51 protein-coding genes (2 of these 51 cut by a window edge) are annotated in these 57,212 nt (G+C 57.2%); 14 read left to right on the top strand and 37 right to left on the bottom strand.

Annotation, left to right across the window (positions count from 1 at the left end; genetic code table 11):
* On the bottom strand, window positions 1-1,491 hold the 5' portion of the coding sequence (uvrA, locus tag V6944_RS18470; RefSeq protein ID WP_185668459.1) for an excinuclease ABC subunit UvrA. Its footprint begins 1,335 nt before the window's first position; the window shows 1,491 of its 2,826 coding nt (coding positions 1-1,491); its start codon is at window positions 1,489-1,491; the stop codon falls past the left edge of the window.
* Window positions 1,492-1,745: 254 nt separating this feature from the next.
* On the opposite strand from uvrA, the gene ssb1 reads away from it, so the two are divergent.
* The 4 genes from ssb1 to V6944_RS18490 all read left to right on the top strand — a co-directional run bounded on the left by ssb1 (window position 1,746) and on the right by V6944_RS18490 (window position 6,189).
* A complete protein-coding gene (ssb1, locus tag V6944_RS18475) occupies window positions 1,746-2,273 on the top strand; it encodes a single-stranded DNA-binding protein SSB1 (protein WP_035896752.1) in 528 nt (175 codons plus the stop codon).
* A 239-nt stretch (window positions 2,274-2,512) separates the two neighbouring features.
* Window positions 2,513-4,120: a gamma-glutamyltransferase family protein gene (locus V6944_RS18480; RefSeq protein ID WP_333500016.1), complete on the top strand. Its 1,608-nt coding sequence runs from the start codon at window positions 2,513-2,515 to the stop codon at window positions 4,118-4,120.
* Window positions 4,121-4,154: 34 nt separating this feature from the next.
* Window positions 4,155-5,471, top strand: coding sequence for an oxalate/formate MFS antiporter (gene oxlT, locus V6944_RS18485; RefSeq protein WP_442910756.1), 1,317 nt, complete (start codon window positions 4,155-4,157; stop codon window positions 5,469-5,471).
* A 13-nt stretch (window positions 5,472-5,484) separates the two neighbouring features.
* On the top strand, window positions 5,485-6,189 hold the full coding sequence (locus V6944_RS18490) for a GntR family transcriptional regulator (protein ID WP_333500018.1): 705 nt from the start codon (window positions 5,485-5,487) through the stop codon (window positions 6,187-6,189).
* Window positions 6,190-6,195: 6 nt separating this feature from the next.
* On the opposite strand, the gene V6944_RS18495 is transcribed toward V6944_RS18490, so the two are convergent.
* Window positions 6,196-7,707 carry a lytic transglycosylase F gene (locus V6944_RS18495; RefSeq protein WP_333500019.1) on the bottom strand — a complete coding sequence of 504 codons (1,512 nt, stop codon included), beginning with the start codon at window positions 7,705-7,707 and terminating at the stop codon, window positions 6,196-6,198.
* Window positions 7,708-7,859: 152 nt separating this feature from the next.
* On the opposite strand from V6944_RS18495, the gene V6944_RS18500 reads away from it, so the two are divergent.
* Window positions 7,860-8,606, top strand: a complete 747-nt coding sequence (locus V6944_RS18500; RefSeq protein ID WP_333500020.1) for an IclR family transcriptional regulator — start codon at window positions 7,860-7,862, stop codon at window positions 8,604-8,606.
* A 47-nt stretch (window positions 8,607-8,653) separates the two neighbouring features.
* Here the strand turns inward: V6944_RS18500 and V6944_RS18505 are convergent, their stop codons facing one another.
* Both V6944_RS18505 and soxS read right to left on the bottom strand, forming a co-directional pair.
* The gene (locus V6944_RS18505; protein ID WP_035895939.1) at window positions 8,654-8,935 is read right to left on the bottom strand and encodes a YjcB family protein; all 282 of its coding nucleotides are present in this window, start codon (window positions 8,933-8,935) and stop codon (window positions 8,654-8,656) included.
* A 252-nt stretch (window positions 8,936-9,187) separates the two neighbouring features.
* Window positions 9,188-9,517, bottom strand: coding sequence for a superoxide response transcriptional regulator SoxS (gene soxS / locus V6944_RS18510; RefSeq protein ID WP_185668463.1), 330 nt, complete (start codon window positions 9,515-9,517; stop codon window positions 9,188-9,190).
* 87 nt (window positions 9,518-9,604) lie between these two features.
* Between soxS and soxR the strand changes: the two genes are divergently transcribed.
* From soxR to V6944_RS18525, 3 genes are all read left to right on the top strand, one after another.
* Window positions 9,605-10,063: a redox-sensitive transcriptional activator SoxR gene (gene soxR / locus V6944_RS18515; protein ID WP_333500021.1), complete on the top strand. Its 459-nt coding sequence runs from the start codon at window positions 9,605-9,607 to the stop codon at window positions 10,061-10,063.
* Between the two features lie 409 nt (window positions 10,064-10,472).
* On the top strand, window positions 10,473-11,822 hold the full coding sequence (locus tag V6944_RS18520; protein WP_333497077.1) for an NCS2 family permease: 1,350 nt from the start codon (window positions 10,473-10,475) through the stop codon (window positions 11,820-11,822).
* Window positions 11,823-11,995: 173 nt separating this feature from the next.
* Window positions 11,996-13,642, top strand: a complete 1,647-nt coding sequence (locus V6944_RS18525; protein ID WP_333500022.1) for a Na+/H+ antiporter — start codon at window positions 11,996-11,998, stop codon at window positions 13,640-13,642.
* 83 nt (window positions 13,643-13,725) lie between these two features.
* Here the strand turns inward: V6944_RS18525 and V6944_RS18530 are convergent, their stop codons facing one another.
* Window positions 13,726-14,610: a LysR family transcriptional regulator gene (locus tag V6944_RS18530; RefSeq protein WP_333500023.1), complete on the bottom strand. Its 885-nt coding sequence runs from the start codon at window positions 14,608-14,610 to the stop codon at window positions 13,726-13,728.
* Between the two features lie 102 nt (window positions 14,611-14,712).
* Between V6944_RS18530 and V6944_RS18535 the strand changes: the two genes are divergently transcribed.
* Together V6944_RS18535 and V6944_RS18540 are read left to right on the top strand one after the other, a co-directional pair.
* On the top strand, window positions 14,713-15,123 hold the full coding sequence (locus V6944_RS18535; RefSeq protein WP_185668468.1) for a CidA/LrgA family protein: 411 nt from the start codon (window positions 14,713-14,715) through the stop codon (window positions 15,121-15,123).
* The gene (locus V6944_RS18540; RefSeq protein ID WP_333497075.1) at window positions 15,116-15,805 is read left to right on the top strand and encodes an LrgB family protein; all 690 of its coding nucleotides are present in this window, start codon (window positions 15,116-15,118) and stop codon (window positions 15,803-15,805) included. The genes V6944_RS18535 and V6944_RS18540 overlap by 8 nt, the downstream gene beginning before the upstream one ends.
* An 85-nt stretch (window positions 15,806-15,890) precedes the next feature.
* Here the strand turns inward: V6944_RS18540 and V6944_RS18545 are convergent, their stop codons facing one another.
* Window positions 15,891-17,174, bottom strand: a complete 1,284-nt coding sequence (locus tag V6944_RS18545) for an ABC transporter substrate-binding protein (RefSeq protein WP_442910757.1) — start codon at window positions 17,172-17,174, stop codon at window positions 15,891-15,893.
* 109 nt (window positions 17,175-17,283) lie between these two features.
* On the bottom strand, window positions 17,284-18,579 hold the full coding sequence (locus tag V6944_RS18550) for a Gfo/Idh/MocA family protein (RefSeq protein WP_333500025.1): 1,296 nt from the start codon (window positions 18,577-18,579) through the stop codon (window positions 17,284-17,286).
* Window positions 18,580-18,626: 47 nt separating this feature from the next.
* Between V6944_RS18550 and V6944_RS18555 the strand changes: the two genes are divergently transcribed.
* On the top strand, window positions 18,627-20,192 hold the full coding sequence (locus tag V6944_RS18555; protein ID WP_333500026.1) for a hypothetical protein: 1,566 nt from the start codon (window positions 18,627-18,629) through the stop codon (window positions 20,190-20,192).
* 206 nt (window positions 20,193-20,398) lie between these two features.
* Here the strand turns inward: V6944_RS18555 and actP are convergent, their stop codons facing one another.
* From actP to acs, 3 genes are all read right to left on the bottom strand, one after another.
* Window positions 20,399-22,048 (bottom strand): cation/acetate symporter ActP, encoded by a 1,650-nt coding sequence (gene actP, locus V6944_RS18560; RefSeq protein WP_333500027.1) that lies wholly within the window; start codon window positions 22,046-22,048, stop codon window positions 20,399-20,401.
* Window positions 22,045-22,359 carry a DUF485 domain-containing protein gene (locus V6944_RS18565; RefSeq protein ID WP_333500028.1) on the bottom strand — a complete coding sequence of 105 codons (315 nt, stop codon included), beginning with the start codon at window positions 22,357-22,359 and terminating at the stop codon, window positions 22,045-22,047. The genes actP and V6944_RS18565 overlap by 4 nt, the downstream gene beginning before the upstream one ends.
* A gap of 172 nt (window positions 22,360-22,531) precedes the next feature.
* Window positions 22,532-24,490 carry an acetate--CoA ligase gene (gene acs / locus V6944_RS18570; protein ID WP_220438984.1) on the bottom strand — a complete coding sequence of 653 codons (1,959 nt, stop codon included), beginning with the start codon at window positions 24,488-24,490 and terminating at the stop codon, window positions 22,532-22,534.
* Window positions 24,491-24,904: 414 nt separating this feature from the next.
* Between acs and gltP the strand changes: the two genes are divergently transcribed.
* A complete protein-coding gene (gene gltP / locus V6944_RS18575; protein ID WP_333497071.1) occupies window positions 24,905-26,218 on the top strand; it encodes a glutamate/aspartate:proton symporter GltP in 1,314 nt (437 codons plus the stop codon).
* A 119-nt stretch (window positions 26,219-26,337) separates the two neighbouring features.
* Here the strand turns inward: gltP and V6944_RS18580 are convergent, their stop codons facing one another.
* The 7 genes from V6944_RS18580 to V6944_RS18610 all read right to left on the bottom strand — a co-directional run bounded on the left by V6944_RS18580 (window position 26,338) and on the right by V6944_RS18610 (window position 36,456).
* Window positions 26,338-27,027 carry a tetratricopeptide repeat protein gene (locus V6944_RS18580; protein WP_333500029.1) on the bottom strand — a complete coding sequence of 230 codons (690 nt, stop codon included), beginning with the start codon at window positions 27,025-27,027 and terminating at the stop codon, window positions 26,338-26,340.
* A gap of 92 nt (window positions 27,028-27,119) precedes the next feature.
* Window positions 27,120-29,267 (bottom strand): formate dehydrogenase subunit alpha, encoded by a 2,148-nt coding sequence (gene fdhF, locus V6944_RS18585; RefSeq protein WP_333500030.1) that lies wholly within the window; start codon window positions 29,265-29,267, stop codon window positions 27,120-27,122.
* Window positions 29,268-29,520: 253 nt separating this feature from the next.
* Window positions 29,521-30,975, bottom strand: coding sequence for an MdtP family multidrug efflux transporter outer membrane subunit (locus tag V6944_RS18590; protein WP_442910754.1), 1,455 nt, complete (start codon window positions 30,973-30,975; stop codon window positions 29,521-29,523).
* Window positions 30,972-32,927 (bottom strand): multidrug efflux transporter permease subunit MdtO, encoded by a 1,956-nt coding sequence (gene mdtO, locus V6944_RS18595; RefSeq protein WP_333500031.1) that lies wholly within the window; start codon window positions 32,925-32,927, stop codon window positions 30,972-30,974. Before mdtO ends, V6944_RS18590 begins: the two co-directional genes overlap by 4 nt.
* Complete coding sequence (mdtN, locus tag V6944_RS18600; protein WP_333500032.1) at window positions 32,927-33,958, bottom strand: multidrug transporter subunit MdtN; 1,032 nt, start codon at window positions 33,956-33,958, stop codon at window positions 32,927-32,929. Before mdtN ends, mdtO begins: the two co-directional genes overlap by 1 nt.
* A gap of 19 nt (window positions 33,959-33,977) precedes the next feature.
* Entirely contained in the window at window positions 33,978-34,253 is a 276-nt protein-coding gene (locus V6944_RS18605; protein ID WP_333500033.1) for a YtcA family lipoprotein, read from the bottom strand.
* Window positions 34,254-34,470: 217 nt separating this feature from the next.
* Window positions 34,471-36,456 (bottom strand): alkyl/aryl-sulfatase, encoded by a 1,986-nt coding sequence (locus tag V6944_RS18610; protein WP_333500034.1) that lies wholly within the window; start codon window positions 36,454-36,456, stop codon window positions 34,471-34,473.
* Between the two features lie 297 nt (window positions 36,457-36,753).
* Between V6944_RS18610 and yjdP the strand changes: the two genes are divergently transcribed.
* Window positions 36,754-37,092 carry a DDRRRQL repeat protein YjdP gene (gene yjdP, locus V6944_RS18615; protein WP_333500035.1) on the top strand — a complete coding sequence of 113 codons (339 nt, stop codon included), beginning with the start codon at window positions 36,754-36,756 and terminating at the stop codon, window positions 37,090-37,092.
* Here the strand turns inward: yjdP and phnP are convergent.
* The 17 genes from phnP to kdgT all read right to left on the bottom strand — a co-directional run bounded on the left by phnP (window position 37,089) and on the right by kdgT (window position 50,202).
* Window positions 37,089-37,847, bottom strand: a complete 759-nt coding sequence (gene phnP, locus V6944_RS18620) for a phosphonate metabolism protein PhnP (protein WP_333500036.1) — start codon at window positions 37,845-37,847, stop codon at window positions 37,089-37,091. The genes yjdP and phnP overlap by 4 nt on opposite strands.
* A 9-nt stretch (window positions 37,848-37,856) precedes the next feature.
* The gene (gene phnO, locus V6944_RS18625; RefSeq protein WP_333500037.1) at window positions 37,857-38,291 is read right to left on the bottom strand and encodes an aminoalkylphosphonate N-acetyltransferase; all 435 of its coding nucleotides are present in this window, start codon (window positions 38,289-38,291) and stop codon (window positions 37,857-37,859) included.
* The gene (gene phnN / locus V6944_RS18630) at window positions 38,278-38,835 is read right to left on the bottom strand and encodes a ribose 1,5-bisphosphokinase (RefSeq protein ID WP_333497063.1); all 558 of its coding nucleotides are present in this window, start codon (window positions 38,833-38,835) and stop codon (window positions 38,278-38,280) included. The genes phnO and phnN overlap by 14 nt, the downstream gene beginning before the upstream one ends.
* Window positions 38,835-39,971: an alpha-D-ribose 1-methylphosphonate 5-triphosphate diphosphatase gene (gene phnM, locus V6944_RS18635; RefSeq protein ID WP_333500038.1), complete on the bottom strand. Its 1,137-nt coding sequence runs from the start codon at window positions 39,969-39,971 to the stop codon at window positions 38,835-38,837. Before phnM ends, phnN begins: the two co-directional genes overlap by 1 nt.
* Window positions 39,968-40,654: a phosphonate C-P lyase system protein PhnL gene (gene phnL / locus V6944_RS18640; protein ID WP_220439002.1), complete on the bottom strand. Its 687-nt coding sequence runs from the start codon at window positions 40,652-40,654 to the stop codon at window positions 39,968-39,970. The genes phnM and phnL overlap by 4 nt, the downstream gene beginning before the upstream one ends.
* A gap of 93 nt (window positions 40,655-40,747) precedes the next feature.
* Entirely contained in the window at window positions 40,748-41,506 is a 759-nt protein-coding gene (gene phnK, locus V6944_RS18645) for a phosphonate C-P lyase system protein PhnK (RefSeq protein WP_185668486.1), read from the bottom strand.
* Complete coding sequence (phnJ, locus tag V6944_RS18650; RefSeq protein WP_220438968.1) at window positions 41,503-42,348, bottom strand: alpha-D-ribose 1-methylphosphonate 5-phosphate C-P-lyase PhnJ; 846 nt, start codon at window positions 42,346-42,348, stop codon at window positions 41,503-41,505. The genes phnK and phnJ overlap by 4 nt, the downstream gene beginning before the upstream one ends.
* On the bottom strand, window positions 42,341-43,405 hold the full coding sequence (locus V6944_RS18655; protein WP_333500039.1) for a carbon-phosphorus lyase complex subunit PhnI: 1,065 nt from the start codon (window positions 43,403-43,405) through the stop codon (window positions 42,341-42,343). Before V6944_RS18655 ends, phnJ begins: the two co-directional genes overlap by 8 nt.
* Before the next feature lies 1 nt (window position 43,406).
* On the bottom strand, window positions 43,407-43,991 hold the full coding sequence (phnH, locus tag V6944_RS18660) for a phosphonate C-P lyase system protein PhnH (protein WP_065356600.1): 585 nt from the start codon (window positions 43,989-43,991) through the stop codon (window positions 43,407-43,409).
* The gene (gene phnG, locus V6944_RS18665; protein WP_333500040.1) at window positions 43,988-44,440 is read right to left on the bottom strand and encodes a phosphonate C-P lyase system protein PhnG; all 453 of its coding nucleotides are present in this window, start codon (window positions 44,438-44,440) and stop codon (window positions 43,988-43,990) included. Before phnG ends, phnH begins: the two co-directional genes overlap by 4 nt.
* Entirely contained in the window at window positions 44,441-45,166 is a 726-nt protein-coding gene (phnF, locus tag V6944_RS18670) for a phosphonate metabolism transcriptional regulator PhnF (protein WP_185668491.1), read from the bottom strand.
* A 20-nt stretch (window positions 45,167-45,186) separates the two neighbouring features.
* Entirely contained in the window at window positions 45,187-45,969 is a 783-nt protein-coding gene (gene phnE / locus V6944_RS18675) for a phosphonate ABC transporter, permease protein PhnE (RefSeq protein WP_333500041.1), read from the bottom strand.
* A gap of 122 nt (window positions 45,970-46,091) precedes the next feature.
* Entirely contained in the window at window positions 46,092-47,108 is a 1,017-nt protein-coding gene (gene phnD / locus V6944_RS18680) for a phosphonate ABC transporter substrate-binding protein (protein WP_333497056.1), read from the bottom strand.
* A gap of 23 nt (window positions 47,109-47,131) precedes the next feature.
* Complete coding sequence (phnC, locus tag V6944_RS18685; protein WP_333500042.1) at window positions 47,132-47,920, bottom strand: phosphonate ABC transporter ATP-binding protein; 789 nt, start codon at window positions 47,918-47,920, stop codon at window positions 47,132-47,134.
* Window positions 47,921-48,052: 132 nt separating this feature from the next.
* Window positions 48,053-48,499, bottom strand: coding sequence for a VOC family metalloprotein YjdN (gene yjdN / locus V6944_RS18690; RefSeq protein ID WP_333500043.1), 447 nt, complete (start codon window positions 48,497-48,499; stop codon window positions 48,053-48,055).
* A gap of 122 nt (window positions 48,500-48,621) precedes the next feature.
* Complete coding sequence (locus V6944_RS18695) at window positions 48,622-48,957, bottom strand: zinc ribbon domain-containing protein YjdM (protein ID WP_333500044.1); 336 nt, start codon at window positions 48,955-48,957, stop codon at window positions 48,622-48,624.
* A gap of 246 nt (window positions 48,958-49,203) precedes the next feature.
* Entirely contained in the window at window positions 49,204-50,202 is a 999-nt protein-coding gene (gene kdgT, locus V6944_RS18700; protein WP_333500045.1) for a 2-keto-3-deoxygluconate transporter, read from the bottom strand.
* A gap of 682 nt (window positions 50,203-50,884) precedes the next feature.
* Between kdgT and proP the strand changes: the two genes are divergently transcribed.
* Complete coding sequence (gene proP / locus V6944_RS18705; protein WP_333500046.1) at window positions 50,885-52,387, top strand: glycine betaine/L-proline transporter ProP; 1,503 nt, start codon at window positions 50,885-50,887, stop codon at window positions 52,385-52,387.
* A gap of 114 nt (window positions 52,388-52,501) precedes the next feature.
* Here the strand turns inward: proP and V6944_RS18710 are convergent, their stop codons facing one another.
* The 3 genes from V6944_RS18710 to V6944_RS18720 form a co-directional block, all read right to left on the bottom strand.
* Window positions 52,502-53,857: an HlyD family type I secretion periplasmic adaptor subunit gene (locus V6944_RS18710; protein ID WP_442910755.1), complete on the bottom strand. Its 1,356-nt coding sequence runs from the start codon at window positions 53,855-53,857 to the stop codon at window positions 52,502-52,504.
* Window positions 53,844-56,030 carry a type I secretion system permease/ATPase gene (locus tag V6944_RS18715; protein WP_333500047.1) on the bottom strand — a complete coding sequence of 729 codons (2,187 nt, stop codon included), beginning with the start codon at window positions 56,028-56,030 and terminating at the stop codon, window positions 53,844-53,846. Before V6944_RS18715 ends, V6944_RS18710 begins: the two co-directional genes overlap by 14 nt.
* Before the next feature lie 97 nt (window positions 56,031-56,127).
* Window positions 56,128-57,212: the 3' portion of a TolC family outer membrane protein gene (locus V6944_RS18720; protein ID WP_442910758.1), read on the bottom strand. 268 nt of this gene lie beyond the right edge of the window; 1,085 of the gene's 1,353 nt are visible here — the last part of the coding sequence; its start codon lies beyond the right edge, outside the window; it ends in the stop codon at window positions 56,128-56,130.

Below are 57,212 nucleotides of genomic sequence, written 5' to 3' on the forward strand. Positions count from 1 at the left end.
CAGACGGATACGCTGCGCCTCGCCGCCGGAGAGGGTCTCTGCGGAGCGGGAAAGCGTCAGGTAATTGAGGCCGACGTTGACCAGGAACTTCAGACGGTCACCGATCTCTTTCAGTACTTTTTCTGCAATTTGCGCGCGCTGGCCGGAGAGCTTCAGGTTATTGAAGAAGTCCATCGCGTGACCGATGCTCATGTCGGAGATGGTTGGCAGCGGCGTATTTTCAACGTATACGTGACGCGCTTCGCGACGCAGGCGGGTGCCGTCGCAGCTGGCACACGGACGGTTGCTGATGAACTTCGCCAGCTCCTCGCGTACCGCGCTGGATTCCGTCTCTTTATAGCGGCGCTCCATGTTGTGCAGCACGCCTTCGAACGGATGGCGGCGCACGGACGTATCGCCACGGTCGTTAATGTATTTGAATTCAATCGACTCTTTACCGGAGCCGTAGAGAATCGCTTTCTGCGCAGCGGCATCAAGGCTTTCCCACGGTGCTTCAACGTCGAATTCGTAGTGTTCTGCCAGCGATTTGAGCATCTGGAAGTAATAGAAGTTACGACGATCCCAGCCGCGAATCGCGCCGCCGGCCAGCGACAGCTCTGGATTCTGGATCACGCGGTCAGGGTCGAAATACTGCTGCACGCCGAGGCCGTCACAGGTTGGACACGCGCCCGCCGGGTTGTTGAACGAGAACAGGCGTGGTTCAAGCTCGCGCATGCTGTAGCCGCAGATAGGGCAGGCGAAGTTGGCGGAGAACAGCAGCTCTTCCGCTTTCGGGTCGTCCATATCGGCGACCACCGCCGTGCCGCCGGAGAGCTCCAGTGCGGTTTCAAACGATTCCGCCAGACGCTGCGTCAGGTCATCGCGTACTTTAAAGCGGTCAATCACCACTTCGATGGTGTGTTTCTTCTGCAGCTCGAGCTTCGGTGGATCGGAAAGGTCACAGACTTCACCGTCGATACGCGCGCGGATATAGCCCTGGCTTGCCAGGTTTTCCAGCGTTTTGGTGTGCTCACCCTTACGCTCTTTAATGATCGGGGCCAACAGCATCAGGCGTTTACCTTCCGGCTGCGACAGCACGTTATCGACCATCTGGCTGACGGTTTGCGCCGCCAGCGGCACATCGTGATCCGGGCAGCGCGGCTCGCCTACGCGAGCGTAAAGCAAACGCAGGTAGTCGTGAATTTCGGTAATGGTACCGACCGTCGAACGCGGGTTGTGTGACGTCGACTTCTGCTCGATAGAAATCGCAGGCGACAGCCCTTCAATATGATCGACATCCGGCTTTTCCATCAGCGACAGGAACTGGCGCGCATAGGCAGAAAGCGATTCTACATAGCGACGCTGCCCCTCGGCGTAAAGAGTGTCAAAAGCCAGTGAGGATTTGCCAGACCCGGACAGCCCGGTCACAACAATCAGTTTGTCGCGAGGGATGACGAGGTTGATATTTTTGAGATTATGGGTGCGGGCGCCCCGAACTTCGATCTTATCCATTCACCTTTCCCGGTAGAGGAGATACACGGATTGCCTGGTTTGTTAGAAGGACAAACGGCAGAAACGGCTAATTATGACACAACTTAACCTGAATGAATATACAGTATTGGAATGCCGATTCTGGATGCTGATGAAAATTGCAGCGGGATAAGATGTTTAGTGGAATCTGTCTCGCAGCTACCAAAATACCGTCTGGAAATGATACACTGGCGCGTTTACACTTAATCAAGATTCATATTTCAGGAGAGACAAACATGGCCAGCAGAGGCGTAAACAAGGTGATTCTCGTCGGTAACCTGGGCCAGGACCCGGAAGTACGCTACATGCCGAATGGTGGCGCAGTTGCCAACATTACGCTGGCGACTTCCGAATCCTGGCGCGACAAAGCGACCGGTGAAATGAAAGAGCAGACTGAATGGCACCGCGTTGTGCTGTTCGGCAAGCTGGCGGAAGTAGCAGGCGAATACCTGCGTAAAGGCTCTCAGGTCTACATTGAAGGCCAGCTGCGTACCCGTAAATGGACCGATCAGTCCGGTGCTGAAAAATACACCACCGAAGTCGTGGTTAACGTTGGCGGCACCATGCAGATGCTGGGTGGCCGTCAGGGCGGCGGTGCACCAGCAGGTGGCGGCCAGCAGCAGCAGGGCGGTTGGGGCCAGCCTCAGCAGCCACAGGGCGGCAACCAGTTCAGCGGCGGCGCGCAGTCTCGTCCGCAGCAGCAGTCCGCTCCGGCACCGTCTAACGAACCACCGATGGACTTCGACGACGATATCCCGTTCTGATTATTCGCCGTCCTGACGGCATTTATCAAAACGACACAAACCCTGCTTCGGCAGGGTTTTTGCTTTTTTAATGCGCACCATCAGCTCACATCAGCACCGCTTCGGTGCGGACATTGCCCCGCGTTAACCTTCTCTTTTTCCCTTTGGTTTACATAACTCCAAGATAATTAACAAAAATAACAGTTGGCACGTTTTGTGCCTACATCAGTGTATACACTCATGTAGGCAAGGTGCAGACGATGACTCAAATCCAATCAGCTAAATGTATGCAGGGCATGGCCGTTGCGCCGCACTCGCTGGCCGCGGAAAGCGCGGTGGCCGTTTTGCGTGATGGCGGTAATGCGGTTGAGGCGATGGTGGCGGCAGCGGCGACCATTGCGGTGGTTTACCCGCATATGAACGGCATCGGCGGCGATGGATTCTGGTTAATCTCAAAGCCGGGTGAAGCACCGGTGGCGATCCAGGCCTGCGGCTTTGCGGCAGAGAATGCGAATATCGATTTTTATCGTCAGGCGGGCTACGAGCAGGTTCCGGTGCGCAGCCCGTTGGCGGCCAATACCGTCGCTGGTACGGTGGGCGGTTGGGAACGTGCGCTGGAGTGGGCAGGGGAGCAGAGAGGCAACGCGCCGCTGCCGCTAACGCGCCTGCTGAACGATGCCATCCACTATGCGCGTCATGGCGTACCGGTGAGCGAAGGGCTGCATCAACAAATCACCGCGCGTTTGCCACATCTCGGTCAGTACCCCGGTTTTCGCAGCCTGTTTGCACCAGAAGGTCAGGCGCTTGGTCCCGACGATCTGCTGCTTCAACCTGCGCTCGCTAACACTCTGGAGCGGTTGGCAACTCACGGACTGAGTGATTTTTACCATGGTGAAACGGCCAGACTGATTGCCTGCGAACTGGAGGCGGCTGGAAGCCTGCTGCGCTTTAGCGACTTTGACGCTTTTCGCGCGGCGCGGGTGAAACCGCTGGCGCTGGAAACGGAGATTGGGACGGTTTATAACCTGCCGCCACCGTCGCAGGGCCTGGTCTCGCTGCTGATTACCGGCATTATCGAGCAGCAGCGTAAAAAGGGGGCTATTGCCGACGAAGCCGATTTTGTCCACCTTTGCGTCGAAGCAACCAAACTGGCGTTCACCCTGCGCGATCGCCATATCACCGATCCGGCCCATATGACCCTCGACCCACAGTCGCTGCTGACGGCAGACAGTATCGCTCAGCTTAGCGCACAGATTGTGCCCGACCGGGCACAGGCCTGGGGCAAAGGGCGCGGGCCTGCGGACACCATCTGGATGGGGGTTATCGACAGTTCCGGCACCGCCGTTAGCTTTATCCAGAGCATTTATCATGAGTTTGGCAGTGCGGTGATCCTCGCCGATAGCGGCATCATCTGGCAAAACCGCGGCAGCAGCTTTTCGCTTGATCCGAACGCCACCAACCCATTACAGCCGGGCCGCCTACCGTTCCATACCCTCAACCCAGGGCTGGCGCGTCTGGCCAACGGCGACGTGCTGGTGTACGGCAGCATGGGTGGAGATGGTCAGCCGCAGACGCTGGCGGCGATCTTTGACCGCATTCTCCACCAGAATATGACCCCGCAGGCGGCCGTGGCCGCTCCGCGCTGGCTGTTAGGGCGCACCTGGGGAGAAAGCAGCGATACGCTTAAGATTGAAAGCCGCCTTAGAGCGGCGACTACCGACACCCTCAAACAGTACGGCCATGACGTCGATATTTACCCCCCTTATGACGACCTCATGGGGCATGCCGGGGCAATCCTCCGGCACTGCAACGGCATGCTGGAAGGCGGCAGCGACCCACGTAGCGACGGTGGCGTTGCCCGCTGGTAACCCAGCATTTTCCAAATGAAACATTCGCGGAATGATGAGGCGTGCTGGGCGCGCCCGCGTTCTGACGACATTTTTTCGTCTATTGGAGCGTAAAATGACCGTTCTCAGAGAACCTTTGGTAGCACCAAAATTTGGCAAATGGGCGCAGCTGGTGCTGGGTCTTATCTGTATGGCCTCAATCTCCAGCCCGCAGTACGTGTGGACGCTGCTGACCAAACCGCTGACGGAAAAGTTGGGCGTCGGCTTGCCGGAGCTGCAGGTAACCTTTTCGCTGCTGATTATTCTGCAGACCTTCTTTTCTCCCTTCCAGGGACGGCTGGTTGAACGATTTGGCCCCCGGTTGTTGATTTCAATCGGCACGGTGATGGCTGGGCTAAGCTGGGTGCTCTCCGCGCATATCAATGGCCTGATGGCGCTCTACCTGGTCTACGGCTGCATCGGTGGGTTGGGCACCGGGATTGTGTACATTGGTGTCGTTGGGCTGATGGTGAAGTGGTTCCCGCAAAACCGGGGTTTTGCCGCAGGGGCAGTGGCGGCGGGTTACGGTATGGGGGCGATTTTGACCACCTTCCCGATCTCGATTTCGCTGGGCAGTTATGGGCTCGAGCAGACCATGACCGTGTTCGGTATCGTCTTTGCTATCGTCGGGCTATTGGCCAGTCAGGGGCTGAGCTTGCCACCCAATTCGACTGCGCTGCCGGTTAGCCGGAAAATCGTGCAGGGGACGCGTCAGTTCACCTCTCGCGAAATGCTGCGCCAGCCTCTGTTCTGGCTGATGTTTGCCATGATGGCGATGATGTCGACCTCCGGGCTGATGGTGACCTCGCAAATGGCCATCTTTGCCGAAGATTTTGGCATCAGTAAAGCCGTGGTGTTCGGCATGGCCGCGCTGCCGTTGGCATTGACCATCGACCGCTTTACCAACGGTTTGACCCGCCCGTTGTTTGGTTTTATTTCTGACCGCTACGGTCGTGAAAAAACCATGTTCATTGCCTTCGCCCTTGAAGGGGTAGCGATGACGCTATGGCTGGCTTGTCGGGAGGATCCGATGCTGTTTGTGCTGCTCTCCGGGGTGGTGTTCTTCGGCTGGGGTGAAATCTTCTCGCTGTTCCCTTCTACGCTGACCGACACGTTTGGCAGCGAGAATGCCGCCTCAAACTACGGCTGGCTGTATATCTCGCAGGGGATTGGTTCCATTTTCGGTGGGCCGCTGGCCGCGTTGCTATACCAGCACACTCAAGGGTGGCACGTGGTCTTCGGCTGTGCAATTGCCCTTGATTTCATCACTGCGGGGCTGGCACTGTGGGTGCTGAAACCCTGGCGTGCGCGCTTTATTCGCCAGCACAGTTAATTGCGGAGCACTTATGACGGTCACGACATCGGAACCTACGCCGCTTCTTGCGCATTCGGAACGGGTATTTCTGCAGCTACGGCAGGAAATTTATCAGTTCGTCCTGCTGCCCGGCGATCGCTTTACAGAGGTGGACATCGCCCGGCGGCTGGGATGTTCCCGCACGCCGGTTCGCGAAGCGCTGCTGTTGCTGCAAAACGAGGGGCTGGTCAGACGCTGCCTGCGTAACGGCTGGGAAGTGTTCCCCATTGATTTCGATGTCTATGAAGACCTGTACGAGACCCGCGCGCTGATTGAAGTGAATTCGGTGCGCAGTCTGTGCAGCTCGACGTCAGCAAAAGTGAAGCGTGAGGTGCTTGCCGGGCTGAAGGCTGTCTGGCAGGTTGCGCCGGAAGTCGCGCTGGCGTGTGATGATATCGCTTCGCTGGACGAGCAGTTTCATCTGGCGCTAACCGAGGCGGCAGGCAATCGAGAGTTGACGGCGATTCTGACCAATATAACCAACCGTATTCGTATTATGCGGCGGCTCGATTTTGAATATGAAACCCGGATAACCCAGACTTACAAAGAGCACGCAGAGTTGCTGGAGGCAATTGAACAACGTGACGAAGCGCGGGCGGTAGCGCTGATCGCCGCGCATATTCAGGATGCTTACAAAGGTGCCAGCACCATTACTCTGCGCCGCTTGCAAGGTGTGCGGGTTAAGCAAATTCTGTAACCGGTGCTATCCGGCATTTTTATCGGAAGCGGGCAGAATCGGCGGTTTTCCCGTCGCCGCCCGCTTCCTGTTCATTTCGTCGAGAATCAGCCGATAAGCGATGTAGTACTTATAAATATTGCCAACGTAGGTCACCGTCTCTGCACCTATCTTCTCGGCGGCCAGATTCTCCACGTTGCCAAACCAGATGTTCGGATTAAAACCGCGCTTCTGCGTCTCTACCCGTAAACGCGCAATCCGCGCCGGACCCGCGTTATAAGAGGCAAATGAGAACAGTGCCTTATCCAGCTGTGTCATCGGTTCGTCGCCGTAGTAGCGGTCGATCATCCAGCGCATATACTTCACCCCGGCGTGAATATTGGGGTCGAGCTGTTTGATATCGCCGACCTTCAGCTCTTTGCCGGTTTTCGGCATCACCTGCATCACGCCGATGGCCCCGACGTGACTGCGCACCGATTGATTCAACCGCGACTCCTGGTAGCCCTGCGCCGCCATCAGCAGCCAGTCTACGTCATAGCGATCGCCATATTTCCTGAACACCTCCACCATCTTCAGAAACTTACGCCGTTCTTTTTCCGCCGCCGCGTTCTTCACGTATTTCGCGCTCTTCAGGTAACGCAGCAGCAGCGTATTGCCCAGCGTGCTGCCCTGGCGGTTATCTTTCACAAAGTCGTTAAGTTCGGCGAGGAGTTTGGGATTATCTTTGCGCACCGCCCAGGCGATGCTGCCGTTATCGCGCAGCACCACATCCTCATGTACCTGAATTTTGGGGAAGACCTGCTGCCAGAAAACCGCCTTGTGATGGTCAACGACCGTCAGTGGAATAAGCCCGGCGTTGAGCATCTCCAGCAGATCTTCATCCTCCAGCGCCTCCGGGGCGGCTTTGATGATGATCGGTGGTTTTGCCGCTTTGACGAACTGCGCGTTGAGCGCGGTCAGGCTCTCGTAATAGCTCGATGATTGGCGTACAAACACCGTTTTCCCGGAGAGGTCATCCAGGCTTTTGATCTGCGGTGACGCGGGGCCAGAAATCAGCAGCTCTTTGATACCGTTATAGATAGGATGGGTAAAAGCGACCGCCTGCTGGCGGGATGGCGTGATGGTCAGGTTGGCGGCGGCGATATCGCCTTTCCCCTCGTTGAGGGCGGTAAACAGGTTATCGCGGGTCACCGGCACAAAAATAATCCGCACCTTGAGGTGCTTTTGCTTAAGCTTCTTATCCTTCGCCAACTGCGCGTTCAGGCTGCGCTCAAAGGCGGCGAAAATATCGTGCGTTGCGCCGCGCTGCTGGCCTTTATCGATAAAAAAGAAGGTCTTACTGTAGGTGGTTAAAACACGAATCACGCGACGGTCAAGCATGCCGGGCAGGTCGCCTTTCCACGGCTGCATGATGCTCTCGATATTCACTTCCAGCGCGTCGCTTTGTTCATCCGGTTTGGGGGCGGCATAAACCGGGGTGGACAGCAACAGGGCGCTTAAACAGAAGGTCATGAGGCGATGAAAAGGGATGGCGTTCATGGTGCGGCACTCCGCAAGGCGCATCCGTCAATTTTAGTCGAATATGGCTAAAAAGCCTGGTGGGCGTGTGGCTTTTTCAGGCCGCCGGAGGCAGCTATCTGGTTAGCATCGATGGCAACCGCTACAATGCACATTTTGTGCCATGGAGAGACATGATGACCAGCCTGAATCGGATGCTGTCGGTACTTGACCTGTTCACTGCAGAACGCCCCGTGTGGGAAGCCGACCGTATCGTGGAAGCGCTGGGATGCTCCACGCCCACTGGCTATCGCTACCTGAAAGAACTGATGCATGCTGGCCTGCTGCAGCGCTTTAACGGTGGCTATTATGCGCTGGGGCCGCGCATCACCCTGCTGGATTATGTCATTCGCAGCACCGACCCGCTGCTGGCTGCCAGCATCCCGCAGATGCGTGAGCTGGTGAAGCAGACGGGCTGCCACTGCACGCTCTCCAGGCTTGATGGCGATGTGTTTCTCGACTTGCATCACGAGTCCTCGACTCAGGAAATTGCGTTGATTTACGGCCGAGGCCGCCCGCGCCCGATGTTTTCCGGCAGCGCGCCAAAGGTGGTGATCGCCAACCAAACCTCGAAGCAGCAGCGTGGGCTGTACGAACGTTTTCGTGAAGAGGTGCTGGTGGCTGGATTAGGCGAAACGGAAGAGGCGTTCCTGAAACGGATGCTGCAAATTCGCAAAGCGGGCTGCTACCGGGCGGATGAGGAGCTAGCGGCGGGGGTGTCATCGCTGTCGGTGCCGCTGCGTTTCGCGCCAAAAGAGCACTGCGCCGCGCTGGCACTGGTCTCATCGACTCAACATTTTGCGCAAAGCAACGTGGGGGAGTGGCAGGAGAAACTCAAAAAAGCGGCCCGGCGTATTGCGTTGGCCTTAGACGGAGAATAGCCGCATTCAGACAATAAAAAACCCCGCCGTGGCGGGGTTTTCTGTAATTAATAGAGCGCGACCGGCCATTCTGGCGGCGTCTGACTCATCACTTCAACCATCACATCTTTGATATTGTTAAAGATAGTGGAAATCTCGACCAGGGTAATCCCTAAAAGGCTCGTGGCAAACCAGCAGGCGGCGGCCAGACCCAGCATGCTGCAAATAGCACCCAGACCGATGTAGTCAGCTTTACGGAGTTTGATTTTCAGGGTACTAGCAACGAACATCAGCACGGCGCTGGTTAACGGCCAGCGTAACAGCGTAACGCCTGCGGTAAGTGAAAGCATGGGACCTTTTCCTCAGAGATAAACAACAAGCTGCCCTGACAGCACTTGTGTAATGAGGCTCTGGGCGCTCTGGCTATCTGAAGGCATTCACAAATTGAGTGAAACGGTGTTTCTGTTTCATCTCATTGTGTGAACTATATCACGTTTGTTGTTTTATTCACCAGAGGTAAACGCAGGATTTTTGTCAATCCAATAACCACTCTTAATGAAGGGGTAAGGCCACCACACGCGGTGCGGCAGCCTGAATGCGGATTAGGCGGAGATCTGGTGACGGTAGTCTGTCGGCGTGCGGTCGAACTCGCGGCGGAATACGCGTGAGAAGGTCTGCTGCGAGACGTAGCCGAGATCCATGGCGATATCAAAAATAGGCCGCTGGGTGGTGCGTAGCGCCTCTGCGGCAAGCAGCAGGCGTCGCTGGCGGATGTAGTCACCCAGCGTCTGATGCATCACGGTGCGGAACATTCTTTGCAGATACCACTTTGAGTAGCCGGACTTACGGGCCACGATGTCGATATTAAGCGGTTGATCGATATGTTCATCTATCCATTCAATTAGCGTCTGAATAATTTCCCGATGGGACATAAGGCTCTCCCCGTTGTCTATTTTCGCGTCGATTTCTGTTCTGTCGGCGAGTATAATTCCTCAAGTTAACTTGAGGTAAAGCGGATTATGGAAAAAAAATCGACGAGAATAAAAACGCTGCTTTCACCGGGTGAAGTAGCGAAACGAACTGGTGTTGCGGTATCAGCGCTGCATTTTTATGAAAGCAAAGGGTTGATTCGTAGCACGAGAAATAGCGGTAATCAGCGGCGCTATAAGCGTGATGTTTTGCGTTACGTGGCGATTATCAAAATTGCCCAGCGGTTAGGGATCCCGCTCGGCACTATCGGCGAATCGCTGCGCGTTCTACCAGAAAACCACACGCTGGGGCCGAAAGACTGGAAGCATTTCACCACGCAGTGGCGCGAAGAGCTGGATAAACGCATCCACGCGATGGAAGCCTTACGCGACCAACTGAATGGCTGCATCGGCTGCGGCTGTATGTCGTTGCGCGACTGCCCGCTGCGTAACCCCGGCGATAAACTGGGGGAAGAAGGAACCGGGGCACGTTTGCTGGAAGAGGAATAATCCTTATGCCTTCCTCCCCGGAAAATTGCGACATTTTTGCCATAGAAATGTTGCTGGATTGCGCATGAACGATAACGTTTGCGCATGGGTTGACCAATTCTTCATCGGCATTCGTTAATTTTCATAAACCAGGGCAAACTTCTGTTGAAAAAAGGGGCATAAAAGCCAGATAATCGTTTGCCTTCAAATTTCGGACGCATCTTACGCCGAAAATGAGCGGGTCAACCTTATCTCGCACACGCGGAGAATAAGGAATTCCGAATATCGTTTTGTCTGCGCGGAGTTAATCGTTTGCTTTTTTGTGGCTCCCCTATTGCCGCAAGTAGCACATGGAGATGACGCTTAGCTGGAAGTGGATGTTCCACCACGCAGACGAACGAATGATAAAAACTCTCAGGGGATGTTTTCTATGTCTACGCCTTCAGCGCGTACCGGCGGTTCTTTAGACGCCTGGTTTAAAATTTCTGCACGTGGTAGCTCCGTTCGTCAGGAGATTGTCGCCGGTCTCACTACCTTCCTGGCGATGGTTTACTCGGTGATCGTGGTGCCGGGCATGCTGGGTAAAGCCGGTTTCCCACCGGCGGCGGTCTTCGTTGCCACCTGCCTGGTGGCCGGTGTCGGTTCTATCGTGATGGGCCTGTGGGCAAACCTGCCGCTGGCGATCGGCTGTGCAATTTCACTGACCGCCTTCACCGCCTTCAGCCTGGTACTGGGCCAGCACATCAGCATTCCGGTTGCGCTGGGCGCGGTATTCCTGATGGGTGTACTGTTTACCATCATTTCTGCTTCCGGTATCCGTAGCTGGATTTTGCGCAATCTGCCGCAGGGCATTGCGCACGGTACGGGCATTGGTATCGGCCTGTTCCTGCTGCTGATCGCCGCGAACGGTGTGGGCATGGTAGTGAAAAACCCACTGGACGGCCTGCCGGTTGCGCTGGGTCAGTTCGATAGTTTCCCGGTCATTATGACGCTGGTCGGTCTGGCGATGATCATCGGTCTGGAGAAACTGAAGGTACCGGGCGGCATTCTGCTGACCATCATCGGTGTCTCCATCGTCGGTCTGATTTTCGATCCCAACGTACACTTCTCCGGCGTGTTCGCGATGCCATCGCTGAGCGATGACAAAGGCAACTCGCTGATCGGCAGCCTTGATATTATGGGCGCGCTGAACCCGGTTGTGCTGCCAAGTGTACTGGCGCTGGTGATGACCGCGGTGTTTGACGCCACCGGTACTATCCGTGCGGTCGCCGGTCAGGCAAACCTGCTGGATAAAGACGGCCAGATTATCAATGGCGGCAAAGCGCTGACCACTGACTCCCTGAGCAGCGTGTTCTCGGCAGTTGTGGGCGCATCCCCGGCAGCGGTCTATATTGAATCCGCAGCGGGTACGGCAGCAGGCGGTAAAACCGGTTTAACGGCGATCACCGTCGGCATCCTGTTCCTGCTGATTCTGTTCCTCTCCCCGCTTTCTTACCTGGTTCCAGGCTATGCCACTGCACCTGCGCTGATGTACGTCGGCCTGCTGATGCTGAGCAACGTGGCGCGCATCGACTTCAACGACTTCGTTGACGCGATGTCCGGGCTTATCACTGCCGTGATGATCGTGCTGACCTGTAACATCGTTACCGGCATCATGATTGGCTTCGCGACCCTGGTGATTGGCCGCGTGGTTTCCGGTGAATGGCGTAAGCTGAACATCGGCACCGTGATTATTGCGGCGGCGCTGGTGGCGTTCTATGCGGGCGGTTGGGCGATTTAATCTCGCCACTGCCGTACAAAAAACCCGCCTGATGGCGGGTTTTTTGTAGCCCGGACTTTTTTTCTATTTTCAGCCACCTCTCGTTTCCTTTTGCGTTAATCTGGGTAACGTAAACTCGGAAGCACGACGCTTCATGTTTTGAATAATAAGACAACGCTGTAAACAGGGAACGCATGGAAATATTCTTTACCATACTCATCATGACTCTCGTGGTTTCGCTCTCCGGGGTGGTTACGCGCGTAATGCCCTTCCAGATCCCACTTCCATTAATGCAAATCGCCATCGGTGCGCTGCTGGCGTGGCCGACGTTTGGTTTGCACGTTGAATTTGACCCGGAACTGTTCCTCGTTCTGTTCATCCCGCCGCTGCTGTTTGCCGACGGCTGGAAAACGCCGACCCGCGAGTTTATTGAGCATGGGCGAGAGATCCTCGGGCTGGCGCTGGCGTTAGTGCTGGTGACGGTGGTGGGGATTGGCTTCCTGATCTACTGGATTGTGCCGGGTATTCCGTTGATTCCGGCCTTTGCGCTGGCAGCCGTGCTGTCACCGACTGACGCCGTGGCGCTCTCAGGGATTGTCGGGGAAGGGCGCATCCCGAAAAAAATCATGGGGATTCTGCAGGGGGAGGCGCTGATGAACGACGCCTCTGGCCTGGTGTCGCTGAAGTTTGCCGTCGCGGTAGCGATGGGCACGATGGTGTTTACCGTCGGTGGCGCCACGGTGGAATTCCTCAAAGTGGCGATTGGCGGCATCCTGGCGGGCTTTGTGGTCAGCTGGTCCTACGGTCGCTCAATGCGCTTCCTCAGCCGCTGGGGCGGTGACGAACCGGCCACGCAGATTGTGCTGCTGTTCCTGCTGCCGTTCGCTTCTTATCTGATCGCCGAACATATCGGGGTTTCCGGTATCCTCGCGGCGGTAGCGGCCGGGATGACCATCACCCGTTCCGGCGTGATGCGAACCGCACCGCTGGCGATGCGCCTGCGTGCCAACAGCACCTGGGCGATGCTGGAGTTTGTGTTTAACGGCATGGTGTTCCTGCTGTTGGGCCTGCAATTGCCGGATATCCTCGAAAGCTCGCTGGTAGCTGCAGAGGCTGACCCGAACGTCGAAACCTGGATGCTGTTTACCGATATTATCCTGATCTACGCCGCGCTGATGCTGGTGCGTTTTGGCTGGCTGTGGACGATGCGCAAGCTGAGCCAACGCTTCCTGAAAAAGAAACCGATGGAGTTTGGTTCATGGACCACCCGTGAGCTGCTGATCTCTTCCGTGGCCGGTGTGCGCGGGGCGATTACCCTGGCCGGTGTGCTCTCCATTCCGCTGCTGCTGCCTTCTGGCGATGCGTTCCCGGCGCGCTATGAGCTGATTTTCCTCGCCGCAGGGGTCATTCTGTTCTCGCTGTTTGTCGGGGTGATTGCGCTGCCGATTCTGCTGCGTCATATCGAATCAACCGATAACGTTCAGCAACGTAAAGAAGAGCGTTTGGCGCGGGCCGCCACGGCTGATGTGGCGATTGTCGCCATCCAGAAAATGGAAGAGCGTCTTGCTGCGGATACCACCGAGAATATCGATAACCAGCTGCTGACCGAGGTCAGTTCGCGCGTGATTGGTAACCTGCGTCGTCGCGTTGATGGGCGTAACGATGTGGAAACCTCAATGCTGGAAGAGCAGCTTGAACGCCGCTTCCGCCTCGCGGCGCTACGTTCTGAACGCGGGGAGCTGTACCACCTGCGTGCGACGCGCCAGATCAGCAACGAGACCCTGCAGAAGCTGTTGCATGACCTCGATCTGCTGGAAGCGCTGTTGATTGAAGATGCGTAGTTAAACTCGGCGCCGCCCCGGCTACGGTGATATATCGTAGCCCGGGCGAGGCGTTTACGCCGACCCCGGGGATGGCACCGTGTCTACTCCGGCACCTTAAACCCCTCGCAGCACTTCAGCCACGCCTGGGCGCTGTGAGACAAATACACCCCTTCCCGCCAAATCATGCCCAACTGCCAACGCAGATCGCTTTCAAGCGGCAGCCAGCGCAGGGTTTTCTCATCAAGCCTGCGGCAAATTGGCTCCGGCAGAATTGCCACGCCAACGCCCGCCTGGACCATCGCTGCCAGAAAATCCCACTGCCCGCTACGTACCGCAATACGCGGCTTGACGTTGTGGCGCGCAAACAGCTGCATCAGCTGGCGGCTCAGCGCAAAGTCTTCGTTGTAGATAAGCAAAGGATGCGCGGCAAGCTGCTGTGGTGAAACCGAGGTCTGTTCCAGCCAGTCGCCGGAGCGCGGCACCAGCACGCAAAGGGGGTGACTGAACAAGAGCCGGGTAGTGAGTGCGCTCTCTTCTTCCACCGGCAGCGCCGTCATCGCCAGATCCAGCTCGCCGTTCATTACCGCCTGCTGCACGGTTAGCCCGCCACCCTCGGAGATTTTCAGCTCCACGCTGGGATAGCGCTGGCGAAACAGGCTAATGGGTCCGGCCATCAGCATGCCAACCATCGGTGGAATACCGAGGCGCAGCACGCCTTTGTTGAGATGGTTAATGTCGCTAAGCTCGGCCTCCAGCTGGCGAAATTCGTCGAGGATCGCCAGCCCGCGGTCGAACACCACCTGCCCGGTATCGGTCATCAACAGCTTACGGCCGTCGCGAATGAGCAGGGTGCAGTTCAGCTCATCTTCCAGATTTTTGAGCATCTTACTGATGGTGGGTTGCGTCACGAAGAGCTTCTCCGCCGCGCGGGTAAAGCTCTGCTGACGAACGACTTCGACAAAGTAGCGCAGCGTTCTGATGTCCATGATTATGCCTCTTAACTATGCTACCGATGAGTTTAATTCATTTTTGTCATCATCGTTGTCTCACTATACTGTGCCTCTCTCATTTTTTCTGGACATCCCTCCATGGCTGAGGCCTTAGGGCGCGTTGTGCCCTCCGTTTTAAACCGTCTCCAGGTTCCGGTGCAGGTTGTGCTGTATGCGGGTCTGTTTGTGTTTGCTGACTATCTGGTGAACCGGTGGCATCTGCCGCTGCCCGCTAACCTGGTGGGCATGGTGCTGCTGCTGGCGCTGATTGTCTGCCATATCGTGCCGCTGAAATGGGTTCGCGCCGGGTCGCGCTGGCTGCTGGCGGAAATGCTGCTGTTCTTTGTGCCGGCAGTGGTGGCGGTGGTGAACTATGCCCAACTGCTGATGGTCGACGGCTGGCGGATATTTGTGGTGATTGCGCTGAGCACGATGATGGTGCTGGCGGCGACCGCATGGGTGGTCGATAAGGTTTATCGCTACGAACTGAAGCGGATGCGCCATGAGTAACTTTCAGCTGAGCGTGCTGTGCCTGGCGATTACGCTGGTGCTCTACTTTGCCAACAAACGCCTCTACCGCCGCTTTCGCAAGCTGCCGCTGATGCCGCTGGTGCTGACCCCGGTGTTATTGGTGCTGATGCTGGTGTTCGGCCATATCTCCTATCAGAACTACATGGGCGAAGCGCACTGGTTGCTGTGGCTACTCGGCCCAGCGACCATTGCGTTTGCGGTGCCGGTGTACGACAACCTGGCGATCATCAAACGTCACTGGATGTCGCTGTCGGCAGGGGTGATCACGGCGACGGTAGTCGCGGTGACCAGTTCGGTGTGGCTGGCACGCCTGTTTACGCTGCCGGATGAAATCCAACGTAGCCTGGCGGTGCGTTCCATTACCACGCCGTTTGCTCTGGCGGCGGCGAAATCCCTCGGCGGTCAGCCTGAGCTGGTGGCGCTGTTTGTGGTGGTGACCGGCGTATTCGGCATGGCGATTGGCGACGTACTGTTCCTGCGCTTATCCATTCGTGAAGGGATGGCAAAAGGCGCGGGCTTCGGCGCGGCATCGCACGGTGCCGGGACGGCGCGCTCCTATGAGCTGGGGCCGCAGGAAGGTGTGGTGGCAAGCCTGGTGATGATGCTGTCCGGCGTGGTGATGGTGCTGGTGGCGCCGTTAGTGGGCTGGATAATGTTCTGATGCTGCTGCCGGGTGGCGCTGCGCTTACCCGGCCTACAAGGGCGCAATCCCGTAGGCCTGATAAGCGACGCGCCATCAGGAAAAACTAGCGATTCAACCGCCGCACAATGCGCTCCACCTGCTGGCGGAAATCGGCGACCACTTCAGCGGTCGTCTGCTTACCGAGGTCGAGCTTTTCGCGGGCCGAGGTAAACTGATCGATAACCTGCAAATCCTCAATATACGGCGTGGCGACAGCGGTGGTGTGCAGCGACTGCGCCTGGCGTAATCCGGCAACGACCGGGTCATTCGGGTCAATCACCCCTTTTTCGGTGAGCAGCGTTTCTGCCGCCTTGTTCAGCGGAATACCGCGCTCCAGCCCCAATGCTTCAACCGACTGCGGGTCGCTGACCAGGAAGTTCAGCAATATCGCCGCCTCTTTCGGATGTTTGGTCGACTTCGCCACCGAGAACATCTGCGAGGTTTTAAAGTAGACGCCGGACTCATCCGTTCCCGGTTGCATCACATAGTCGCCGAGCACCAGTTTCGCCGGTGGCGTCATGTTGTTGGCAAACATCCGGATGGTGATATTCCAGGTGAACAGACCGCCCCATTCGCCGTTAATCCATGGCTTCATCTCATACAGATTGCCCTTGCCGTAGGCGGAGAGCGTTTTCGGTGACGGCAGCACGTGGTCATCGCTCAGCCGCTTCACAAAGTTGAAGGCCTCAATCCACTGCGCCTCATCCCAGGCAAACTTACCGTCGCTGTTGAACATCGGCTGCTGGTGTGTCTGCATCATGTAGGCGTTGAGCAGCAGGATCACGTCCTGATCGACCATGGTGTACGGATAGTAGTTGTTGCCCAGTTTCTGCTGGAATACCTTCCCGGCAGCAAAGAATTCGTCCCAGGTTTTAGGATAGGCCAGCCCGGCTTTTTGCCAGGTCACATCGTTGTAGTAAAAGACCGGTGCGTTGACTGAGATAGGCAGGCCGTTGAGCTTGCCTTTGACGGTGGTGGACTGCAAATCTTTGGCCTGATACTGGCTGAAATCAAGCTCGCCCTTGAGCTTATTGAGATCGTAATAGCCCTCGCCGTTTTTGGAGAAGATGATCAGCCACGGCCAGTTGGTCTGCATCACGTCCGGCTCGGTGCCGCTGGCCATCTGGGTGGTCAGGCGCGAGAGGTGCCCGTCCCAGCCGGTGTATTCGGCCTTCACTTTGATATCGGGATACTTTTTCTCGAAGGCTTCCAGCGCTTTCAGCGTCGCCTGGTGACGGCTATTGCCGCCCCACCACGACATGCGTAATTCAACGGGCTGTTGCGCCCAGGCGGAGGTACAGGAAAATAACAGCGATGCGATGACACCTGAAACGAGTTTATTCATTATTTGTCTCCAGGATAGAGGCATTAATAGCGTTATTAAACAGGTGAGTAACAGCAAAATACTGACCAGTCACTCCGGCGCAGCCTCCCTGCCGCGCCGGAAAGCATGCGGCTTAACGTTTTTTCAGACGGGAAACCAGTTCAAACTCCTTAAAGTTCACCGGGCGCTGCTGTTGCATCGAAATATTGCCCGCAATACCGGTGAGGATAGACATCGCCCCCGCGCGGTGGTCGGCGGCGCGCTGCAGCGGGTCGTTGCCCGGCTCTCCGAACAGGTCCGCCAGCATGGCGTTATCGCCGCCGCCGTGGCCGCCCTCACCGAGGTTAAATTCCGCTTTCCACGGTTCGGCGAACATCGGGAAGACGGTGATATCACACTGCTCCAGGCTGCCTTCGTTTTCGCGTTTACCACCGGCGTTAACGTAGGATTTCTCGACGATTTTCATCTCCAGGCGGCCTTCGGTGCCGTTAAACACCACGTTCAGCCCTTCCCACGGCAGGTAGGCGTTCAGCGAGTAGGTGAGCTGCACCTGGTTCTGGTATTTCACCAGCACCGACATGGTGTCTTCGATGGTGATGCCGTCGCTGAACACGCTCTGGTCGCGGAAGTAGTTATCTTCATGCTCGGCATCCAGATAGAGCGCTTTCAGCTGTTCGTTGTCCGCCATATTCAGCGCGAACGGGTCGTTCTTCGCTTCGGCATAACCATGGGTGCGCGGGTAGAACTGGCTGACGCCGCGCTTCTCGGCGTTCTCTTTGCCGTAGAACTGCAGGCTGCCTTCGGCGTACACGCGCTCCGGATAGCTTGCCAGCCAGAAGTTCATCAGGTCGAAGTGGTGGGTCGATTTATGCACCAGCAGGCCGCCGCTGTTGCGTTTTTCGCGGTGCCAGCGGCGGAAGTAGTCCGCGCCGTGTTCGGTATTGAGCAGCCACTCGAAGTGAACGGAGGTGACGTTGCCAATCACGCCCTGCATCAGCAGTTCGCGTACCTTGCTGTGGTGCGGCGCGTAACGGTAGTTGAAGGCCACACGCACGGTGTGCCCGGTCTCTTCGATGGCGTCCAGAATACGCAGCGCGCGCTTCTCGTCGATGGTCATCGGCTTTTCGGTGATCACATCGCAGCCCGCGTGCAGCGCCCGAACGATATAGTCGTCGTGGGTGCGGTCCATGGTGGTGACGATGACGATGTCCGGGCGGGTTTCGCGGATCATCTCCTCAAACTGTGCCGCTTTCCAGGTAGAGACCGGCTCAGCTCCCTCTTTTTGCAGCAGCGTATTGGCGTAGTGCATTCGCGTCTGGTTGGTGTCGCAAAAGGCGACCATTTTGGCGTTATTACGCCAGGTTCCACCGATAGCGGAAATATATAAACCTGCACGACCTCCAGTCCCGACCAACGCATATTTTTTCATGACATCCTCGATTAATATATCAACACCAAAATCAGCAAGGCGACGCAATGAAACGTATTCCGCATCAATTGATGGAGCTGAACAGCACTTTTATCTGGCACTGGCCCTGGTTTATTCAGGGCGTTAAAAGCGCGAAACAGCACGGTTTCACCGGCATCATCCTGCACCAACAGGAACTGCTTTCCATTCTTGCGACGCCCTCGCCGTTGAGTCCGAAACTCCACGTCGAGAACCTTATTCATCAGCAGCATTACGCGTTGCAGTATTTAAAACGCGTTGACCGTTATCTGGCGGAAAATAACCTTTCGTTCTGGTTACAGGGGGAAGCAGCGCCTAATGACGATATTGTTAAGCGTAAATTTCCCGAACTGACCTTCGACGAAAGAAGCGCGCCGGATTTCTGGCAGCAGTTTTATGCCGCGATACTGCATCCGCTCTTGCCGTCGTTGCCGCACCTCAGCGGCATGATTCTGAGCCTGACCACCCCGGACTTTCAGACCGCTCGCTGGCAGCAGAGCCTGCACGATGTCTGGAGCCTGCTGCGCGCCCAGGGGAAAAAGCTGGTGCTGCGCGACTTTATTGATGACAGCTGGCCGCGCCAGCAGCTTTCCAACATTCTTGCTCGGCTCTCGGACGACGTTCGCGCCTCTATCAAAGCCACCGAGCTGGACTATCACCCCGGTTTTGCCAACCACCCGCACATCGCGACGCTGCCGGGGCATAAAAAATGGATCGAGTACGATCTCTTCGGCACCGGCTACGGCTGGACCGCGCTGCCGTGCTATCTGGCCGATGAGATCAGCGGCCGCCTGAGCTGGGCGCTGAGCGCCGCCGAAAACGAAATTGAGGCCATTACCTCTCGCGTAAGCTGGCAGTGGCTGCCCGATAGCCGGGTTATGGACTCCGCCAACGCCATTAATCTCTTTGGGCTGTCTGCCGCCAACCAGACCGACGATGCTGCGCCGTCGGCCTTTGAACGCTGGGCCGAGCATCAGCAGCTTGGCTTTCGCTCGACGCAGGATAAACATCAGCTCTCTGCCATCGTCCACGCCAGCTACGACTGGCTGTGTAAAACGCCGAACTTCCTCGGGCGGCGGTTGCACTACCAAAGCCAGATCCCGGAGAGCCTCTCTCAGGCGCAGCAGTTGCTGCATATGGACACCCGCAGTGCCAACTGGATGCACGCCTGGCAGCCCTTAATGCCGACCGACGACCCGGCGCTTGGCAAAGAGCAGCGCGAGCGGGTGACGCTGGAAAAAGAGGCCGCCTGCTTCCTCGCAACCCGCACGGTGCAAAATCTGCGGGAGCTGATGCCGCGAATTACCTGCCCGGACGACACGCTGGAGGTGCTGCTAGCCGCCTGGCGCAGCGCGGAAATCTACAGTCAGATGTTCTCTCGCGTCGCGGCGGCGGTGACCGACGCCCTGTGGCTGGATCACTACGGCCCGCAAAGCCTGCCTACCGACACGCTGCAAAAGCATCAACAGCAGCTACTTCGCTATGCCGATACGCTTGAACGCTGGCTGGTGAATCCGCCCGCCAGCGGCCCGCTGTTCCTGCCGCTGCTGTTAAGCCCGGAGCGCTTAACCCGCTTTGCCAGAAGCCTTGAGTAAAGAATAAAAAGCGCGGCGAGCGTTGTCTGTAAACGTCGTAGAGGTAAAACCGGGGATTGGCGTGAAAACGGGAAAAGTGTGATGGCCTTTGCGAATCGCAGATAAAGCTTGTGATGCGCATCGGCTTTTTTCGTTTTGGCGACGTGATAAACGTCACCTGAAGGGGGAAAAAATGTGATCCCCGACCAGGCGGCCGGGGAGGGATTTTAGTGTGCACGGCCCTGGTTGATGCCCAGACCGGTCTGCGAACGGATGAACTGCGCACGGAACTGCTCGCGTTCACGATTACCTTCTTCGGAGTTATCGGTGGCGGAGAAGAACCAGATACCGATAAAGGCGATGGCAATAGAGAACAGCGCCGGATACTCATACGGGAAGATAGCCTTCTCGTGGCCGAGGATCGTCACCCAAATGGTTGGGCCAAGGATCATCAGTATCACCGCCGTCAGCAGGCCCAGCCAGCCACCAATCATGGCGCCACGAGTGGTCAGTCTTGACCAGTACATGGAGAGCAGGATGATCGGGAAGTTGCAGCTTGCCGCGATGGAGAACGCCAGGCCCACCATGAATGCGATGTTCTGGTTTTCGAACAGAATGCCCAGCAGAATCGCTACCACGCCCAGCACCAGCACGGTGATTTTCGAGACCTTCAGCTCTTCACGTTCGGTCGCGCCTTTCTTAAAGACGTTGGCGTACAGGTCGTGAGAAACCGCCGAAGCCCCGGCCAGCGTCAGGCCGGCGACCACCGCCAGAATGGTGGCGAAGGCGACCGCAGAGATAAAGCCCAGGAACAGGTTACCGCCCACGGCATCGGCCAGGTGAACCGCCGCCATGTTGTTGCCGCCAATCAGCGCGCCCGCTGCGTCTTTAAACGCCGGGTTCGCCCCCACCAGCATGATCGCGCCAAAGCCGATGATAAAGGTCAGAATGTAGAAGTAACCCATAAAGCCGGTGGCGTAGAACACGCTCTTACGCGCTTCGCTGGCGTCGCTTACGGTGAAGAAACGCATCAGGATGTGCGGCAGACCAGCGGTACCAAACATCAGGCCGAGACCCAACGACAGCGCCGATATCGGGTCTTTCACCAGCCCGCCAGGGCTCATGATGGCTGCGCCTTTCGGGTGTACCGCCATCGCTTCGGTGAACAGGTTATTGAAGCTAAAGCCGACGTGTTTCATCACCATAAAGGCCATGAAGCTGGCGCCGAACAGCAGCAGTACCGCTTTGATGATTTGTACCCACGTGGTGGCGAGCATGCCGCCGAACAGCACGTACATCACCATCAGCACGCCTACCAGCACCACGGCGACGTGGTAGTTGAGGCCGAACAGCAGTTCGATAAGCTTACCGGCACCCACCATCTGGGCGATCAGGTACAGCGCAACCACCACCAATGAGCCGCAGGCGGAGAGCATGCGGATTGGCCCCTGCTTCAGTCGGTACGAGGCGACGTCGGCAAAGGTGTAGCGGCCGAGGTTGCGCAGGCGTTCGGCAATCAGGAACAGAATGATTGGCCAGCCGACGAGGAAGCCGAGTGAGTAGATCAGCCCGTCGTAGCCGGAGGTGTACACCAGTGCGGAGATACCGAGGAACGAGGCCGCTGACATAAAGTCACCGGCAATCGCCAGTCCGTTCTGGAAACCGGTGATGTTGCCGCCAGCGGTGTAGTAATCGCTGCGCGAACGTACGCGCTTTGAGGCCCAGTAGGTGATGTACAGCGTCAGCATGACGAAAATCAGGAACATGATAATCGCCTGCCAGTTGGTTGGCTGGCGCTCAACGTGTCCGCTAATCGCATCGGCCGCGTTGGCTGCGAAAGGAAGTGTGGCGGCCAGCGCCGTCAGGACTTTCTTCATGATGCTTTTACCTCACGCAGTACGGCCTTGTTCAGGCGATCGAATTCACTGTTGGCCCGCCAGACGTAGATGCCGGTCAACAAAAAGGAAATGACAATAATGCCGATCCCAATCGGGATACCGCGCGTGACGCTGGTGCCCGGATGCAGCGGCGTGCCGAGCCAGCCAGGGGCAAAAGCGATGAGTAAAATAAAACCGACGTACACCACTAACATAATCAGCGATAAGAAGGTGGCAAACCGTTGCCGTTTTTCGACGAGCTCCCTGAAATGCGCACTATCTTCTATCTGCTGACAAATTTGATCATTCATCACAGAGTCTCCAGAGGTTTTTTACGTAGTGTTTTTTGTTGTGCAAATCAGAACCAGAACACCGTACTGTTCCTTTCTCCGAACGGAAAAAGGATCGGGCGAGGGGCGGTGTACGGCGGTGCACCCTCACCCCGACCCTCTCCCGGTGAACAGGAGAGGGGGAAGTCTGCCCTTATGACGGCATCGTGATGGCCTGCTTCTCTTCCAGCAGTTTGTCCACCACGCCCGGGTCGGCGAGCGTAGAAGTATCGCCCAGGTTGCTGGTGTCGCCAGCGGCGATCTTGCGCAGAATGCGGCGCATGATCTTGCCTGAACGGGTTTTTGGCAGCGAGTCGGTCCAGTGCAGCACGTCCGGGGTTGCCAATGGGCCAATCTCTTTACGGACCCAGTTGCGCACCTCGGTATACAGCGCTGGCGTCGGCTCTTCGCCGTGGTTCAGCGTGACGTAGGCGTAAATCGCCTGGCCTTTAATGTTGTGCGGAATACCGACCACGGCGGCTTCGGCAATTTTCGGATGTGAAACCAGCGCCGATTCGATTTCTGCGGTACCTAAGCGGTGACCGGAGACGTTCAGCACGTCATCGACGCGGCCGGTGATCCAGTAGTAACCATCTTCATCACGACGTGCGCCGTCGCCGCTGAAGTACATGTTTTTGAAGGTGGAGAAGTAGGTCTGCTCAAAGCGCTCATGGTCGCCGAACAGGGTACGCGCCTGGCCCGGCCAGGAGTCGGTAATCACCAGATTACCCTCGGTCGCCCCTTCCTGCGGATGGCCTTCGTTATCGACCAGCGCAGGCTGTACGCCGAAGAACGGACGGCTGGCGGAGCCGGCTTTCAGCTCGATGGCGCCCGGCAGCGGGGTGATCATAAAACCGCCGGTTTCGGTCTGCCACCAGGTGTCCATCACCGGGCATTTCTCGTTGCCGATCTGCTTCCAGTACCACTCCCAGGCTTCCGGGTTAATCGGCTCGCCGACGGAACCCAGAATGCGCAGGGAAGAGCGATCGGTGCCTGCGGTGGCTTTATCGCCTTCCGCCATCAGCGCACGAATCGCCGTTGGCGCGGTATAGAGAATGTTGACCTTATGCTTGTCCACCACCTGGCACATACGCGCCGGGGTAGGCCAGTTTGGCACGCCTTCGAACATCAGCGTCGTCGCGCCGCAGGCCAGCGGGCCGTACAGCAGATAGCTATGCCCGGTGACCCAACCCACGTCTGCGGTACACCAGTAGATGTCGCCCTGATGGTAGTCGAAGACATATTTAAAGGTCGTTGCGGCATACACCAGGTAACCGCCGGTAGTGTGCAGCACGCCTTTCGGCTTACCGGTGGAACCGGAGGTATAGAGGATAAACAGTGGGTCTTCGGCGTTCATCTCAGCAGGCTGATGCTGGTCGCTGGCGGTTTCCATCAGGTCGTGCCACCACAGGTCGCGGCCTTCATGCCAGTCGATATTGCCGCCGGTGCGCTTCAGCACCACCACGTTTTCGATAGTTTTAACGTTCGGGTTTTTCAGCGCGTCGTCGACGTTTTTCTTCAGCGGTACGTTGCGCCCAGCGCGAACGCCTTCGTCAGAGGTGATCACCAGACGAGAGTTGGAGTCGATGATACGACCGGCAACGGCTTCCGGTGAGAAGCCGCCAAAGATAACGGAGTGGATGGCACCGATACGGGCGCAGGCCAGCATCGCCACCGCCGCTTCCGGCACCATCGGCATATAGATAGCCACCACATCGCCCTTTTTCACGCCGAGCGACAGCAGGGTATTGGCGAAGCGACACACGTCGCGGTGCAGTTCGCGGTAGGTAATGTGTTTGCTTTGGGAGGCATCGTCGCCTTCCCAGATGATGGCGGTCTGGTCGCCACGGGTCTCCAGATGACGGTCCAGGCAGTTTGCTGCCAGGTTCAGGGTACCGTCTTCGTACCATTTGATGGAGACGTTGCCAGGGGCAAAGGAGGTGTTTTTAACTTTGGTGTAAGGCTGCATCCAGTCGAGGATTTTTCCCTCTTCACCCCAGAACGCATCCGGGTTGGTGACAGACTGGTGATATTTGGTCTGGTATTGCTCCGGGTTTATCAGGCAGCGTTCTGCAATATTTGCAGGAATAGAGTGTTTGTGAATTTGGCTCATGCTTTTTTTCTCCTTGTAAGATGTTAATAATATGTCTCATAAAAGTTAATAACAGAGGGAGAAGACGCTTTGTTTACTATTTGCGCGGCAGATCACGCAATATTGGAATTGTTCAAATAACGTTCATTTGATTCTTTGAACAAAAATAATTCCGCAGGGGGATTTATAGAAAAATACCGATTTTTTCTTTTTTTATAACAAAAGCTTATAAATAATTACTGGTAGAAATCAGCGGTAATATGGATTTAGGCAGTGAAAAGCCCTGTTCTGAAAGGGTTGCGCGAGACACCGTGCAGATGATACTGATATTGCGCGTTAAAAACCTCTAAAAGTAAACGCAACACAAATCACCCCCTTTCAAATGGATACCATTCCGGTTTGGCATGGTATTTTTCATTGAGGAAGTCTGCAGTTATGAAAAAAGCTCGAATCAGCCTGGCCTGGCAAATTCTGATTGCCCTGGTGCTGGGTATTATTCTCGGTAGTTACCTGCATTATCATAGCGATAGCCGCGACTGGCTGGTTATGAATCTGTTATCACCTGCTGGCGATATATTCATCCACCTGATTAAAATGATTGTGGTGCCAATTGTTATTTCTACGCTGATCGTGGGAATAGCCGGCGTCGGCGATGCAAAACAGTTAGGACGAATTGGCGCAAAAACCATCATCTATTTCGAAGTGATCACCACGGTAGCGATTATTATCGGTATTACCATGGCGAATGTCTTCCAGCCTGGGTCAGGGATCGACATGTCACAGCTGGCGACGGTGGACATTTCGAAATACCAAAGTACTACCGCCGAAGTGCAAAGTCACGCGCATGGTCTGATGGGCACCATCCTGTCGTTGGTGCCAACCAATATCATCGCCTCGATGGCGAAAGGCGACATGCTGCCGATTATCTTCTTCTCGGTACTGTTTGGCCTGGGGCTCTCCTCACTGCCTGCCACCCACCGCGAACCGCTGGTGACGGTGTTCCGTTCGATCTCTGAAACCATGTTCAAGGTCACCCACATGGTGATGCGCTACGCGCCGGTTGGCGTATTTGCGCTGATCGCCGTGACGGTGGCGAACTTCGGTTTTGCCTCGCTGTGGCCGCTGGCGAAGCTGGTGCTGCTGGTGCACTTCGCGATCCTGTTCTTCGCGCTGGTGGTGCTGGGCATCGTGGCGCGCATCTGCGGGCTGAGCATCTGGATCCTGATCCGTATCCTGAAAGACGAGCTGATTCTGGCGTACTCCACCGCCAGCTCCGAGAGCGTGCTGCCGCGCATTATCGAGAAGATGGAAGCCTACGGTGCACCGGCTTCTATCACCAGCTTCGTGGTGCCGACCGGTTACTCGTTTAACCTCGATGGTTCCACGCTGTACCAAAGCATCGCGGCTATCTTTATCGCGCAGCTGTACGGTATCGACCTCTCTATCTGGCAGGAAATCGTGCTGGTGCTGACGCTGATGGTGACCTCAAAAGGGATCGCGGGCGTGCCGGGCGTCTCCTTCGTGGTACTGCTGGCGACGCTGGGCAGCGTTGGTATTCCGCTGGAAGGTCTGGCATTTATTGCTGGCGTTGACCGTATCCTCGACATGGCGCGTACCGCGTTGAACGTGGTGGGTAACGCGCTGGCGGTGCTGGTTATCGCCAAGTGGGAACACAAGTTTGACCGTAAGAAAGCGCTGGCGTATGAGCGCGAGGTGTTGGGCAGGTTTGATAAAACTGCCGATCAATAAATAAGACAATAATGCCGGGCTTGCCCGGCATTATTGTTTTTGGATTTTGGTGAAGATCCCGGCGGCGCTTCGCTTGGCCGGGCTACAGTAACGTAGCGCATGCGACCTCGGGGAAAAATCTACTCCGCACTCACCTTATCAAACTCTTCACACCCAGTATCAAACCCTTCCGTACAGCTCAGGTTCAACCACTGCAATGCTTTCTGTTTGTTCTGCAGAATAAACCCTTTCTCGCCGCTCAGGAACATCATCCCGGCCCAGTATTCGGCATAGCCGGTGCGGGAGAGTGCGGAACTGTTTTTGAAGTAGTCCGTTGCCTTTTCGTCATCTTCCTTCACACCCACGCCGTTGGCGTAAATCAGCCCCAGCAGCATTTGCGCGTCCACCGCGAAATCGCTCTCGGCGTTCATTGATGCCTGCTGGAGTAGCGTAATCGCCCGCGGGTAGTCGGTTTGCCCGGCCTGGCTGTTGATAAGAATACGCGCCAGGATCACTTCGCCGGCACGGCTGCCTGCTTTAGCGGCCTTCTCGGCCAGCGCTTTGGCTTCGACATAGTCGAGGCTTACCGGGTTGGTAATTTTAATCTGCGCCAGCAGGGCGCAGGCATCGGCATCGCCGCTATCGGCGGATTTTTGCGCCCAGAATTCGGCTTTACTCAGGTCGCCGGAGCTAAACCAGGTATCGGCCAGATAGTATTGCGCCCGTGCGTCTCCCGCTTCGGCGGCTTTCAGGTATTGGCTGCCCGGCTCGTCGGCGTACGCTGACAGCGCCGTCAGGCATAACCATAGCATTGCAAAAAGTCGTGTCATTTTATTATGTAGGTTGTCGAGGAAGGGGGCAGTATAAAGAGATTGGCAGGATAAAAAAACGCCCCCGAATGGGGGCGTTGAAACGAGTCCGCTTAGCCCATTGCGCTTTCGCGCAGTCCGGCCTTCAGCTTCGTATACTCATCAATAACATACTGCTCTGCGGCACGCTGGTCAGCAATTGGCTCAACGTTCACGGCACAGTATTTATACTCAGGCGTTTTGGTAATCGGGCTTAAGTTCTCGGTTACCAGCTCATTACAGGGCCCAATCCACCACTGGTAGGTCATGTAAATCGCGCCTTTGTTCGGACGATCGCTCACGGCGGCACGGGTGATGACGCGGCCTTTGCGGGAATTCACCCACACCAGCGCTTCATCTTCAATGCCTAAACGCGCGGCATCCGCGGTGTTGATCTGGGCATAGCCTGGTTCATCCGCCAGTGCTGCCAGCGCGGCACAGTTACCGGTCATCGAACGGCAAGAGTAATGGCCGACTTCACGCACCGTCGACAGTACCATCGGATACTGCTCGGTCAGCTTGTCGATTGGCGCTACCCAGTCGCAGGTGAAGAACTGCGCCATCCCGTTCGGGGTGTCGAACTTCTCTTTAAAGAGGTAAGACGTCCCCTGGTCAGCGTCGGACTCATCGCGGCAAGGCCACATCACATAGCCGAGTTCACCCATTTTCTCGTAGGTGGCACCGTAGAAATCAGGGCACAGGCCACGCAACTCATCCCAGATTTCCTGAGTGTTGTTGTAGTGCATCTTGTAGCCCATACGGGTGGCGATTTCACTGATGATCTGCCAGTCCGTTTTCAGGTCCCACTTCGGCTCAACGGCTTTAAAGAAGCGCTGGAAGCCACGGTCAGCGGCCGTGAATACACCTTCATGCTCGCCCCATGACGTAGACGGTAAAATAACGTCTGCGGCAGCAGCGGTTTTGGTCATGAAGATATCCTGGACGATAACCAGTTCCAGATCTTCGAAGCCTTTACGCACCGCGGAAAGCTCGGCGTCGGTCTGTAATGGATCTTCACCCATGATGTACGCGGCGCGAACTTCACCATGCGCGGCACGGTGCGGCAGTTCGCTGATGCGATAGCCGGTATGCGCAGGCAGGCTTTCCACGCCCCAGGCTTTGGCGAATTTCTCGCGGTTAGCCGGGTTGTTCACGTACTGATAGCCCGGATAGGTATCCGGCAGTGCGCCCATATCGCAGGCACCCTGAACGTTGTTCTGACCGCGAACTGGGTTCACGCCCACGCTTGGCTTACCGAGGTTACCGGTCAGCATCGCGAGGCTGGTCAGCGAGCGGACGGTTTCCACGCCCTGATAGAACTGGGTAACACCCATGCCCCACAGGATGGCCGCGCTTTTCGCACCGGCATACATACGCGCACACTGACGAATTTCCTGTGCGCTGACGCCGGTAATATCTTCGACGGACTCCGGCGTATAGCCTTCGACAATCTTGCTGTACTCTTCAAAACCATCGGTACGGCTAGCGACGAACGCTTTGTCGTACAGGTTTTCTTCAATAATGACATGACCTATAGCGTTGAGCAGCGCGATGTTCGAGCCGTTTTTCAACGCGATATGCATATCGGCAATGCGCGCGGTTTCAATTTTGCGCGGATCGCAGACGATGATTTTCGCCCCTTTACGTTTGGCGTTAATCACGTGATTCGCCACGATAGGGTGGGAATCAGCCGGGTTGTACCCGAAGATAAAGACTAGGTCAGTGTCATCAATTTCGTTGATGGCATTGCTCATTGCGCCGTTACCGACCGATTGGTGCAGACCTGCAACCGAAGGGCCGTGTCAGACGCGTGCGCAGCAGTCGACGTTGTTAGTACCAATCGCCGCACGCGCAAATTTTTGCATGACGTAGTTTGTTTCGTTACCCGTTCCGCGTGAGGAACCGGTAGTCTGAATGGCATCCGGGCCGTATTTCGCTTTGATCGCGTTCAGGCGGTCAGCCACGTAATTCAGCGCTTCGTCCCAGGAGACGGATTCCAGCTTGCCGCCACGTTGGCGACGGATCATTGGGGTTTTCAGGCGTGGCGTCAGGATCTGGGTATCGTTAATAAAATCCCAGCCATAATAGCCTTTCAGACACAGGGTACCCTGGTTGGTTTTCCCCTGAGCCGCCTCTGCCCGGACGATTTTTCCGTTATCGACCACCAGGTTGATTTTGCAACCTGATGCGCAATACGGGCAAACCGTGACGACTTTTTTCATCGGTCTCGCTCCAGTTAATCAAATCGCGCATACGCGCTGTCGCCCTCAGTATGCATCTTTTATGCCACTTTTTTATTGTGGGCATACCCTGATAATACGGGTGATTCTTGGACAAAACGCTGACGAAAAACAGGCTGTCGTCATATTTGACGTGTCGAAGGGAAAAACGGGTGACGTTCCTGGGGGAGAACCGATCCCGGAGTCGGCGCTGGCGCGCCTCGCCCGAGCAGCGCGACGCCGGGGCGGTTCCGGCCTACTTAACCGGCGCGGCCTGATAACCGCCGCCCAGCGTTTTAATCAGCTGAATCCCTTGCACCACGCGCTGGGTGTCGAGCATCAGCAGCGACATCTCTTCCGCCAGCACCGGCAGGCGCGCTTCGGTGGCCTGCAGCCGGCTGCCGAGCCCACGGTTGAAGGCGGCTTCGGCGGCGCTTTGGCTATAGCGGGTGGCATCGACGCGTTCGGCCTGCATCGCGCGTTCATCGTTCAGCGTTTGCAGGCGCGTACCGCCGATCGCCACGTCGCGAACGGCGTTAAGGACCGACTGGTTGTAGCGTTCAATCAGCATATTGCTGCCCGCGCGCGCGTTTTTCAGATTAGCGTTCAATCGCCCGCCGTCGAACAGCGGCAGACGCAGGCCGGGGATGACGTTAATCTGCCGACTGGTGCTCTTGAACAGCTCGTCAATATGGATGGCGTCCAACCCGAAGAAGACCTTGAGATCGAAGCTTGGGTAGAACAGCGCCCGCGCGGCCTCCACCTGGTCGAGGGAGGCCTGCACGTACCAGCGCATGGCCTGCAAATCCGGGCGGCGTGCGAGCAGATCGTAAGAGAGCATCGGCGGGATACCCACCTGCACCTGCGGCAGCGCCGCTGGTTTTATCTCCGTCAGCCCGTTCGCCCCTGCGCCCATCAGCGCCCGCAGCGATTCGCGAGTCTCTTTGATTTGCCCTTTGACGGCGGCTATCTGCTTATCCACTGCCAGCATCTGTGCGCGCGCGCCGTGATAAGGCACCTTCGCCTCCAGCCCCTGCGCGACTTTGCTCTGGTGCGCTCGCACCGCGTAGTCAATCACGTCGTGGGTTTGCTGTAGCAGGTCGAGCATCTGATAGCTCGCCTGAATGCTGTAATAAAGCTGCGCCACGCCGGTCGACAGCGCCAGTTCTACCGCCGCCGTTTCGGCAAGCGCAGCGTTTTGCGCGCCAATGGCCGCCGAGACGGCAGAACGGTGTACGCCCCATAGGTCGAGATCCAACCCGGCGACCAGACCGACGGTTGCCTCGGTGTAGTAAGGGCCGTCCATGCCCAGACGCGGCGCGTCCAGGGCGTAAGGGCCGAGGAAGCCGTTGGCTGACGCGCGCTGGCGGTTAACCATCCCCAGCGCTGCCATTTGCAGCCGCGACCCGGCCTCGAGTAAATCAGCCTGTGATTGCGCTTTCTCTTCGCGTAGCCGGGCTTCGGCTAACGTGTGCGACCCCGCCAGCGTTTTTTCAATCAGCGCCGTGAGCTGCGGGTCATTAAACTGCCGCCACCACTGCGCCTGCGGCCAGCCCTGGCTGGCGAGATGGATATCGTTAGCCAACGTTATCTGCCCCGGCAACAGTTGCGCATGGGGGGCGGAATCGCTGCGGATCAGCGCGCAGCCGGAGAGCGTGGCGGTGCTGCTCAACAGGCTACACAGCAGAATGCGAAAAAGGGTTCGGGTCATGATGGGGTGGCTCCTTGCGCCTGTTCCCCGGCGCGTTCGGCCGGGGAGGTCCAATCGGGTAAACGGGCTATTTGCTGCGCGACGCGCTGTGCATGTTCGCTCTGCTCCGGTGAGAGTGGCGGAGCGGAGGCTGTGCCCTGCGCCAGCGCGGCGGCATACTGCTCCAGCGCTTCGGCAAGCGCCGGTTCCGGTGCCTCAGCACCATCCCAGGCGTAGAGGATCGCGCGGCCCGAACGAATCACGCTCTGACAGTGAGCAAGATGGGTAGCCTGGTGGGGTTCCAGCGCCACGCGCTCGCACATCTCCTCGCAGGCATTAAAGGCCGCGTGGCAGCCAATGCGCAGCTTGAGATAGTCATGCTGCGTTGCCGGGGATTGTTGCGGGAGGCGCAGCAGTTTGCCGAGCATCCCTAACGCACCAGCCAGCTTGTGCCGCAGAGGGACGGCTTCGCTTTCCGGCCAGATAAAGGTGTAGATAGCGGCGGAGACGGCGGTGCCGATCAGGATCCCAACGGCGCGATCGCGGATCTCCACCAGGTCGTAGGCCGGGCCATAAACGTTCTCGAGCGTGGCGAGGGCGAAGGTGACGATCATCTGGGTGCCAATATAGGACGATCGTTCCGATCCGGTCGCTATCCAGGCGCCAAACAGGAAGATAGGCGCCAGTACGGCGAGCAGTTCAACGATGCCGTCCAGCCACGGCATAATGGCGATCGTCACCAGCAGCGCCAGCAGTGCACCGGCCAGCGCGCCGCCGAAGCGCAGCGCCATTTTCTGGTAGGAAGAGCCGATGCTGGGGTTGGCAACAATAATGCAGGTCAGCATGCAGGTGTGAATGCCTTCCCAATCAACGCCGGAATAGAAGATAAAGCAGATCAGGCAGGCCAGCAGCGTTTTGAGGGCATAACGTAGGTAGGCCGGGTTGGTAAAGGCATCCGCTGCGAATGACGGCGTTTTGGCGGCGGGGGGCGGCGGCGTGTCGGGGTCCATCAGGCCGAGCTGGCGCAGCTGTTCGCAGAGATTCTCCAGTCCGCAGGCGTTGGCCGCTGCGCGTTCCTCGGCGCTGAGCTGCCATGCGCTTTGCCACGGTTTACCCTCGGTGACTGCCTGCCGCAGCGAGAGGATTTCCGCCCTCAACCGTGCGATGAACGCCGGGGCTGGCGCGGCAGTGGCGGCATCGTAGCGGTTCAGCGTGCTGTACAGATAGCTCACGGTATTGACGCCGTTTTGCCACCAGGCGCAGCGCGCTTTCCAGTCGGCATCGTCGGCCATGCAAAAGACATTCAGCTTTTGCAGCGCCAGAATTTCCCGCTCGACGTCGGTTTCCGCCAGCGGTGCGCCTTCGCCTGCCAGCCGTTTGAGGGCGTCATCCAGCCGGGCGCAGAGCGCTTCTCGCATCTGAGTTCCGGCGCGGCTGGGGAACCACAACACGCCCATCAGCACCATCAGCAGCGCGGGGTAGAGGCCTACCACGATGCACCACAGCGTCAAGCGTACAACCACTTCGGGATAGTCGAGCATGCCGGGAAAGCTCTGACCGTAAATGGCGACGATAGCCACCGCGAAGAAGACCAATCCCAGCCGATGAGTGCGCATCATAAACATGCAGCCCAGCAGGATCAGGCTGGCGATGATAAGACGCACCAGCGGGTAGCTGTAGGCCCATTTGTAGAGCAGAAATAGGCTGCCAATCTCCAGCACCGTGGCGACGACAAACAGTATCGCCACGAATTTGGTGTAAAACGCGTTGGATTGAATGCCGTAGAACAGCACCGCCAGCGAAATGGCGAGAAACGGGATTTCGAAGGTCATCGAGATAAGCACGACCAGCAGGCAGCCAATCCACAGCTGAAGCGTCTGCGGCAACCGGCCGGGACGACGCTCGCTCAGCTCCTTATGGAAAAACGCCAGCAGCCTGACCAGCGGCAGCGGCAGGTAATGGAGCGCGTTCATTATTGCGACTCAAGGCTGGCAACCGCCGACGCGCCGATACGGAACATGTCAGCGTCCGGGTTATCGACCATGATTTTCACCGGGAAGCGCTGGGCCACGCGCACCCAGTTGATCGAACGGGAGACGCGCGGCAGGCCGCCGAGCACGATACCGCCGTCGTCTGGTAGCACGCCGTAGCCAATGGAATCGACCTTGCCGGTAAACGTTTTGCCGCTGTCGCTCATCAGGCGCAGGGTGGCGGGGGAACCTGCGCGGATGTTGCTTAACTCGGTTTCACGGAAGTTGGCAATCACGTACCAGTGGCGGGTGTCGATGAGGGTGAAAATAGGGCGCATGGCGGAGGCGAACTGCCCGATGGAGGTTTTCAGCGACACCACGCGGCCGTCGAACGGCGCGCGCACGGTGGCCATCTCGAGGTGCAGTTTGGTCAGCTCAATATCCGCTTCCACTGCCACACGCTGGGCGACCAGCGCATCCACGCCGCTGACGGCGCTGGCGGCCTGTTGCGCCTGCAGCAGCACGGCGTTGAGATCGGCTTCGCTGGCGCGCTGCGCGGTGCGCGCACGGTCAACGTCTTCCGCCGAGACAAATCCCTGCGAGAGCAGCGGTTCGGTGCGGCGCAGCGTATCGCTGGCGAGTTTAGCCGCCGCGCGCGCTTTGCCGACGGACGCCTCAACGGAGCCCGCCGCAAATTTTTGCGCATCGACGCTGCGCTGGGTCAGCATGATCTGTTTGTCCAGCGCCGCCAGCGAGGCTTCGGCCTTTGCCAGATTGGCCTCATAAGGGCGAGGGTCGATGCGGAAAAGCAGATCGCCCTGCTTGACCTGCTGGTTATCGCGCACCGCCAGCTCAATAATGCGCCCGCTCACTTCCGGGACCACGTCGATAGTGTCGGCAGAGGCATAGGCATCGTTAGTTGAAGGCGCGCTATCAATACGCCAGATAACCCAGATCAGGACAATCAACGCGAGCAGCGTCAGCGCCAGGGCCGGTATTTTGTTGCGAAGAGTTTTATTCTGCGAGCTTTCCATGAGCGCATCTCAATGTGAGTTAGAAAAAGACCAGCCAGACCAGCATGGAGTAAAGAGCAAAGAGGGCGGTATAAATCACGCTGGCCAATGCCAGTGAGGGGTATCGATTAAGGATAATTCGCCGTGAAATAAGCGTCAGGATAACGCCAATAATAAGACAGAAGAGCCAGCCAGGGTAATAGGCGCCAATGACCGGGATGGCGGGGGATAACGAACACCCCGTCAGCCCTAGCGCGGGCATCAGGCAGGCCATTTTTTCTAGCGCTATCCTAATCCTGGATTTTATGATTTGCATAATAGAATACATCCTGTGTATTTCTAACAATATTTATGATGAATATAAAATAGTCATGGGAAGAGACAGTATGGCTATTTTTTCGCGGGAGAAAAATAGCTTTATTTTCCTGTCGCATTCATAACTTATTAAAATTTTATATTTCTTACGACTGTTGCCATACCTATTGTGAATTTTAATAGGCCCAGAGACATTATCATCTCTGGGCATAACGGCATTAATTAGGAGTAACGATATTCACCCACAGATCAAATTTATCCAGGCAGCCGATGATTTCATCAAGCTTCGCCGCATTGCCGACGACCTTAACCTTTTTCGCTTTAATCAGATCGGCCATTTTCGCCTGACCCGTCAGTACGCTGTGCAGATCGAGGCGGCTCATATAGAACGAGGTATCCGCTTTCGGCAGCAGCGTCTGACGATAGTTAAGTACGCTATCGTTGAGCGTCAGGTTCAGGTTATCGCCATTGTCCAGATTGAAGTTCAGGCTGATATCTTTGCCTGCGGCTTTGTCGCTATCCAGGCGAACTGCCATATAATCGAACAGCATTTCCACCGTCATGCCTTTGATGGTATCCGGTGAGTCCGTTGAGCCGTGGCTGAATTTATGCACCCCTTCACGTAGCTCTTTGGCCCCGGTCAGGTAAAAGCCGCGCCAGGTGGCGGACTCAGCCTGATAGCCCAACTGTTCAAAGGTATCCGCCTGGAGATTTTTCGCCACCTGATCGCCCGGGTTGGCGGCAATGACCTGCTTGAGCAGTTCGGCCGCCCAGCGATAATCTCCCCGTTGATAGGCATCGCGCGCCAGGTTGATAGCGTGGGCAGAGCCGCCCAGCGCTTTCACATAGCGTTTGCCCATTTCGGCTTGCCCATAAGGATGGAGGTTTGCCGGGTTGCCGTCAAAGTAGCCGAGGTAGTAGTTGTACACCGCGCGGGCGTTGTGGCTTACCGAGCCGTAATAGCCGCGGCTGGCCCAGTTATTGGCGAGCGCTGGTGGTAATTTTATCATGTCGCCCACTTCATTGAGCGTATAACCCTGGTTAGCTAAATGCAGCGTTTGATCGTGAATGTACTTAATCGTGTCGCGATATTTGCCTATGTAATCATTAATATGCGCATTGCCCCAGACCGGCCAGGTGTGCGGCATAAACAGGACTTCAGCCTGGCTACCCCACATATCGAGCGTTTCATTCAGATAGGATGCCCACTTGCTGGTATCACGGGTTTTCGCGCCGCGCAGGGTGTAGAAGTTATGCAGCGTATGAGTGGCGTTTTCAGCGGTGCACAGGGCTTTCAGCGCCGGGATATAGAAGTGCATTTCTGCGGGCGCTTCGCTGCCTGGCGCCATCAGGAAGTCAAATTCCAGCCCATCAATCACCCGTTTTTCACCGGTCTTAGTAATGAGCGTGGTTGGCGCAATAATGGTGGGTAGGCCGGTGGTCAGCGTGACGCCCAGACCGTTGCCGATATTGCCTTGCGCATTGTGGGGCAGCAGCAGGCCGTAGGAGTAGAGCGCCCGGCGACTCATGATGTTACCGGCCAACACGTTCTCACTGATGGCCTCTTCCATAAAGCCCACTGGCGCAATGATTTGCACTTTGCCTGACTTCACATCGTCATCGGAAACAATCCCCTTCACGCCGCCATAATGGTCAGTGTGACTGTGGGTATAAATGACCGCGACAATCGGTTTTTGCGGGCGATGTTGATAGTAGAGATCGAGGCTGGCTTTTGCCGCGCCAGCGGTGACCAGCGGGTCAATAACGATAATCCCGCTGTCGCCTTCGATGAAGGTGATGTTCGAAATGTCCTGGCTGCGAACCTGGTACATCCGGTCGGTCACTTTAAACAGGCCGGAAATACCGTTGAGCTGCGATTGCCGCCAGAAACTTGGGTTTACGGTATCCGGAGCCGGGGCGTTAATATCGAATTGATAATCTTCTGCGCGGTAATAAACTTTACCGTCCGGCGTTTTCAGTTCGCCGTGATTGAGCAGTGGTGCAATGAAACCACGCTGGGCATCGGTGAAATCCTGACGATCGCTGAACGGCAGTGATTTTGTATACTGCTGATTAATATTCTGAGTATAGGGTGTTGCCGCTTTAGGTGCGTCAACGGCAAACGCGGAGGGCGTGATAAAACAGGTCGTGGCCGCTATAGCAATAAACATCCGGTTTAAGCGGAATAACCTTGTGTTATTCATATTAATCTCCATTTAATATTGATGTTGTGAATTGAAATAATGAAATGAATCGAGGCTTGGCGAAACTATTTATCATAATAGTTATTCCCTCTTTTTAAGAAGGGCATATATAGCGGCGAGCGTTATTTTTATAAGGTATTCGTGCGTTATATTTTAGTGGGGGATTAAATCGATAATTAGAGATAATAGTTAGCGCTATATCAATACTTCTCAGCTCAACTGAATTGAGATTCGTCTGCTACACGGCATCGCGCCGCTCACCTAACCTACCGCCAGCCCCCTGACGAGACTGGCCCTATGAAACGTTACCTCACCGCCGTATGCTTCTGCGCGCTGTCGCTGACCAGTCAGTTCGCGCATGCCGATATTATCGATGACGCCATTGGCAATATTCAGCAGGCGATCAACGATGCCTACAACCCGGGTAGCAGCGATCGCTCCAGCCGCGATCGAGATGACGACGATCGATCCTATAACGATCGCCGCAGTACGCAGAGCAGCCAGCAATATAACGATCGTCGTCGGCAGTTGGATGACCGTCGCCGTCAGCTTGACGATCGCCAGCGCCAGCTTGACCAGGAACGCCGTCAGCTGTCGGACGACGAGCAGCGCCTCGACGACGATTATGACCGTTAATCCAGGCGAATTTCCATACCGTCATAACCTGCTTCAATGCCGGGCGGCAGCAGGTGGGTCATCATCCATTCATCAAACTGGTGGCTGATATGCGTCAGGATAACGCGCGGGCAGCGGATCTCGTCGTTAAGCACCTGAATCGTCGCCAGATCGCTATGGTTGCGCGGCGTCTGCTCCCGTGGAGCGTAGCTGCAATCAATCACCATCACCTGCGGGCGATTATTGCTTAAAAAGGTCAGCGTTTTCTCCGGCAACCCGGCGGTGTCCGACAGCCAGGCAACGCGGCTATGCGGCGTTTCCAGCAGGTAGCCAAAGGTGAGCTTCGAGTGTTCGAGCGGTACGGGCGTGACCTGCAATCCCTGCAAATCAAAGACTACGAACGGTTCCACGGTGTGGCTGAAATCCAGCAGGCCGGGATGTTTGAACAGATCGTCGCAGCCCTGTTCATCCGGTGGACCGTAAACCGGCACGGTGTCGCCCACGCCCCAGCGCAGCGGAAACAGTCCCTGCACGTGATCCATATGGTAGTGGGTGAGCAAAAACTGCTGAAAAGATCCTGCGGGCCAGCGATCGGTAAGATCGTGCAGCCCGGCGTCGATGAGGGTCACGGCGTCGTTAAAGCGGACCACGCCGCTACAGGCTTTCCGCCGATACTGCGGGGCGCGACGCGCCCGCGTACAGGCCAGGCAGTTGCAGCCCCAGGCGGGCACGCCCTGCGCGCTGCCGGTACCGCTGAGGGTGAGGCTCAAACTCATACAGCATCCTCATAACGCTTTGGTGAAACGAACATGGCTCGGGGCATAGCCCTCACGCTGATAAAAACGGTGGGCATGAAGGCGCTTCGTGCTGGTGGAAAGTTCGGTCATCTCTGCGCCTGCCTCGCGCGCGGTCTCTTCCGCCCACGCCAGCAGCTGGCTGCCAATGCCGGTGCTGCGCACCTGTGGCATCACCACCAGTTCCTGAATCTCGCCTATCCAGTTGGCGTGATGCAGGTGGAACTGCAAATGCAAACTCACCATGCCCACCACCTCGTCGTCGAGCAGCGCCAGCTGATAGTGCAGATTTCTATCCTGAAGATTGGCGGCGAAGCCGGTGTAAAAGGCGTCTCTGTCGTATTCGGCCTGTTTCAGCTCGCACATCAGTGCGTAAACGTCCTCGATGTCCTCGAAGGTGGCATGGCGTAGTTCACAGACAAGCATAGCGTGGCTCCTTTCTTCCCATCAGCGTGAGGAGGGTTTCTACCGACTGTAGCAGACTGCCGTCATTGTTGAGCGTGTGGCACTCCGACGGCGTATAGCGCGCGGCGCGTTCCAGCCGGGCGGCAATCTCCACACCGTTCTCTCGCCCGCGGGCGTGTAACCGCTGGCGCAGGATCTCCGGCGAGACCTGCAGACAGACCGGCAGCAGCGCCTCAGTATAGCGGGCTTTCGCCTGGGCGAGGTGCGCACGCGAGCCGTTCACCACCACATCAAACCCGGCGTGCAGCCAGAGGTCAATTTCCACGCCCACGCCGTAGTACAGGCCGTTGGCGTGCCAGCTTAGCGCCAGTAGATTGTGCCCCGCGCGGGTGAAAAACTCCTGTTCGCTCAGCGCGATATGGTTTTCACACCCGGCGCTGGCCGGGCGGGTGATATAACGATGCGCCACTAACAACTGGGAAAGCTCCTGCTGGCGAAGCACTTCCAGCAGGCTGTCCTTCCCGGAGCCGGACGGCCCCATTAACCAGACCAGTTTTCCCTTCATCAGAACACCCTTTTTCCCTGACGCCAGACGTGGTCGATATGAATATGCTCGCCTTTGCGGTGCGCCAGCACCAGGTCGGCCCGTTTTCCTTCGCCAATCACCCCACGGTCGTGCAGATTCAGCGCTCGCGCCGGATTTTTTGTCACCAGCCTCATCGCCTGAGGGAGGGTAAAAGTATTGCTGTCGTCATCCGCCACACGGAAGGCCGCGTCCAGCAGACTGGCCGGGTAATAATCAGAGGAGAGAATATCCAGCAGGCCTAGCTGGGCTAATTCACGGGCCGCGACGTTGCCGGAATGCGAGCCGCCGCGCACGATGTTTGGTGCGCCCATCAGCACGTTCATGCCGTGGCGACGTGAGGATTCTGCTGCTTCAAAGGTAGTGGGGAACTCGGCGATCACGCTGCCCAACTGGTGCGATTCAACCACGTGATCGTGGGTGGCATCGTCGTGGCTCGCCAGCGCGATATTACGCGCGCGGCACATCCCGGCAATCGCCGTACGGTTCGGCTGCGACCAGCGGGCTGCCAGTGCCAGCTGCTCTTCTTCGTACTGACGCATCTGCTCATCGGTCAGCGAGTATTTGCCCTGGTAGTATTCGCGGTACTTCTCGCGGTTGGCGAACTGACGCTGGCCCGGCGAATGGTCCATCAAGGAGACCAGCGATACCGGCTCGCGGCCTACCAGCTTTTCAAACAGTGGCAGGGTGGTGTGATGCGGCAGTTCGCAGCGCAGATGCAGGCGGTGCTCGGCGCGGTTAACGCCGCGCTTTTGCGTCTCCTCGATGGCGTTGATCATCTTTTCGAGGTTTTCCAGGCGGTCGCCGCCGTCGCGCACATCGCCAATGGCGACCGCATCCAGCACGGTGGTGATGCCGCTGGCGACCATCAGCGCGTCGTGGCTGCTCATCGCCGAGTGGGCGGGCCAGTCAACCTTCGGGCGCGGGGTGAAGAATTTATCCAGATTATCGGTATGCAGCTCAATCAGCCCCGGCAGCAGCCAGCCGCCTTCGCCGTCCATCGCTTCGGGCAGGCGGCTCTGGCTTTCGGCAAAGGCGCGAATTTCGCCGTCCTGTACCTCAAGGGAACCGTGAACCACGTCGTTCTCAAGAACCAGCTTTACGTTATTGATAATCATGCGGGTGTACCCATTGGGTGGAGGCGGTCAGCGACCTGGTTGCGGACGGCTTCGTCATGGAAAATACCGACGATAGCCGCGCCGCGGGCTTTGGCTTCGGTAATCAGGCTGACCACGGCAGCGCTGTTTTTGGCGTCCAGCGAGGCGGTGGGTTCGTCGAGCAGCAGAATCGGGTAGTCGACGATAAAGCCACGGGCGATGTTGACGCGCTGCTGTTCGCCGCCGGAGAAGGTTGACGGCGCGAGGTGCCACAGGCGTTCAGGCACGTTGAGGCGCGTCAACAACTGAGCGGCTTTCGCGGCGCAGGCTTCACGGGGCACGCCGATGTTGAGCAGCGGCTGCATTACCACTTCCAGCGTGGAGATACGTGGAATGACGCGCAGAAACTGGCTGACCCAGCCGACGGTGGTCTTACGCACTTCCACCACTTTGCGCGCCGGGGCGCTGACCAGATCGACCCATTCGTCGCCGTGTTTAATATGGATATGCCCTTCATCCGGCAGATAGTTGGCGTACAGCGAGCGCAGCAGGGTGGATTTACCGCTGCCGGAGTGGCCGTGCAGCACCACGCACTCCCCGGCGTTGACGGTGAGCGAGGCTTCGCGCAGCACCGGCAGCTGGACACCGTTTTGCTGGTGCAGAACAAAGGTTTTACTGACGTTTTCGACGCGGATCGCGTTCATTTTTTGCCTCTTTAACATTTGAGCCTCCCCGGTGTCGCGTTGCTCGGCCGGGCTACACATTCGGAGTAGCGCCGCCGGGAATGGCACCGAGGGTTAGTTCTGCAACACCGACGACACCAGCAGTTGGGTGTACGGATGATGTGGATCGTCGAGCACCCGGTCAGTCAGCCCACTTTCCACCACCTGACCCTGCTTCATCACCAGCAGACGGTCGGCGAGCAGGCGCGCGACGCCCAAATCATGGGTGACAATCACCACCGCCAGGTTCAGCTCCACCACCAGGCCACGCAGCAGGTCGAGCAGACGCGCCTGCACCGACACGTCCAGCCCGCCGGTAGGCTCATCCATAAACACCAGCTTCGGGTGGGTGACGAGGTTGCGGGCAATCTGCAGGCGCTGCTGCATCCCGCCAGAGAAGGTGGTCGGCAGGTCATCGATGCGCGACGCTGGGATCTCCACTTCCTCCAGCCAGCGCTGGGCAGTGGCGCGGATATCGCCATAGTGGCGCGCGCCGGTAGCCATCAGCCGTTCGCCGATATTGCCGCCCGCCGATACCTGACGACGCAGGCCGTCCATCGGATGCTGATGTACCACGCCCCACTCGGTGCGCAGCAGGCGACGACGGTCGGCTTCGGTCATCGCGTACAGCGAACTGTCCTGATAGCGAATTTCCCCTTCCTGCGGCGTCAGACGCGCCGAAATGGATTTCAGCAGCGTGGTTTTACCGGAGCCGGATTCGCCGACGATACCCAGCACTTCGCCCGGCCACAGGTCAAAGGAGACGTTGCTGAAGCCTTTGCCCGGCGCGTAGAGATGGGTCAGGCGGTCAACGGAGAGTAATGGTTGCGTCATGCGTTTTTCGCCTCGCTCTGTTGGCGGCAGAAATCGGTATCGGAGCAGACAAACATCCGTTTGCCGCTGTCATCGAGCACCACTTCATCGAGATAGCTATGCTGCGAACCGCAGATGGCGCACGGCTCGTCCCAGCTCTGGATGGTGAATGGATGGTCGTCAAAATCGAGGCTCTCAACGCGGGTGAACGGCGGCACGGCGTAGATGCGTTTTTCGCGCCCGGCACCGAACAGCTGCAGCGCGGGCATCATGTCCATCTTCGGGTTATCGAATTTCGGGATCGGCGACGGGTCCATCACGTAGCGGCCGTTTACCTTCACCGGGTAGGCGTAGGTGGTGGCGATATGGCCGAAGCGAGCGATATCTTCATACAGCTTCACCTGCATCACGCCGTACTCTTCCAGCGCGTGCATGGTGCGGGTCTCGGTTTCGCGCGGTTCGATAAAGCGCAGCGGCTCGGGGATCGGCACCTGGAAGATCAGGATCTGATCCTCAACCAGCGGCGTTTCCGGGATCCGATGACGCGTCTGGATCAAGGTGGCGTCTTCGGTGCGTTCGGTGGTGTTCACCCCGGTCACGCGCTGGAAGAACTGGCGAATCGACACGGCGTTGGTGGTGTCGTCCGCGCCCTGGTCAATCACCTTGAGCACGTCCGCTTCGCCAATCACGCTGGCGGTCAGTTGGATCCCGCCGGTGCCCCAGCCGTACGGCATCGGCATTTCGCGCCCGCCGAACGGCACCTGATAGCCGGGGATCGCCACCGCTTTGAGGATGGCGCGGCGGATCATGCGCTTGGTCTGCTCATCGAGATAAGCGAAGTTATAGCCGCTGAGATTAGCCATTTTTCTGCTCCCGTTGCAGGCGTTTCAACAGTTCCAGTTCGGCCTGGAAATCGACGTAGTGGGGGAGTTTCAGGTGCGAGACGAAACCGGCGGCTTCAACGTTATCGGCGTGGGCGAGGACAAACTCTTCGTCCTGCGCCGGGCCGACGGCGTGCTCGTCATAGTCTGGCGCCTGCAATGCGCGGTCGACCAGCGCCATTGCCATGGCCTTGCGCTCGCTCATGCCGAACACCAGGCCGTAGCCGCGGGTGAAGTGCGGCGGTTCGTCCGCTGGGTCAACGAAGCCGTTGACCATTTCGCATTCGGTCATCAGCAGTTCGCCGACGTTCACCGCAAAACCCAGCTCTTCGGGCACAATTTCGACATCAATATGGCCGCTGCGAATTTCCCCGGCGAACGGGTGGTTGCGCCCGTAGCCGCGCTGGGTGGAGTAGGCCAGCGCTAGCAGGTAGCCTTCGTCGCCACGCATCAGCTGCTGTAAGCGAGAGGAGCGTGAGCACGGGTAGACCGGCGGCGTGCGGGTGATGTCATCCGGCGTGGCGCCGTTATCCTCTTCCGCTTTCGCCAGCCCCTGGTGTGCCAGCAGGCTGAAGACGTGTGGGGCGGCAGACTGCTCACCGTCGTCGGTTTTTAGGGTTGGCGCTTCGCCGTTCGCCAGCAGCGTAAAGTCCAGCAGGCGATGGGTGTAGTCGTAGGTGGGGCCAAGCAACTGGCCGCCTGGCACGTCTTTATAAACGGCGGAGATGCGGCGCTCCAGGCGCATACGGCTGGTCTCCAGCGGCTCGCTCACCGCCAGCTTGGCCAGCGTGGTGCGGTAGGCGCGCAGCAGAAAAATCGCTTCAACGTTATCGCCGCTCGCCTGCTTCAGCGCCAGTGCGGCCAGTTCACGGTCGGCGATGCCGCCTTCGGTCATCACCCGGTCCACCGCCAGGTTAAGCTGCTGTTCAATCTGGGCGACGCTGAGCTCCGGCAGCGCGGTGTCGCCCCGGCGTCGATGTTCCTGTAGCGCGTGGGCGGCGGCTATCGCCTTCTCGCCCCCTTTGACGGCAACGTACATATCAGCAAACCTCGACGTGAGTGGTGCGCGGAATGGCCAGCAGACGCTCGCCGCAGGTGAGGATCAGATCCACGCCGAGCGGGAACGGATGCGGTCGTTCGGTCAGTTCATGCAGAATGCAGTTCGGCAGCTGCGGGGCGATCATCCGTTCTTCGGCGATGCCCGCACCGGTCAGGCGCAGCATGCGGCCGCCGCTGAGGCTTGAGACCTGCACAATCAGCGTGGCGCTGGTTTCCGGCGCCACGGCGCTGCCTTCACACAGGGCGTTGAGCTGCTCGCTGCTGATGGTGTCGCTCGACACCGCGAAGGTTGCCTGCTGCGGCTGCTCAACCAGCGGCGCGTTGGTGTGAAAGCGCAGGCTCTGGCTGACGATATCGTTATGCAGTGCGTTGGATAGCCACACCGGCGTGTCGTTGTCGGCAAGGGTCAGCAGCACGCTGGTGGTGGCGACGTTCAGCGGCTGCCAGCCGTGCTTGAGCTGGTGCAGCGCGACGATCACGCCCGGCTCGCTCATGGCTTTTAACAGGCGACGAAAGCTGTGCTGGGCATCCTGCACGGGAAGAGTAAAAGCGGTTTCCAGGGTCATGCGTTATCTCCGCGAACCAGAGTAAAGAAGTCGACCCGGCTGGCGTTGATTTCAGCCTGACGTGCGGCAATGCGCGCGGTACGGTCGGCTTCCAGCGGGGTAATCAGGGTTTCTAATAAGGTTTGAAAATGGGCCGGCTGCTGCATCAGCGCATCAATCACCGCGCAGCGCTCGGCGTGGGCTTTATCGCGCCCCAGCACCCAGCTGTAGCCCACGGTGCCGTTGCTCAAGCGTACGGCGGCGCGGGTCAGTGTGGCGTCGCCAGCAAAAAAACGTTCTCCGGTGCCGCCCATGCGGCCCTGGAGCTGGACCAGACCGGTTTCCGGGGCGCGGATAGTTTCGTAGTCGGCGGTAATGTTCAGGGCGACCATTTTCTCCGCCAGATTGGCGGGGTCGCTGTGGGACAGCACCGACATCCAGTGCTGACGGGTCGCGGTATCGAGGTACATTCAGTGCTCCATAATAAATTCGATCATGTCGGCGCGGGTCAGGCTGACGGAGTACTCCATCGCCTGGTCATCGCCTTCACGATGGTTCAGGGTGCGCACGCACAGCAGGGGCGCCATGTTGGGAATTTCTAAGCGCTGGCTCTCTTTGGCCTGCGCGCGGCGTGCGCTGATACGGGTCTGGCTGCGTTTGAGCGCAATGCCGGTTTGCTCACGCAGGAAGTCATGCAGCGAACCGCTGCTGAAGTTTTGCAGCGTGGGCCAGAGCGTGAGGTCGGCGAAGTAGTGGTCGATAAGGCACAGCGCCACGCCGTTGACCCGGCGCAGGGTGCGCAGGTGAATCACGTTGTCGCCTTCGGTAATGCCCAGCGCTTCGGCAATATGGCTGGATGCCGGGCGCAGCACCGACAACAGCTTTTCGCTGGTGGGATGGCTGCCCTGGTCGAGCAGGTTCTGGCTAAAGCGCGCCTGGGCGTTCAGCGGGTAGTCGAACGGGCGCATCAGCACCAGCACGCCAACACCCTGACGACGCTGAACCCAGCCTTTCTCCACCAACTGGTCGATGGCGCGACGCAGGGTGTGACGGTTCACTTCAAAGCGCGCCGCCAGCTGATGCTCGGCGGGCAGGTAGTCGCCGCAGCGGTAGTTCTGGCGCAGCTCCTGTTCCAGACGCGCCGCAATCTCTTGATAACGCGTCGGATAACTGGTCGGATGTGTAGACAAGTGCATAGCCAACAAGACCTCGCTAATCAGATGAAGTGCTTACGCAAACGCTGAGAGAGGAAATCCAGCAGGCTGACGGTGATGATGATAAGCACCATCAGCGCACAGGTTTGCTGGAACTGGAAACCGCGAATCGCCTCCCACAAGGTCACGCCGATGCCGCCTGCGCCCACCATGCCGACCACGGTGGCGGAGCGGACGTTGGACTCGAAACGGTAGAGCGAGTAGGAGATTAAGAGCGGCATGACCTGCGGCAGTACGCCGTAGAGGATCTCTTCAATTTTGTTCGCCCCGGTGGCGCGAATACCTTCAACCGGGCCGGGTTCAATGGCTTCCACCGCTTCGGAAAGCAGCTTGGAGAGGACGCCAGTGGTGTGGATAAACAGCGCCAGTACCCCGGCAAACGGGCCTAAACCGACGGCAACCACGAACAGCATGGCGAAGACCATTTCGTTGATGGCGCGACAGGCGTCCATCAGGCGGCGCATTGGTTGGTAAATCCACCACGGCACCAGGTTTTCGGCGCTCATCAGGCCGCAGGGAATGGAGAGCACGACCGCCAGCGCGGTACCCCAAACGGCGATTTGCAGGGTCACGGCCATCTCGCTGAGATAGTCCTGCCACTGGCTAAAGTCCGGCGGGAAGAAGTCGGCGGCGAAGGTCGCCATGTTGCCCGCGTCTTTGAACAGCGTGACCGGGTTCATTTCCGCCCCTTTCCAGGAGACGACAAGCACCGCCAGCAGGATGGCCCAGCTGATAAGCGAGAACCAGCTGCGCTTGGGCGGGGGAACGGTGATGGTGTGTTGCATGGTTGAGCTCCGGGTTTCCTGAGTTCCCTCGCCCCTTTGGGGAGAGGGTTAGGGTGAGGGGGTCAGCTCAGTGCTGATATTCCCTCACCCCGGCCCTCTCCCAGAGGGAGAGGGGGAAAGGGTTACTGCACCGCTTTGGTCACCGACGTCATCGCGCCAATCGCCGCCGTGGTACGGTCAAGGTCGCTCAGACGCGCCTGAATCTCGGCGGTTTTAGTGGCCTTTTCCGCGTCGTTCAGCGTGCCGTTGCCCTTCACGGTCTGCATCTCTTTAAACAGCGTCAGCTGACGAATCGGCAGCAGCTGCAGGTCGCTGGAGGCGCGGAACGGCGCCCAGCCCAGACGTTCCAGTACCGCTTTCTGTTCCGGCGTTTTGCCGTAGTTCATAAAGAAGCTGTACACCTTGTCCTTGGTGGATTCAGACAGGTTCTTACGCCACACAATTGGGTCGCCTGGGATCAGCGGTGATTTCCAGATAACCTTCAGTTCTTTCAGCTTGTCCGGCGCGGAGACCTTCAGCTTGTCGAGGTTTTCGGTGTTGTTGGTGGCGACATCCACCTGCTTGTTGGCGACGGCCAGGGCGTTGGTTTCATGGCTGGCGTTAACCGTGCGTTTGAAGTCGCTGGCGGAAGCGTTGTTCTTGGCGAAGACGTAGTAGCCAGGGACCAGGAAACCGGAGGTGGAGTTCGGGTCACCGTTGCCGAAGGTCAGCTCTTTACGTTTGGCGAGCAGGTCGTTGAGGTTGTTGATTGGGCTGTCTTTGTTGACGATCAGCACGCTCCAGTAGCCTGGGGAGCCGTCGGCGGCCACGGTCTGAGCGAATACCTGACCGTTGGCGCGGTCCACCGCTTCCATGGCGGAGAGGTTGCCGTACCAGGCGATATCGACCTTGTTAAAGCGCATCCCCTGGATAATCCCCGCGTAGTCCGGTGCGAAGAAAGCGTTGACCTTCACGCCCAGCGACTTTTCCATGTCCTTCAGGAACGGTTCCCATTGCGGCTTTAAGTTCTGCTGTGATTCCGTCGAAATAATGCCGAAGTTCAGCGCCTTTTCCTGCTCTTCCGCGTGGGCTGGAGTTAACAGGGTGCTGAGGCTAAACATGCTGGTAAAGGCCAGCGCGGCAACGGCTTTATAACTCATTTCCATTCCTCATTGTGGGGACGTTAAGCAGCCTGCGCGTTCTCTTCGACGCGATTAATGCTGCGGTAGAGATGGTCAAATCGTTCGTTATCAAACTGCTGGCTGCTGCCGTCATAGAACACGTGTCCCTGACGCAGCGCGATGATGCGTTCGCAGTAGCGCAGCGCATAATCGACCTGGTGCAGCGTCACCACGACGGTGATGCCGTCGGTCTGGTTAATGTCGCGCAGCGTGTCCATCACGATGCGCGCGGATTCCGGGTCCAGCGAGGCGATAGGCTCATCGGCGAGGATCACCTTCGCCTGCTGCATCAGCGCACGAGCAATCGCCACGCGCTGCTGCTGGCCGCCGGAGAGGGTCGAAACGCGCTGGTGGGCCATGTGTGCCATGCCTACGCGGGTTAACGCCTGCAGGGCACGCTGTTTCTGCTCGCGGGTGAACCAGCTAAAGCAGGTGCGCCAGAACGGCGTGCTGCCGAGCGCGCCAATCAGCACGTTCTCCATCACGCTCAGACGGTTAACGAGGTTGAACTGCTGGAAGATGTAGCCGGTGTGGGCGCGGCTTTTGCGGATATCACGGGCCAGACGGCCCGACTGCTGCACGGTGTTACCCAGCAGTTCGATGCGGCTGCCCGGCGTTTTATCGCCGACGATAAGGCCACTCAGATGACGTAAAAGGGTGGATTTGCCAGAACCAGATGGGCCAAGCAAAGCCACCATCTCACCAGCGTGGACGTTCAAATCAATGGCGTGGAGCACCTGTTGTTGATTGAACGTTTTGTTGAGCTTTTCAACGCGAATAATCGTTTGCATGCTGAGACCCTCATTTAAGGTGGCCTCATCGTGGCGAATTAATGTGACATTTGGGTTAAGAGATAGTTACTTGAAGATGAATAATTGACCGGGGTTTGATGACAGGGCGGGAGGCCGTGGCCTCCCGCGTGGTTAGAGCGTGGGCGCTTGTTGTTTGACCACGTTAATCATCCACGGCACGCCGTAGCGGTCGATGACGCGGCCGAAGCCGTGCGCCCAGAAGGTCTCCTGCCAGGCCATCTCAACCTTGCCGTTGGCGGCGAGATTGTCGAACCAGCGTTTGCCTTCTTTGACGTCCTGGGTGTCGAGCACCAGCGTAAAGCCAGCGTAGTTAACGGCATCCGGCGAGGTGCCGTCGCTCATCATGATATCGCTGCCTGCGATGACGACGTTGGCGTGGGCGATGGCGCTATCGGGAAACGTCAGGCCGGACGGGCAGCCGCCTTCTTCATCCATGGCGGAGGGCGGCATTTCGCCGAAGGTGATTTTGTAGCGCAGTTCCGCACCCAGCGCCTGCTGATAATAGGCAATGGCATCGGCGCAGTTTCCGGAAAAGGCGAGATAGGGGCTTAACGGCATAATCGTTACCTCAGGTAAGAAGTGCTCATTAAGTGTAGTGCGTGTCGGTTCAGGGGGCGAAGCGGGGCGGGGAGGGTATTGCCGGATAAGCGAAGCGCCATCCGGCAAGACTACGTGTTAAATCAGTTCTTTTTCACAAACTCAGATTTCAGCTTCATCTGGCCGAAACCGTCGATTTTGCAATCGATGTTGTGGTCGCCTTCCACCAGGCGGATGTTTTTCACTTTGGTGCCGATTTTCAGCATCGAAGAGCTGCCTTTGACCTTCAGGTCTTTAATCACGGTGACGCTGTCGCCGTCGACCAGCAGGTTGCCGTTGGCATCTTTGACGATCAGTTCGTCGCTGTCGTGTGCCGGTTCAGCATCGTTCCACTCATGCGCGCACTCCGGGCAGATGAACATGCCGTTGTCTTCGTAGGTGTATTCGGAGTTGCATTGTGGGCAGTGGGGTAATGACATGGATATATCCTCAAAAGTGCAGTGCGAAAGGCAAAGGCCTGTAAAACGGCAAATCGCCGAAAATAGCCCTGATTATACAATAAAACCCTGCAATTGTCGGTGGTATCCGGAATTTGGTTGACGAATGGTCAGAAAACGAGGGGGTGGGGTTCCCCCTCTCCCTTGTCGGGAGAGGGCCGGAGTGAGGGTACAGCGGGCGCATTTCCCCTCACCCTAACCCTCTCCCCCAAGGGGAGAGGGGACCGATTAGTGATGCGCGGGCTGTGGTGCTGTTTCAGGTTTAGCTTCTGCAGATTGCGGTGCGCCATAACGTTTGGCGTACAGCGCGGTAATAATCGGCACCAGAATCGCGGTAACAATCACGCTGGCGGCGACCAGAGCCGTAGCGGATGCCGCAACCGGGGCAAACGACGGGTTAATCTGCGCGATGATAACCGGGTTTGCGACGGCAGCACCGGCTGCAGAAGAGGCGGCGACGCCTGCGGTACCATTACCACCGCCAATCACGCGGTCAGCAATAATCAGCGGAATACCGGTGATGATGATAACCGCCACGCCCAGCACGATACCCAGCAGGCCGGTGTCGAGGATCACGTTCAGGTTGATGGTGTTACCCAGCGCGAAGCCGAAGAACGGAATCAGTACCGGTGTAGCTTTGCTGAAGAACGCACGCAGGTCGTGGTCCAGGTTGCCGAGGGTGAAGCCAATCAGGAATGGCAGCACGGCGCCGATAAAGTGGTGCGGCTCAAAGGAGGCCAGGCCTGCGGAACCGAGGATCACCATGGTCATCAGCGGGCCGGATTCCAGTGACATCAGCACGAACGCACCGGACTCTTCTTTGGTGCCGTACTGGTTCATCAGGCTGGCGTACAGACCGCCGTTGGTCATATCCATGGCTGAAACGATCGCCAGCACGGAGAGACCAGCGAAGAAACCGGTCTGAATACCGGTGTCAGGAATAAAGGATGCCGCAATCATGGCAACCACCCAGGCGACGGCGATTTTGGTCAGTACCAGCGTGCCGGATTTGCGTAATACCGTGCCGGTAGCGCGTAAATCAATGGATGCCCCAATACAGAAGAACCACACCGCCAGAATTGGTACCGTTCCGCCAATCATACCCTTGGTGAAAGATCCGAAATATTCACCGGTTGTTGGGGCCAGGGTATTTAATACCGCGCCTAACAGTAACGGGATAAGCATCATCCCGCCAGGGATTCGTTCCATTCTTGCTTTGATTTTCATGTGACATCCTCGCTTCGTATCGCCCAGGCGACAGAAGAAGTTAAGTATAATAATTTCAGTATGTTATATGGCTATCATCTGGTGTTTTTATGCCATTTTGTTTTCGTGTTAAGAGAAACTTACGACATATTTAACGCTGTTTCGGAAGTTATAATGCATTTGTGGAAATGATGATTCAATGAAAATAAAACAGTGTTTTATATATATGGATCACATATTTCAAATGTTGACATTGAGCGCATGCAAAAGATAAAAACGGTGTGAAGTGAATGTGAAAAATTCTGAAAAAACTCTTTTCGAAATTGAGGTGAAAAAACATCGCGAAGGATGCGGTGAGTCTAGCGTTGAGCGGGAAATGAGCAGGTAAATGTGAGCGGAATATTTCGCTTTAGTAGCATGATTCAATCTTTTGTTAAGTTGATCACAATATTAATCGCTGTTAGGGTAAATAGGATTGTCCCTCAAACGGTCATTTTCCGAGGGGCGGCTTTTTAACTGACTCGCCAGCAGGCCCAACAGGTTTGATTGTCCGCAAACATCGACTCACGCAGACATGCAAACCTGCTACGCTTGGATAAACGGAACCAGCATCTCCACGGTTCCCTTTACGCACCCTCGCAAACACATCGTGTGTTTGTCGCCACTGGGTGTGCGTTCAAGGCGAAATTGAACGAGGAAAACCATGCTTAAAAGGAAAAAAGTAAAACCGATCACGATTCGTGACGTCACTATCATCGACGATGCCAAGCTGCGCAAAGCGATTACCGCAGCTTCACTGGGTAACGCGATGGAGTGGTTTGACTTCGGGGTTTATGGGTTTGTGGCCTATGCGTTAGGTAAAGTCTTCTTCCCGGATGCCGACCCCAGCGTGCAGATGATTGCCGCATTGGGTACCTTCTCCGTTCCCTTCCTGATTCGTCCGCTGGGCGGTCTGTTCTTCGGGATGCTGGGGGATAAATACGGTCGCCAGAAGATTCTCTCCATCACCATAATTATCATGTCGCTCAGTACATTCTGTATTGGCCTTATTCCCTCGTACGAGACCATTGGTATTTGGGCACCAATCCTGCTGCTGCTGTGTAAAATGGCGCAGGGCTTCTCGGTCGGCGGTGAATATACCGGGGCGTCTATCTTTGTCGCCGAATACTCCCCTGACCGTAAGCGCGGTTTCATGGGCAGCTGGCTGGACTTCGGTTCGATTGCCGGGTTCGTGATGGGTGCGGGTCTGGTGGTGCTGCTCTCCACTGCGGTGGGTGAGGCGAACTTCCTTGAGTGGGGCTGGCGTATTCCGTTCTTCGTTGCGCTGCCGTTAGGGATTATCGGCCTCTATCTGCGTCACGCGTTAGAAGAGACGCCGGCGTTCCAGCAGCACGTCGATAAGCTGGAGCAGGGCGATCGTCAGGGTCTGCAGGATGGACCAAAGGTGTCGTTCAAAGAGATTGCCACCAAGCACTGGCGTAGCCTGCTGGCATGTATCGGTCTGGTTATCTCCACCAACGTGACCTACTACATGCTGCTGACCTACATGCCAAGCTACCTGTCGCATAACCTGCACTACTCGGAAGACCACGGCGTGCTGATTATCATCGCCATTATGATCGGTATGCTGTTCGTGCAGCCGGTGATGGGGCTGCTGAGCGACCGTTTTGGCCGTCGTCCGTTTATCGTGGTGGGTAGCGTTGCGCTGCTGGTGTTCTCGATTCCGGCCTTTATGCTGATTAACAGCAACTCGATTGGCCTGATTTTCTCCGGCCTGCTGCTGCTGGCGGTGATCCTGAACTGCTTCACCGGGGTGATGGCGTCGTCGTTACCGGCGATGTTCCCAACCCATATCCGCTACAGCGCGCTGGCGAGTGCCTTTAACATCTCGGTACTGGTTGCTGGTGTAACGCCTACGCTGGCCGCCTGGCTGGTGGAGTCAACGCAGAACCTGATGATGCCGGCTTACTATCTGATGGTGGTGGCGGTGATCGGTCTGATGACCGGCGTGATGATGAAAGAGACCGCCAACCGACCGCTGAAAGGCGCTACGCCTGCGGCATCGGATATGGCCGAAGCGAAGGAGATCCTCCAGGAGCATCACGACCATATCGAGCATAAGATTGAAGATATCGATGCCGAGATTGCCGCGCTGCAGGAGAAACGCTCGCAGCTGGTGATGCAGCATCCGAAAATTAACGAGTAGGCCGTGCCCGACCCCGGGCTACCATCCCGTAGCCCGGCCAAGCGAAGCGCCGCCGGGGTTAGCGCCGAAACATACCAATAAAAAACCCGGCTGATGACGCCGGGTTTTTTGTGCTTATCGTTCGCGGAACGCTTCGGCTTTGGCCCTCAGAATCGGCTTCAGCAGATAGGCCAGAATGGTTTTCTTGCCGGTAATAATATCCACCGATGCCACCATCCCCGGAATAATAATCAGCGGTTTTTCATCGCTGCCGAGGTGGTTTTTCTCCGTACGCAGACGAATAACATAGAAGCTCTTGCCGTCTTTGTCCGTCACCGTATCCGGGCTGATTTGCTCCAGCTTAGCCTTCAGGCCTCCATAGATGGTGAAGTCGTAGGCGGTGAACTTGACCATCGCTTCCTGTCCAGGGCGCAGGAAAGCGATATCCTGCGGGCGAATTTTGGCTTCAATCAGCAGCGTATCGTCCAGCGGGACAATCTCTACCAGGTCGTTGCCCGGCTGGATAACGCCGCCGATGGTGTTGACCATCAGTTGCTGGACGATGCCGCGCACCGGTGAAGTGACCAGCGTACGGTTAACCCGGTCCTCGATGGCCTTGCCAGTAGCGGTGAGCTTGCTGAGCTCGGTGCGGGCTTCGTTGAGCTGGGACAGCGCTTCGCTGCGATAGCGGCCGCGTGTCTCACCCATTTTGCTTTCAATCTCTTTAATCGCCGCCTGGGCTCTTGGTACTGCCAGCGTCACTGACTCCAGTTGCCCGCGGGTTTCCACCTCGGAGCGACGCAGACGCAGCACCTCGACCTTCGAGATGGCCCCTTTGGCGACCAGCGGTTCAGACATGCTGATTTCCTGTTGCAGCAGCCCCAGGCTACGGCGGTACTGCTCGCCTTTGGCCTGGTAATCCAGCAGCTCCTGTTTCTTCTGCACCAGTTGCTCATCCAGGCCTGATAACTCGCTCTGAATCCGTTTGTTCACGCTGGCAAAGAGCTCCATTTCACCGTTAGCGATATCCGGCGATTTCTCCACAATATCCGGCGACAGGGTGAGGGTTTCTTTGCCATCCAGCTGCGCAGTCAGCCGTTGAATGCGCGCTTCCAGCGCCAGTCGGTCGGCTTCGGACTCCCCGGCGTTAGAGCGGAAGCGGGTGTCGTCGAGACGTAACAGCGGCGCGCCTGCTTTGACGACTTCCCCTTCGTGCACGAACACTTCGGCGACAATCCCCCCTTCCAGGTTCTGGATTTTTTGTAGGCGCGAGGAGGGAATCGCTTTGCCGTCGCCGCGCGTGACTTCGTCGATTTCGGCCAGCGATGCCCAGGCAATCATGATGATAAAGAAGCCGAGGATTGCCCACAGCGTGATACGCACCACGCGCGGAGAGTCGTCGAGTAGCGCTTTGTTCACCTCGTTTGAGGTGAGCGTTGAGGCATTTCTATCGCCAAAAAGCCACTTCATCATTCGGTTAACGTTGCGCATGAATTTGTCCCTTTTTCAGTGCGGTCATGACGCTTTCTTTCGGACCATCCGCGATGATTTTGCCGTTATCGAGGATAATCAGGCGGTCGACCAGCGTCAGCAGCGAGGCGCGGTGGGTGACCAACAGCAGCGTTTTATTGCTTACGAGCGGCGTCAGCGCTTTTTTAATCAGATCTTCGCTGGTGTTGTCCATCGAACTGGTGGGTTCGTCCATCAGGAGCACCGGCGGGTCGAGCAGCAGCGCCCGCGCCAGCGCGACGGCCTGACGCTGGCCGCCGGAAAGATTCATCCCGCGTTCCCCAACCTGCATGTTGTAGCCGGAAGGGTGGCGACGGGCGAACTCATGTACGCCAGCCAGCGTGGCTGCGCGCAGCATGGTCTCTTCATCAACATAGCTGGCACCGCTCAACAGGTTATCGCGCAGCGTACCGCTGAACAGGTGGATGTCCTGCGGTGCGTAGCCGATGTTATGCCGGACATCGTGGACATCGAGCTGGCGGGCATCAATGCCATCAATCAGGATGGTTCCCTCATCCGGCTGGTAGAAACCGACCAGCAGCTTTGCCAGCGAGCTTTTGCCGGAACCGCTACGACCGATAATCCCCACCTTCTCGCCCGGCGAAATGTTGAGTGAGATGCCGTTTAACGACATGTACTGGTTTTGTGGGTAGCGGAAACTCACGTCGCGGAATTCGATAGCGCCAGAGAGCGTTTCACGCTTCAGCGGCACTTCGTCCTCCTGCACTTCCTGGTCAAGATCCATCATGCGGTCGATGGTGGCCTTGGTCATTTTGGCGCGCTGATAGCGGGTGATCAGGCTGCAAAGCTGCCCAATTGGCATCATGGCACGGCGGTTGAGCAGGTAACAGGCGATCAGGCCGCCCATACTGAGGTTACCGGCAATAATGCTGTACACGCCCACGACAATCATCACGACGCCGGCAATTTTCTGGATCCATGCCGTCAGGTTGACCGCGAGATAGGAGAGCGATTTAACCCGTAGCTCCAGCTTGCTCAACTGGCCGATAATCTGTTCCCACTGGTACTGACGTTCGCTTTGCGCGTTGTTGACCTTAATCGCGTCCAGGCCGGTAATCGTCTCAACCAGCATGGCCTGACGTTCAGTGGAGAGGCGATAGGTTTTTTGTACTTGCTCCAGCAGCGGGCGCTGAAGCATCCAGTTAATGCCCAGCGCAATCGGATAGCAGAGCAGTGGGATCAGGGCGAGCGGGCCGCCAATAATACCGATAACCAATAAAATCAATAAGGTAAATGGGAAGTCGATGAGCGCCGTCAGGGTGAATGACGAGAGGAAATCACGTACCGACTGATACTCCTGGAACTGCTGCGTGAAGCCGCCAACTCGCTGTGGCCGCTCTTTCATCTTCATGCCCAGCAGGCGTTCAAACAGCGCTGCCGAAACGATGAGATCGGTCTTTTTCCCCGCGATATCAAGACAAATACCGCGTAATACCTTCAGAATAAGATCAAAAACAAAGGCGATCGAGATACCTATCGCCAGCACCCAGAGCGTGGCGGTGGCCTGGTTCGGCACCACGCGATCGTAGACGTTCATCACGAACAGCGGCGTGGCGATGGCGATCACGTTGATGATAAAACTGGCGACAACAGAGTCCAGATAAAGGTATTTCGACAGTTTTAACGTGTCTTTAAACCAGGAACGGGTGCGTGGAATCGTCGCCGTTGGCTGGCGGTCGTATTCGTGTCCTGGCTGGATAAAAATGGTTTTTCCGCTGTAGTTTTCTGCCAGGGCTTCGCGCGCAAGTAAAATTTCGCCGCCTTCCGTTTCGGTTGTCAGAAGACGGGCGCGCTGCTGGTCATCCCATTCGATCAGTACGGCGGCCTGATTGTTTTTAAGGAGTACAATGGCGGGTAGCGAAAGGGCGGTGATCTTATCCAGCGGTCGCTGTAGTACGCGTGCTTTGAGCCCTGCGCGCTTTGCGGCGCGGGGAAATGCGCTTAGCGTGAGCCGATGTTCATCCAGCGGCAAACCGCCGGTTAATACGTTGCGACTGGTCACGATGTTGTGCAACTGGCAGACGATCATCAGCGAATCGAGCAGGGGATCATAATGATTTTGCCGCGGATCGTGCCTGATGGTGTTATCTGTAGATGAAGTGACTTGCTCAAGTGGATCAGTATTAGACGCCATAGTCAGACCTTATATACCAGCGAAAAATTTGCACCGGCTAAAGAGTATAAGGGGTTATCTTACCGCGAAGTAAGATAACCCACTGGCCCAGAATTGATTATTTCAGATCGGGTAAATTGCTGTGTGCCGTCTGTTGTTCATCAACCGGCTGCGCGGCCGTTGGTGCCTGAATATTCAGCTGCTTTAACAGATCGCCAATACGCGCGTTGATGCGGTAGGTGGTGAACATCTCCACAAACTGCATTTCGACGTAGCGGCGCTGGGCAGTGAACACTTCGTTCTCGCTGTCCAGCATATCAAGCAGGCTACGCTCACCGATGCTGAACTGCTCCTGATACGCGGTGCGCACCACGGCACTGCGATCGGCGTAGTCTTTGGCGATCGGTACCTGCTGTTTGGCGTTCTGCCAGGCGTTCCAGGACAGACGTAACTCTTCATCCAACTGACGAAGGGCATTGCGTTTGACGTCCTGCGCTTCCTGCATTTTGTAGGCATAAGATGACAGTTGTGCTTTATCGCTGCCGCCATTGAACAGGTTGTAGTTCATACGCACCATCGCCTGCCACTCCTGATCGTGACCACGCGTACCGTCGGTGTTGTTATCCATACGGCGGCCGAGGTCGACATCCACACTCGGGTAGAAGCGGGATTTCGCGGCTTCGTACTGCTGGCGGGTGGCTTCAACGTCCGCATCGGCCTGCTTGAGCAGCGGGCTGTTTTCCAGCATCTGTTTACGGGCTTCTGCCTGTGAGCCCGGGACTTTGGTCGTCATTGGCATTGACAGGTCGCTGGCCTCTTTACCAACCACACTGTAGTAGTTGGCCTGGGCATCTTCGAGGTTGGTTTGTTCGGTCAGCAGGTTGTTTTTCGCCTGCGCCAGACGCGCCTGCGCCTGTTCAAAGTCAGCCTTACGGCCTACGCCCTGTTCGGTGCGCAGGCGAATTTGATCAAACACGCGTTCGTGGTTTTTCAGGTTATCCTGCGCCAGTTTCACCATTTTTTGACGCATCAGAACGTCGAGATAGCTTTGAATGGCATTCAGCGCGGTCAATTCACTGGTGTTCATCACCGTGTAGGCCCGGGAGTTCACGGTCGCCTTTTGCCGGGCTACCTCGCTGGTGGTGGCAAAGCCGTTAAACACATTCTGACGCAGATTAAGGCTGGACTCGCTGCGGTTCAGGT

It is taken from the genome of Kluyvera sp. CHPC 1.2972 (genome assembly GCF_036759925.1).
Taxonomy (GTDB): domain Bacteria; phylum Pseudomonadota; class Gammaproteobacteria; order Enterobacterales; family Enterobacteriaceae; genus Kluyvera.

What these genes read in the sequence shown, in the direction of transcription:
- phnH (WP_065356600.1), bottom strand. Translation starts at nt 43,991, where the DNA reads ATGACCCTGGAAACCGCTTTTACTCTTCCCGTGCAGGATGCCCAGCAC.
- V6944_RS18555 (WP_333500026.1), top strand. Translation starts at nt 18,627, where the DNA reads ATGAAACGTATTCCGCATCAATTGATGGAGCTGAACAGCACTTTTATC.
- V6944_RS18500 (WP_333500020.1), top strand. Translation starts at nt 7,860, where the DNA reads ATGATGACCAGCCTGAATCGGATGCTGTCGGTACTTGACCTGTTCACT.
- phnK (WP_185668486.1), bottom strand. Translation starts at nt 41,506, where the DNA reads ATGACGCAACCATTACTCTCCGTTGACCGCCTGACCCATCTCTACGCG.
- phnN (WP_333497063.1), bottom strand. Translation starts at nt 38,835, where the DNA reads ATGAAGGGAAAACTGGTCTGGTTAATGGGGCCGTCCGGCTCCGGGAAG.
- phnO (WP_333500037.1), bottom strand. Translation starts at nt 38,291, where the DNA reads ATGCTTGTCTGTGAACTACGCCATGCCACCTTCGAGGACATCGAGGAC.
- V6944_RS18505 (WP_035895939.1), bottom strand. Translation starts at nt 8,935, where the DNA reads ATGCTTTCACTTACCGCAGGCGTTACGCTGTTACGCTGGCCGTTAACC.
- V6944_RS18695 (WP_333500044.1), bottom strand. Translation starts at nt 48,957, where the DNA reads ATGTCATTACCCCACTGCCCACAATGCAACTCCGAATACACCTACGAA.
- phnC (WP_333500042.1), bottom strand. Translation starts at nt 47,920, where the DNA reads ATGCAAACGATTATTCGCGTTGAAAAGCTCAACAAAACGTTCAATCAA.
- soxS (WP_185668463.1), bottom strand. Translation starts at nt 9,517, where the DNA reads ATGTCCCATCGGGAAATTATTCAGACGCTAATTGAATGGATAGATGAA.
- proP (WP_333500046.1), top strand. Translation starts at nt 50,885, where the DNA reads ATGCTTAAAAGGAAAAAAGTAAAACCGATCACGATTCGTGACGTCACT.
- soxR (WP_333500021.1), top strand. Translation starts at nt 9,605, where the DNA reads ATGGAAAAAAAATCGACGAGAATAAAAACGCTGCTTTCACCGGGTGAA.
- phnD (WP_333497056.1), bottom strand. Translation starts at nt 47,108, where the DNA reads ATGAGTTATAAAGCCGTTGCCGCGCTGGCCTTTACCAGCATGTTTAGC.
- mdtN (WP_333500032.1), bottom strand. Translation starts at nt 33,958, where the DNA reads ATGGAAAGCTCGCAGAATAAAACTCTTCGCAACAAAATACCGGCCCTG.
- phnP (WP_333500036.1), bottom strand. Translation starts at nt 37,847, where the DNA reads ATGAGTTTGAGCCTCACCCTCAGCGGTACCGGCAGCGCGCAGGGCGTG.
- V6944_RS18590 (WP_442910754.1), bottom strand. Translation starts at nt 30,975, where the DNA reads ATGACCCGAACCCTTTTTCGCATTCTGCTGTGTAGCCTGTTGAGCAGC.
- V6944_RS18480 (WP_333500016.1), top strand. Translation starts at nt 2,513, where the DNA reads ATGACTCAAATCCAATCAGCTAAATGTATGCAGGGCATGGCCGTTGCG.
- acs (WP_220438984.1), bottom strand. Translation starts at nt 24,490, where the DNA reads ATGAGCCAAATTCACAAACACTCTATTCCTGCAAATATTGCAGAACGC.
- V6944_RS18715 (WP_333500047.1), bottom strand. Translation starts at nt 56,030, where the DNA reads ATGGCGTCTAATACTGATCCACTTGAGCAAGTCACTTCATCTACAGAT.
- V6944_RS18525 (WP_333500022.1), top strand. Translation starts at nt 11,996, where the DNA reads ATGGAAATATTCTTTACCATACTCATCATGACTCTCGTGGTTTCGCTC.
- V6944_RS18605 (WP_333500033.1), bottom strand. Translation starts at nt 34,253, where the DNA reads ATGCAAATCATAAAATCCAGGATTAGGATAGCGCTAGAAAAAATGGCC.
- phnF (WP_185668491.1), bottom strand. Translation starts at nt 45,166, where the DNA reads ATGCACTTGTCTACACATCCGACCAGTTATCCGACGCGTTATCAAGAG.
- oxlT (WP_442910756.1), top strand. Translation starts at nt 4,155, where the DNA reads ATGAGGCGTGCTGGGCGCGCCCGCGTTCTGACGACATTTTTTCGTCTA.
- yjdN (WP_333500043.1), bottom strand. Translation starts at nt 48,499, where the DNA reads ATGCCGTTAAGCCCCTATCTCGCCTTTTCCGGAAACTGCGCCGATGCC.
- actP (WP_333500027.1), bottom strand. Translation starts at nt 22,048, where the DNA reads ATGAAGAAAGTCCTGACGGCGCTGGCCGCCACACTTCCTTTCGCAGCC.
- yjdP (WP_333500035.1), top strand. Translation starts at nt 36,754, where the DNA reads ATGAAACGTTACCTCACCGCCGTATGCTTCTGCGCGCTGTCGCTGACC.
- phnE (WP_333500041.1), bottom strand. Translation starts at nt 45,969, where the DNA reads ATGCAACACACCATCACCGTTCCCCCGCCCAAGCGCAGCTGGTTCTCG.
- V6944_RS18710 (WP_442910755.1), bottom strand. Translation starts at nt 53,857, where the DNA reads ATGCGCAACGTTAACCGAATGATGAAGTGGCTTTTTGGCGATAGAAAT.
- V6944_RS18565 (WP_333500028.1), bottom strand. Translation starts at nt 22,359, where the DNA reads ATGAATGATCAAATTTGTCAGCAGATAGAAGATAGTGCGCATTTCAGG.
- V6944_RS18495 (WP_333500019.1), bottom strand. Translation starts at nt 7,707, where the DNA reads ATGAACGCCATCCCTTTTCATCGCCTCATGACCTTCTGTTTAAGCGCC.
- V6944_RS18530 (WP_333500023.1), bottom strand. Translation starts at nt 14,610, where the DNA reads ATGGACATCAGAACGCTGCGCTACTTTGTCGAAGTCGTTCGTCAGCAG.
- phnM (WP_333500038.1), bottom strand. Translation starts at nt 39,971, where the DNA reads ATGATTATCAATAACGTAAAGCTGGTTCTTGAGAACGACGTGGTTCAC.
- V6944_RS18535 (WP_185668468.1), top strand. Translation starts at nt 14,713, where the DNA reads ATGGCTGAGGCCTTAGGGCGCGTTGTGCCCTCCGTTTTAAACCGTCTC.
- phnL (WP_220439002.1), bottom strand. Translation starts at nt 40,654, where the DNA reads ATGAACGCGATCCGCGTCGAAAACGTCAGTAAAACCTTTGTTCTGCAC.
- kdgT (WP_333500045.1), bottom strand. Translation starts at nt 50,202, where the DNA reads ATGAAAATCAAAGCAAGAATGGAACGAATCCCTGGCGGGATGATGCTT.
- V6944_RS18655 (WP_333500039.1), bottom strand. Translation starts at nt 43,405, where the DNA reads ATGTACGTTGCCGTCAAAGGGGGCGAGAAGGCGATAGCCGCCGCCCAC.
- gltP (WP_333497071.1), top strand. Translation starts at nt 24,905, where the DNA reads ATGAAAAAAGCTCGAATCAGCCTGGCCTGGCAAATTCTGATTGCCCTG.
- V6944_RS18580 (WP_333500029.1), bottom strand. Translation starts at nt 27,027, where the DNA reads ATGACACGACTTTTTGCAATGCTATGGTTATGCCTGACGGCGCTGTCA.
- V6944_RS18490 (WP_333500018.1), top strand. Translation starts at nt 5,485, where the DNA reads ATGACGGTCACGACATCGGAACCTACGCCGCTTCTTGCGCATTCGGAA.
- mdtO (WP_333500031.1), bottom strand. Translation starts at nt 32,927, where the DNA reads ATGAACGCGCTCCATTACCTGCCGCTGCCGCTGGTCAGGCTGCTGGCG.
- ssb1 (WP_035896752.1), top strand. Translation starts at nt 1,746, where the DNA reads ATGGCCAGCAGAGGCGTAAACAAGGTGATTCTCGTCGGTAACCTGGGC.
- V6944_RS18540 (WP_333497075.1), top strand. Translation starts at nt 15,116, where the DNA reads ATGAGTAACTTTCAGCTGAGCGTGCTGTGCCTGGCGATTACGCTGGTG.
- V6944_RS18550 (WP_333500025.1), bottom strand. Translation starts at nt 18,579, where the DNA reads ATGAAAAAATATGCGTTGGTCGGGACTGGAGGTCGTGCAGGTTTATAT.
- phnJ (WP_220438968.1), bottom strand. Translation starts at nt 42,348, where the DNA reads ATGGCTAATCTCAGCGGCTATAACTTCGCTTATCTCGATGAGCAGACC.
- V6944_RS18610 (WP_333500034.1), bottom strand. Translation starts at nt 36,456, where the DNA reads ATGAATAACACAAGGTTATTCCGCTTAAACCGGATGTTTATTGCTATA.
- V6944_RS18520 (WP_333497077.1), top strand. Translation starts at nt 10,473, where the DNA reads ATGTCTACGCCTTCAGCGCGTACCGGCGGTTCTTTAGACGCCTGGTTT.
- phnG (WP_333500040.1), bottom strand. Translation starts at nt 44,440, where the DNA reads ATGTACCTCGATACCGCGACCCGTCAGCACTGGATGTCGGTGCTGTCC.